The 51,848-nt window shown below is 65.1% G+C and carries 46 protein-coding genes and 1 other RNA gene; 26 read left to right on the forward strand and 21 right to left on the reverse strand.

Annotated features, from left to right (window positions below; all coding sequences use genetic code 11):
• Nucleotides 1-36 precede the first annotated feature (36 nt).
• Entirely contained in the window at nt 37-219 is a 183-nt protein-coding gene (locus AC07X4_RS12345; RefSeq protein ID WP_395455316.1) for a hypothetical protein, read from the reverse strand.
• Between AC07X4_RS12345 and AC07X4_RS12350 the strand changes: the two genes are divergently transcribed.
• From AC07X4_RS12350 to sixA, 5 genes are all read left to right on the forward strand, one after another.
• Nucleotides 218-1,057 (forward strand): GNAT family N-acetyltransferase, encoded by an 840-nt coding sequence (locus AC07X4_RS12350; RefSeq protein ID WP_056067235.1) that lies wholly within the window; start codon nt 218-220, stop codon nt 1,055-1,057. The two genes, AC07X4_RS12345 and AC07X4_RS12350, sit on opposite strands and share 2 nt — an antisense overlap.
• A 3-nt stretch (nt 1,058-1,060) precedes the next feature.
• Nucleotides 1,061-1,930 (forward strand): UDP-2,3-diacylglucosamine diphosphatase, encoded by an 870-nt coding sequence (locus tag AC07X4_RS12355; RefSeq protein ID WP_494740215.1) that lies wholly within the window; start codon nt 1,061-1,063, stop codon nt 1,928-1,930.
• Nucleotides 1,927-3,018, forward strand: a complete 1,092-nt coding sequence (locus AC07X4_RS12360; protein ID WP_494740216.1) for a glycosyltransferase family 4 protein — start codon at nt 1,927-1,929, stop codon at nt 3,016-3,018. Before AC07X4_RS12355 ends, AC07X4_RS12360 begins: the two co-directional genes overlap by 4 nt.
• Before the next feature lie 174 nt (nt 3,019-3,192).
• Nucleotides 3,193-5,253 carry a polyphosphate kinase 1 gene (ppk1, locus tag AC07X4_RS12365; protein WP_494740234.1) on the forward strand — a complete coding sequence of 687 codons (2,061 nt, stop codon included), beginning with the start codon at nt 3,193-3,195 and terminating at the stop codon, nt 5,251-5,253.
• Nucleotides 5,250-5,714 carry a phosphohistidine phosphatase SixA gene (sixA, locus tag AC07X4_RS12370; RefSeq protein ID WP_056743589.1) on the forward strand — a complete coding sequence of 155 codons (465 nt, stop codon included), beginning with the start codon at nt 5,250-5,252 and terminating at the stop codon, nt 5,712-5,714. Before ppk1 ends, sixA begins: the two co-directional genes overlap by 4 nt.
• Before the next feature lie 64 nt (nt 5,715-5,778).
• Here sixA and AC07X4_RS12375 read toward each other — a convergent pair whose 3' ends face one another.
• Both AC07X4_RS12375 and AC07X4_RS12380 read right to left on the reverse strand, forming a co-directional pair.
• Nucleotides 5,779-6,318, reverse strand: a complete 540-nt coding sequence (locus tag AC07X4_RS12375) for a hypothetical protein (protein ID WP_494740217.1) — start codon at nt 6,316-6,318, stop codon at nt 5,779-5,781.
• A gap of 52 nt (nt 6,319-6,370) precedes the next feature.
• On the reverse strand, nt 6,371-7,849 hold the full coding sequence (locus tag AC07X4_RS12380) for a Ppx/GppA phosphatase family protein (protein ID WP_260666985.1): 1,479 nt from the start codon (nt 7,847-7,849) through the stop codon (nt 6,371-6,373).
• Between the two features lie 264 nt (nt 7,850-8,113).
• Here AC07X4_RS12380 and pstS point away from each other — a divergent pair, with 264 nt between their 5' ends.
• The 7 genes from pstS (at nt 8,114) to phoR (ending at nt 14,926) form a co-directional block, all read left to right on the forward strand.
• Nucleotides 8,114-9,136 carry a phosphate ABC transporter substrate-binding protein PstS gene (gene pstS / locus AC07X4_RS12385; protein ID WP_494740218.1) on the forward strand — a complete coding sequence of 341 codons (1,023 nt, stop codon included), beginning with the start codon at nt 8,114-8,116 and terminating at the stop codon, nt 9,134-9,136.
• A gap of 109 nt (nt 9,137-9,245) precedes the next feature.
• On the forward strand, nt 9,246-10,235 hold the full coding sequence (gene pstC / locus AC07X4_RS12390) for a phosphate ABC transporter permease subunit PstC (protein WP_369804293.1): 990 nt from the start codon (nt 9,246-9,248) through the stop codon (nt 10,233-10,235).
• A gap of 41 nt (nt 10,236-10,276) precedes the next feature.
• On the forward strand, nt 10,277-11,131 hold the full coding sequence (pstA, locus tag AC07X4_RS12395; protein ID WP_056067253.1) for a phosphate ABC transporter permease PstA: 855 nt from the start codon (nt 10,277-10,279) through the stop codon (nt 11,129-11,131).
• Between the two features lie 61 nt (nt 11,132-11,192).
• Nucleotides 11,193-11,975, forward strand: a complete 783-nt coding sequence (gene pstB / locus AC07X4_RS12400) for a phosphate ABC transporter ATP-binding protein PstB (protein WP_056067255.1) — start codon at nt 11,193-11,195, stop codon at nt 11,973-11,975.
• Between the two features lie 11 nt (nt 11,976-11,986).
• Nucleotides 11,987-12,688: a phosphate signaling complex protein PhoU gene (gene phoU / locus AC07X4_RS12405; RefSeq protein WP_010457902.1), complete on the forward strand. Its 702-nt coding sequence runs from the start codon at nt 11,987-11,989 to the stop codon at nt 12,686-12,688.
• 21 nt (nt 12,689-12,709) lie between these two features.
• Nucleotides 12,710-13,417, forward strand: a complete 708-nt coding sequence (gene phoB / locus AC07X4_RS12410) for a phosphate regulon transcriptional regulator PhoB (RefSeq protein ID WP_015013590.1) — start codon at nt 12,710-12,712, stop codon at nt 13,415-13,417.
• Nucleotides 13,418-13,582: 165 nt separating this feature from the next.
• Nucleotides 13,583-14,926: a phosphate regulon sensor histidine kinase PhoR gene (phoR, locus tag AC07X4_RS12415; protein WP_494740219.1), complete on the forward strand. Its 1,344-nt coding sequence runs from the start codon at nt 13,583-13,585 to the stop codon at nt 14,924-14,926.
• Here phoR and AC07X4_RS12420 read toward each other — a convergent pair.
• The 5 genes from AC07X4_RS12420 to trxA form a co-directional block, all read right to left on the reverse strand.
• Complete coding sequence (locus AC07X4_RS12420) at nt 14,880-16,247, reverse strand: MATE family efflux transporter (RefSeq protein ID WP_494740220.1); 1,368 nt, start codon at nt 16,245-16,247, stop codon at nt 14,880-14,882. The two genes, phoR and AC07X4_RS12420, sit on opposite strands and share 47 nt — an antisense overlap.
• Nucleotides 16,247-17,947, reverse strand: a complete 1,701-nt coding sequence (locus tag AC07X4_RS12425) for a hypothetical protein (RefSeq protein WP_494740221.1) — start codon at nt 17,945-17,947, stop codon at nt 16,247-16,249. Before AC07X4_RS12425 ends, AC07X4_RS12420 begins: the two co-directional genes overlap by 1 nt.
• A gap of 109 nt (nt 17,948-18,056) precedes the next feature.
• Complete coding sequence (locus AC07X4_RS12430) at nt 18,057-18,311, reverse strand: type B 50S ribosomal protein L31 (protein WP_015013594.1); 255 nt, start codon at nt 18,309-18,311, stop codon at nt 18,057-18,059.
• 92 nt (nt 18,312-18,403) lie between these two features.
• Nucleotides 18,404-19,666 (reverse strand): transcription termination factor Rho, encoded by a 1,263-nt coding sequence (gene rho / locus AC07X4_RS12435; RefSeq protein WP_056067265.1) that lies wholly within the window; start codon nt 19,664-19,666, stop codon nt 18,404-18,406.
• A 277-nt stretch (nt 19,667-19,943) separates the two neighbouring features.
• The gene (gene trxA / locus AC07X4_RS12440) at nt 19,944-20,276 is read right to left on the reverse strand and encodes a thioredoxin TrxA (protein ID WP_008906761.1); all 333 of its coding nucleotides are present in this window, start codon (nt 20,274-20,276) and stop codon (nt 19,944-19,946) included.
• A gap of 110 nt (nt 20,277-20,386) precedes the next feature.
• Here trxA and AC07X4_RS12445 point away from each other — a divergent pair, with 110 nt between their 5' ends.
• From AC07X4_RS12445 to AC07X4_RS12455, 3 genes are all read left to right on the forward strand, one after another.
• Entirely contained in the window at nt 20,387-23,005 is a 2,619-nt protein-coding gene (locus AC07X4_RS12445; RefSeq protein ID WP_494740222.1) for a PD-(D/E)XK nuclease family protein, read from the forward strand.
• Nucleotides 23,002-26,511: a UvrD-helicase domain-containing protein gene (locus AC07X4_RS12450; RefSeq protein ID WP_494740223.1), complete on the forward strand. Its 3,510-nt coding sequence runs from the start codon at nt 23,002-23,004 to the stop codon at nt 26,509-26,511. Before AC07X4_RS12445 ends, AC07X4_RS12450 begins: the two co-directional genes overlap by 4 nt.
• Nucleotides 26,512-26,616: 105 nt before the next feature.
• The gene (locus tag AC07X4_RS12455; RefSeq protein WP_494740235.1) at nt 26,617-27,933 is read left to right on the forward strand and encodes a TIGR03862 family flavoprotein; all 1,317 of its coding nucleotides are present in this window, start codon (nt 26,617-26,619) and stop codon (nt 27,931-27,933) included.
• Nucleotides 27,934-28,015: 82 nt separating this feature from the next.
• Here AC07X4_RS12455 and ffs read toward each other — a convergent pair.
• Nucleotides 28,016-28,112, reverse strand: an RNA gene (gene ffs / locus AC07X4_RS12460) — signal recognition particle sRNA small type.
• A 102-nt stretch (nt 28,113-28,214) separates the two neighbouring features.
• Here ffs and dnaX point away from each other — a divergent pair.
• The 6 genes from dnaX (at nt 28,215) to AC07X4_RS12490 (ending at nt 33,774) form a co-directional block, all read left to right on the forward strand.
• On the forward strand, nt 28,215-30,263 hold the full coding sequence (dnaX, locus tag AC07X4_RS12465) for a DNA polymerase III subunit gamma/tau (RefSeq protein ID WP_494740224.1): 2,049 nt from the start codon (nt 28,215-28,217) through the stop codon (nt 30,261-30,263).
• 229 nt (nt 30,264-30,492) lie between these two features.
• On the forward strand, nt 30,493-30,825 hold the full coding sequence (locus tag AC07X4_RS12470) for a YbaB/EbfC family nucleoid-associated protein (protein ID WP_055398201.1): 333 nt from the start codon (nt 30,493-30,495) through the stop codon (nt 30,823-30,825).
• Between the two features lie 244 nt (nt 30,826-31,069).
• Complete coding sequence (gene recR, locus AC07X4_RS12475; RefSeq protein WP_121943243.1) at nt 31,070-31,660, forward strand: recombination mediator RecR; 591 nt, start codon at nt 31,070-31,072, stop codon at nt 31,658-31,660.
• A 114-nt stretch (nt 31,661-31,774) separates the two neighbouring features.
• Entirely contained in the window at nt 31,775-32,200 is a 426-nt protein-coding gene (locus AC07X4_RS12480) for an MAPEG family protein (protein ID WP_056743563.1), read from the forward strand.
• A gap of 154 nt (nt 32,201-32,354) precedes the next feature.
• Nucleotides 32,355-33,410 carry an ABC transporter substrate-binding protein gene (locus tag AC07X4_RS12485; protein ID WP_494740225.1) on the forward strand — a complete coding sequence of 352 codons (1,056 nt, stop codon included), beginning with the start codon at nt 32,355-32,357 and terminating at the stop codon, nt 33,408-33,410.
• A gap of 211 nt (nt 33,411-33,621) precedes the next feature.
• The gene (locus AC07X4_RS12490) at nt 33,622-33,774 is read left to right on the forward strand and encodes a DUF3096 domain-containing protein (protein ID WP_015013605.1); all 153 of its coding nucleotides are present in this window, start codon (nt 33,622-33,624) and stop codon (nt 33,772-33,774) included.
• 75 nt (nt 33,775-33,849) lie between these two features.
• On the opposite strand, the gene AC07X4_RS12495 is transcribed toward AC07X4_RS12490, so the two are convergent.
• Together AC07X4_RS12495 and gloB are read right to left on the reverse strand one after the other, a co-directional pair.
• Nucleotides 33,850-35,379, reverse strand: a complete 1,530-nt coding sequence (locus AC07X4_RS12495; protein ID WP_146872356.1) for a transglycosylase SLT domain-containing protein — start codon at nt 35,377-35,379, stop codon at nt 33,850-33,852.
• Entirely contained in the window at nt 35,376-36,152 is a 777-nt protein-coding gene (gene gloB, locus AC07X4_RS12500; protein WP_494740226.1) for a hydroxyacylglutathione hydrolase, read from the reverse strand. Before gloB ends, AC07X4_RS12495 begins: the two co-directional genes overlap by 4 nt.
• On the opposite strand from gloB, the gene AC07X4_RS12505 reads away from it, so the two are divergent.
• From AC07X4_RS12505 to AC07X4_RS12520, 4 genes are all read left to right on the forward strand, one after another.
• On the forward strand, nt 36,151-37,005 hold the full coding sequence (locus tag AC07X4_RS12505; RefSeq protein WP_233193722.1) for a class I SAM-dependent methyltransferase: 855 nt from the start codon (nt 36,151-36,153) through the stop codon (nt 37,003-37,005). The two genes, gloB and AC07X4_RS12505, sit on opposite strands and share 2 nt — an antisense overlap.
• A 76-nt stretch (nt 37,006-37,081) precedes the next feature.
• Nucleotides 37,082-37,531, forward strand: coding sequence for a ribonuclease HI (rnhA, locus tag AC07X4_RS12510; protein ID WP_015013609.1), 450 nt, complete (start codon nt 37,082-37,084; stop codon nt 37,529-37,531).
• Nucleotides 37,532-37,723: 192 nt separating this feature from the next.
• Nucleotides 37,724-39,142 carry an efflux RND transporter periplasmic adaptor subunit gene (locus AC07X4_RS12515; protein WP_494740227.1) on the forward strand — a complete coding sequence of 473 codons (1,419 nt, stop codon included), beginning with the start codon at nt 37,724-37,726 and terminating at the stop codon, nt 39,140-39,142.
• A 39-nt stretch (nt 39,143-39,181) separates the two neighbouring features.
• Complete coding sequence (locus AC07X4_RS12520; RefSeq protein WP_494740228.1) at nt 39,182-42,337, forward strand: efflux RND transporter permease subunit; 3,156 nt, start codon at nt 39,182-39,184, stop codon at nt 42,335-42,337.
• Nucleotides 42,338-42,481: 144 nt separating this feature from the next.
• Here AC07X4_RS12520 and AC07X4_RS12525 read toward each other — a convergent pair whose 3' ends face one another.
• The 6 genes from AC07X4_RS12525 to AC07X4_RS12550 all read right to left on the reverse strand — a co-directional run bounded on the left by AC07X4_RS12525 (nt 42,482) and on the right by AC07X4_RS12550 (nt 47,323).
• Entirely contained in the window at nt 42,482-42,808 is a 327-nt protein-coding gene (locus AC07X4_RS12525) for a thioredoxin family protein (RefSeq protein ID WP_056067288.1), read from the reverse strand.
• Nucleotides 42,809-42,901: 93 nt separating this feature from the next.
• Nucleotides 42,902-44,257: a molybdopterin molybdotransferase MoeA gene (gene moeA, locus AC07X4_RS12530; RefSeq protein ID WP_494740229.1), complete on the reverse strand. Its 1,356-nt coding sequence runs from the start codon at nt 44,255-44,257 to the stop codon at nt 42,902-42,904.
• Nucleotides 44,258-44,276: 19 nt separating this feature from the next.
• Nucleotides 44,277-44,822 carry a GNAT family N-acetyltransferase gene (locus AC07X4_RS12535; RefSeq protein WP_494740230.1) on the reverse strand — a complete coding sequence of 182 codons (546 nt, stop codon included), beginning with the start codon at nt 44,820-44,822 and terminating at the stop codon, nt 44,277-44,279.
• Nucleotides 44,823-44,839: 17 nt separating this feature from the next.
• Complete coding sequence (gene mobA / locus AC07X4_RS12540; protein WP_056067294.1) at nt 44,840-45,478, reverse strand: molybdenum cofactor guanylyltransferase MobA; 639 nt, start codon at nt 45,476-45,478, stop codon at nt 44,840-44,842.
• Between the two features lie 241 nt (nt 45,479-45,719).
• Nucleotides 45,720-46,856 carry a GTP 3',8-cyclase MoaA gene (gene moaA, locus AC07X4_RS12545; protein ID WP_494740231.1) on the reverse strand — a complete coding sequence of 379 codons (1,137 nt, stop codon included), beginning with the start codon at nt 46,854-46,856 and terminating at the stop codon, nt 45,720-45,722.
• Nucleotides 46,857-46,903: 47 nt separating this feature from the next.
• Complete coding sequence (locus AC07X4_RS12550) at nt 46,904-47,323, reverse strand: BLUF domain-containing protein (protein ID WP_056067298.1); 420 nt, start codon at nt 47,321-47,323, stop codon at nt 46,904-46,906.
• Nucleotides 47,324-47,511: 188 nt separating this feature from the next.
• On the opposite strand from AC07X4_RS12550, the gene AC07X4_RS12555 reads away from it, so the two are divergent.
• Nucleotides 47,512-48,366, forward strand: a complete 855-nt coding sequence (locus AC07X4_RS12555) for a type IV pili methyl-accepting chemotaxis transducer N-terminal domain-containing protein (RefSeq protein ID WP_233193723.1) — start codon at nt 47,512-47,514, stop codon at nt 48,364-48,366.
• 28 nt (nt 48,367-48,394) lie between these two features.
• Here AC07X4_RS12555 and AC07X4_RS12560 read toward each other — a convergent pair whose 3' ends face one another.
• From AC07X4_RS12560 to AC07X4_RS12575, 4 genes are all read right to left on the reverse strand, one after another.
• Nucleotides 48,395-49,072, reverse strand: coding sequence for a hypothetical protein (locus AC07X4_RS12560; protein ID WP_494740232.1), 678 nt, complete (start codon nt 49,070-49,072; stop codon nt 48,395-48,397).
• Entirely contained in the window at nt 49,072-50,046 is a 975-nt protein-coding gene (locus tag AC07X4_RS12565; protein ID WP_082564886.1) for a bactofilin family protein, read from the reverse strand. The genes AC07X4_RS12560 and AC07X4_RS12565 overlap by 1 nt, the downstream gene beginning before the upstream one ends.
• Nucleotides 50,047-50,423: 377 nt before the next feature.
• Nucleotides 50,424-51,185: an SDR family oxidoreductase gene (locus tag AC07X4_RS12570; RefSeq protein ID WP_056067300.1), complete on the reverse strand. Its 762-nt coding sequence runs from the start codon at nt 51,183-51,185 to the stop codon at nt 50,424-50,426.
• Nucleotides 51,186-51,240: 55 nt separating this feature from the next.
• Nucleotides 51,241-51,848: DUF2889 domain-containing protein (locus AC07X4_RS12575; RefSeq protein WP_494740233.1), on the reverse strand; the 608-nt coding region annotated here is incomplete at its 5' end.

The raw sequence follows: 51,848 nt of genomic DNA on the forward strand, positions 1-51,848 counted from the left end.
GGGCAGGGCGGGGGACGGCACGGCGGAGTTCCTCAGTCAATTATGCAGGCCCTTGGTGAGGGCCCGTGCCAATGGAAAGCGCGCATTGTCATGGCGTTGACACGCCGAAGACATGGGCATGTCATGCGCGGCTTTCACACTCCCGGCCAGGAAAGCGGATTCCCGCTCTGTTTGGAAATTCCAGCTGTGCCCGTTCTTACCGAAGGAGACGTTGTCCATGAACGACCTGCCCACTTTGATGCAGTTGTCCACATCGCCGGAGGCTACAGGTACCGGTATTGTTCAGCCTTCTGGTGTTGTGCCGGGCGCTGTGCATGCCATCCCGGCGCGTGGTGCTATCGAGGTGACTTGGGCCAGGCATCTGGATGAGGTCCGTGAGGCACAGCGCTTGCGGTTTGAAGTGTTCGCGGCAGAGATGGGCGCTCGATTGACGACCCCCATTCCTGGCCACGACGTGGACCTGTTTGACGACTATTGCGAGCACCTTCTGGTGCGCGACGCTCCGAGCCAGCAAGTCATTGGGACTTACCGGGTGCTGACGCCCGCGCAGGCCAAGCGGGTGGGCGGAACTTACAGCGATACCGAATTCGACTTGACGCGCTTGCGCACGCTGCGCCCGCGCATGGTGGAGCTGGGCCGCAGCTGTGTGCATCCCGACCACCGCCACGGCGGCGTGATCATGGCACTGTGGAGCGCGCTGGCGGACTTCATGGTGCGCAACGAACTCGACACGATGATCGGCTGTGCCAGCATTCCCATGCTTCACAATGGCGTGGTCAGTGGCGACGCGGCGGCCAGCATCTGGCAGCAAGTGCGAAAGACCCATCTGGCACCCATCGAATACCACGTGCTGCCGCGCCTGCCGTTGCCCGTGGAGCATCTGGACGGATCCATTGCCGTGGACCCACCGGCCTTGATCAAAGGCTATCTGCGACTGGGCGCCCGTGTACTGGGTGCACCGGCGTGGGATCCGGACTTCAATACCGCCGACCTGCCCATGCTGATGCGGCTGGCCGACCTGCATCCCCGCTACCGCAAGCATTTTCTGGGGGCCTGACCGGTGCGTGCCGCGTTCGACGCCCTGGGCCCTTGGTTGAACGAGTCCCAGGTGCCGCAGGATGCAGAGCCCGACGCCCTTGCGGCGTTTGCCGGTCAACGCCGGTTCCGTGCGGTGTTCATTTCGGATTTGCACCTCGGCACGCCTGGGTGTCAGGCTGAAGCGCTTCTGGATTTTCTGAAGCACCATCCCAGCGACCATCTTTACCTAGTGGGAGACATCGTGGATGGGTGGCAGTTGCGCCGTCGTTGGTTCTGGCCACAGGCGCACAATGATGTGGTGCAAAAGCTGTTACGCCGCGCGCGCAAGGGGTGTCGCGTGGTGTTTGTTCCTGGCAACCACGACGAATTTGCGCGAGCCTTTGTGGGGCACTCTTTTGGCGGTATCGAGGTGGTGTCCGATGCTGTGCACACCACTGCAGATGGGCGCAGCCTATGGGTCACGCATGGTGACCACTTTGATGGTGTGATCCAGTGTGCCAAATGGCTCGCCTACGTGGGTGACAACCTCTATGAATTCACGCTCAAGCTGAACCGGCATCTCAACATCCTTCGGGCGCGGATGGGGCTTCCGTATTGGTCTTTGTCAGCCTACCTGAAAGGTAAGGTAAAAAAGGCGCTCAACTACGTCACCGATTTTGAAGTGGCAGTGGCCGCAGAGGCCCGCCGTCGCGGGCACGATGGAGTTGTCTGCGGACATATCCACCGCGCGGAGATGCGCGAGATTGGTGGCACCTTGTATTGCAACGATGGCGACTGGGTGGAGAGCCACACAGCACTCGTCGAGCACCTTGATGGTCGGCTGGAGCTGTTGCAATGGCCCGCTGTGCCTGCCGCCAATCTGTCCAGACAGACCACACAGGTGTCCGCATGAAGATTGCGCTGCTGACTGATGCATGGCTGCCGCAGGTCAATGGCGTGGTGACCACTTTGGTCGAGTTGGTGCGAGAGCTGGAAGATGCCGGGCATGACGTGCAGGTGCTGCATCCTAGTCAGTTTTCTACCCGTCCTTGTCCCGGTTACGCTGGCATTGATCTGGCGGTGCGACCCTACAAGTTACTCACCCAGAAGTTGGACGCCCTGCAGCCCGATGCCATTCATCTGGCGACCGAGGGGCCTTTGGGCTGGGCGGGGCGTCGTTACTGTCTCAAGCGTGGCCTGGCATTCACCACAGCCTTTCATACAAGGTTTCCCGAGATTCTTCAGGCAGCCTTGCGCATACCACTGGGTTGGGGTTATGCGCTTTTCAGGCATTTTCATCGCCCTTCGTCGGGGGTAATGGTTCCTACGCAGGGTGTCTTGCAAATGCTGCAGCAGCGGGGCTTTCGCCAACTGCGTTTATGGACGCACGGTGTGGATACCCAGGCGTTTCGCTTTCATGGTGAGGTCTGTCAGAGTCCGCTCACTGGCGTTCTGGCGCATCCTGTGGCGCTGTATGTGGGGCGCATTTCATATGAAAAGAACATCGATGCCTTTTTGCAGATGGACATGCCGGGCACGAAGGTGGTGTGTGGTGTAGGCCCGCTCGAGGCACGGCTGAAAGCCAAGTACCCGCAGGTACGCTGGCTTGGCATTCTGGACCGGGAGGCGCTGGCACAGGTCTACGCCTCGGCCGATGTCTTTGTGTTTCCTAGCCGCTCCGAAACCTTTGGGCTGGTCATGCTGGAGGCAATGGCTTGCGGCACGCCGGTCGCTGCCTTTCCTGAAGACGGTCCGCGGGAGGTCCTGGGTGCTGGGGACGGCAGGGGGCCGATGGGCGGCGTGTTGCACGCGAGCCTTCTGGCGGCCACGCAGCAGGCCTTGTCCATACCGAGGTCCGAAGCACGAAGCAGGGCGTTGGAGTTCACCTGGGCACATGCGGCAAGGCTGTTTCAACAGTACCTGGTACCAGCCCGCTCCGGCTCGCAGGGAGTTTTCGTGTCTGTCACAAAGTCTGTCACGCAGTTGTCATCTGGGCGTTAAATACTGCAGCGATCCCGCAATTGCTGTACGCGCGTATCCATGCTGCCCCTGCCTCCTGTTGATTCCATCCCTTTGCAGCGCGAGCACCCCGATGCTGTCGGGGACTCCTCGCACGCCGTGTCACATGACAACGATTTTGCGGCTGTGGGGGCTGTCACGGGCGTTGCCCCCCACATGTTTCTGGACCGCGACCACAGCATCCTGGCATTTAACGAACGCGTGTTCGACTGGGCGGTTCGCACAGATGTCCCGCTGCTGGAGCGGCTGCGCTACCTGTGCATCGTGTCATCCAACCTCGACGAGTTTTTTGAAGTACGTGCTGCAGCGCACATCACGGCGGCCAAGAAGGGCGAGACCAAGGGGCTCTACACCGCAGCGTCGTTCGAGGCCCTGTCCGCCCAGGTCCACGACCTGGTAGAGCGGCAATACGCGCTGTACAACGAAGCACTGGTTCCCGCATTTGCAAAGCATGGGATACGTATCGTGGCGCATGGTGACCGCTCCGCAGAGCAAAGGCGGTGGGTGCACGAGTATTTTGCGCGCGAGGTCCGTCCCTTGTTGATTCCGGTGGGGCTCGACCCGGCCCACCCGTTTCCGCAGGTGGCTAATAAGTCGTTGAACTTCATAGTGCGTCTCAAGGGGCATGATGCCTTCGGCCGCGAGAACGAAATCGCCATCGTCAAGGTGCCGCGCGCACTGCCCCGCCTGATCCGCATGCCAAAGAAGGTCGCGTCCGACGGGGCGTTGTTCGTCAGCTTGTCCAGCATCGTGCGTGCCCATTTGGAAGACCTCTTTCCTGGCCGCGAAGTGACGGAGTTTTCCCAGTTTCGTGTCACACGCCATTCCGATCTGGCACTGGACGAAGAGGATGTGCGTAACCTGCGCACCGCCTTGCGGCAAGGCCTGCAGCACCGCCATTACGGACAGGCTGTGCGCCTGGAAGTCTCTGCGGGCTGCTCTCGCTTCCTGTCCGACTTCTTGTTGCAGCAATTTGATCTGCCCAACGCGGCCTTGTACCGTGTACATGGTCCTGTGAACTTGGTGCGCCTGAATCAGCTGGTGGACTTGGTGAACGATCCCGCGTTGCTGTTCCCGCCATGGAGTTCCGCTTGGCCCCGTCAGCTCCAGCCAGGGGTGTCCATCATGGGTCAACTGCGCGAGCGCGACGTTTTGATCCACCAGCCGTTCGAGAGCTTTGATGGTTTGCTTGCGTTCCTGCGGGAGGCTGTGAACGACCCGGACGTGCTGGTCATCAAACAGACCATCTACCGCACGGGCGCCGACTCCGAACTCATGGACCTGCTCAGCGAGGCGGTACGCCGAGGCAAGGAGGTGATGGCAGTGGTGGAGCTGAAAGCACGCTTTGACGAGGAGGCCAACATCAATTGGGCAGAGGCGCTGGAGTCGATTGGGGCGCAGGTGGTCTATGGCGTCGTGGGCCTCAAGACCCACGCGAAGATGCTGCTCGTCACACGCCGAGAAGGTAGGCAGTTACGCCGTTACGGCCATCTCTCCACTGGCAACTACAACGTGCGCACGGCCAAGCTGTACACCGACCTGAGTTACCTCACTGCAGATGAAGAAACCACTGCCGATATGGACGGTGTTTTCAATCACCTGGCCAGCCAGAACCGGCCTCCCAAGCTGCGCAAGCTCATGCTGGCACCGTTCCATTTGCTTCGCCGCATGATCGAAAAAATCGAGCGCGTGGGACTGGCTGCCAGCCGCGGGGAAGACGCACGGATCGTTGCCAAGATGAATGCCCTGACCGACGAGGGATTGATGCGGGCGTTGATCCTCGCTGGGCAGCGCGGCGCACGCATCGATCTGATTGTGCGCGGGGCCTGCATGCTGGCCCCGCAGGTGCCGGGAGTGACTGACAACATCCGGGTGCGCTCGGTGATTGGTCGGTTCCTGGAGCACACGCGTGTTTTCTATTTCCGCGCGGGGGGCGAAGAAGACCTCTATCTGTCGAGTGCCGATTGGATGAACCGCAACATGATGCGCCGCGTCGAGCTGGCGTGGCCAGTGACTGACCCCAAGCTGCGCCAGCAGATCATTGATGAATGTTTGGTGGCCTACCTGTGTGATGACCGCGATGCCTGGACGTTGAATGCCGCAGGCGTCTACGACCGCGCTGTGCACCCGGTGGACGGTAGTGGGGCCCAAAACGCGTTGATGGTGCGCTATGGGCCACGGCCTGCTCTGGGTCGCGAGGAGCCAGGGGTCGCATGATGGATTTGATCCTTTGGCGTCATGCCGAGGCGGAAGAGGCAGAAGACGGTAGCGATGATCTTGCACGCCCGCTCACGGCCCGGGGCGAGAAGCAGGCGGCGCGCATGGCGGCCTGGCTTGATCGTCAACTGCCGGAAGGCCTGAGGGTGGTGGCGAGTCCAGCGCGGCGGACTGAGCAAACTGCCCACGCTTTGGGCCGAAAATTCAAGATGCGCGCCGAGTTGTTGCCTGGCGGCACACCACAGGATTTGCTAGAGCTCGTGCAATGGCCGCGTGCCAAGGGCGCTGTTCTGGTGGTGGGGCACCAGCCCATGCTGGGCCAGACCGTTGCCCAGTTGTTGCAACTACAGGCCCCCGAGTGCCCTGTGCGCAAGGGCTCCGTGTGGTGGTTGCGCCAGCGCCAGCGCTGGGATCAAAGCCAGACCGTGCTCATGGCAGTGCAGTCACCGGAGTTTCTTTAGCTTGCCCGGCGATGTCCGAGGGCCCGAAGCCGTGCCCCTGGGCACGCCGTGTCTCGGGACAGGTTTACTTGCGTCCTGCTTTGCCGCTGGCCTTGGTCGTTGCCTTGGCTGGGACAGTTGGCACGGCTTCAGCTATGTCGGCCTTTGGGCGACCGGTCTTGATGGAAGGCACCGCTTGCAAAGCGCTGCGCAACGCGCTGTCTGACAGACCTGCCAGCACCTTGAGCCCTGCGCGCAACAGCTCGCTTTTCTTGACGGGGTGGGCCAGTGCTGTGGCACGGTCTTTCAGGGTGTCGAGCACCGCGTACTCGTCTTTGGGGATGGTGAAGCTGTCACGGACCAGCTTGGGCTTTTTGCCCTTGGTCTCTGTGGCCTTGCCGGTTTTCACTGCAGCTGCTGCCTCGGCAGGCTTGGTAGCAGCTGCTGGTTTGGAAGTCGGCGCCTTTTCTGCCACGGCCTTTTTGGTGGGCTTGACAGCCTTGGATGCCTTTGGAGCCTTGGGTGCTGTTGCCGGCCTGGTTGACTTGACGGCCTTGGCGGGCTGGGCTGCTGCGGGCGCGGCGGGTGTGACGGAGGGGTTGGGGGGCGTAATGGCAGTGGTCATGGCAGAGGATTGATAAACGGTATAAACAGTTTATATCGTTTATTGTTTTCCCTCAAGGCATGCCCACAGCCAGCTCCCAGGGGGTTTTTTGCCAGGCTTGAATTTCTTCGCGCAGAAGGTGGGCCGACTGTGGGTATGCCATGGCCCATCCCGGGCGAGCGCTGACCTCAAATCGCTGCCTGTCCAGCTGCAACGACAGTCCTTTGGTATCGGGCTCCCGGCGTGCATGGCAGAGCGCCACGGCCAAGCGCAAGCACAAGAGCTGCAGCACAAAAATCGGATCGTCGAGTTCCACCCCCAGCTTTCGTACCTTGCCCCGCTGCCCCTGCACCAGCACTCCCAGGCGGTGCAGTTCTGGCACCGCAAAACCAGCGGCGTCAGTGTTGTCGAGAATGTAAGCGCCGTGTCGGTGGTAGTCGCTGTGGGAAATGCGGCAGCCAATCTCATGCAGGCGGGCTGCCCAGTCCAGCTTGCGGCTGGCACGTTCGCTCCCGGGTGGAGCAGCCTGGTCAAACAGTGCGCAGGCGGTGCGCGCCACGCGGTCTGCATGCTCCATGTCCACGCCAAACCGCTGCATCAGCCCTTGGACGGTGGTGGTGCGAAGGTCGGTGCCGGGTTGCTCCCGATCCAGCAGGTCATACAAGGCGCCCTGGCGTAGTGCTCCTTGCGCTACTTGCATCTCATGGATGTCCAGCAGGTCAAACACGGCGCGCAGCACGCTGATGCCCCCCCCGATGACTGCACGGCGCTCTTCCTTGAGTCCGTCCATGCGCAGCCGGTCGGCACTTTGGGCGCGGAGCAAACGCTCCCGCAGCCAGTTCAGCCCATCGCGTGTGATCAGACCCGGCGAACCTCCTGCGGCGGACAGAATGTCCCCCACGGCGCCCGCCGTGCCAGACGACCCATAGGCAACATCCCATGCATCGGGGCGAAAAGTCTCCAGCGCCTCATCGAGTACGGCCTTGGCAGCAATCTCCGCCGCCAGGAAGGCCTGAGCAGAGAACTCTCCCTTGGCAAAGTAGCGTTGTGACCAAGCGACGCTGCCAACCCGGAAAGAGGCCACCGCGTGGGGCGTGAACTGCTCGCCGAGGATCAATTCGGTGGACCGACCTCCGATATCCACCACCAGGCGGCGCTCGTCCGACTGAGGCAGCAATCGGGCTACGCCCTGGTAAATCAACCGGGCTTCTTCGGGGCCAGACACCACATCGATAGGGTATCCCAGCACCTCACTGCCGCGTGACAGGAATTCTTCGCGATTGCGTGCTTCACGCAGTGTTTGAGTGGCCACTGCACGGACCTGCGCGCGGGGAAAGCCCGCCAGGCGCTCGCCAAAGCGCGCCAGACAAGCCCAGCCGCGCTCCATGGCGTCGCGAGTCAGGTTGCGGTCTTCATCCAGCCCGTTGCCTTGGCGCACGGTTTCCTTGAGGTATTCCACCCGCTGGACGTGTCCGAACTCATAGCGCCCGATTTCCAGGCGAAAACTGTTGGAGCCGAGATCGACTGCGGCGAGGCGTGTGCCGTTCTGCATGTGTGTTTGGTGGGAGCTGCGTGCGGCATCGTACCGCGATGCGCTTGGCCTGACCCGAAGCGCGGGCCGCCATCGGCTGGGCGGGCAAGTGACCGGGAGATGGCGGGAGTGTGACGAGGTTGTGTGACGCATTCATGACGCCAGCGATGCCGCGTCATGAGGGGTGTTGCAATGGTCTGAGGATGGTCTTTTGTGTCACTGAATTGTCACGATAGGCCTCTAGAGTTCGCTCTGTTCCTGTTAACCCCTGCCGAAAGGTACTTCATGAAACGCGTATTTCTCAAAACCGTCGCAGTAGCTCTGGCCGCCCTGGCAGTGGGCAACGCCTTTGCGGCAGACATCACCGGCGCCGGCGCTACGTTCCCCTTCCCGATGTATGCCAAGTGGGCTGAAGCCTACAAGAAGGAAACCGGCGTGGGTCTGAACTACCAGTCCATCGGTTCCTCGGGCGGTATTCGCCAGATCCGCGCCAAGACCGTGGCTTTTGGCGCTACCGATGCCCCTCTGTCGGGCGCTGAACTGGAAAAAGACGGCATGGTGCAGTTTCCTGCCATCATCGGCGGCACCGTGCCTGTGGTGAACCTGGACGGCTTCAAGCCAGGCGAACTGCGCGTGACCGGCACCGTCCTGGCCGAAATGTATCTGGGCAAGATCACCAAGTGGAACGATGCCAAGCTGGCTGCCCTGAACCCCGGCAAGACGCTGCCCGACCAGAACATCACCATCGTGCACCGCGCGGATGGCTCTGGCACCACATTCAACTGGACCGACTACCTGAGCTCTGTCAGCAAGGAATGGGCGGACACGGTGGGCAAGGGTGCTGCAGTGAAATGGCCTGCTCAGTCTTCGGTGGGAGGCAAGGGCAATGAAGGTGTTGCGGCCAACGTGACCCGTGTGAAGGGTGCCCTGGGCTACGTGGAGTACGCCTACGTCAAGAAGAACAACATGACGTTCCTGCAACTGCAGAACGCTGATGGCAAGTATGTGGCGCCTGACGATGCCACCTTTGCAGCGGCTGCTGCGAGCGCTGACTGGTTCAGCGTGCCTGGCATGGGTATTTCGATGGTGAACGCCAAGGGTGCCAACAGCTGGCCCGTGAGCACGGCATCCTTCATCCTCATGTACGCCGACCCCGCAGACAAAGCCCAGGCAGCCGAAGTCCTGAAATTCTTTGACTGGGCCTTCAAGAACGGCAAGACCATGGCTGCTGACCTGGACTACGTGCCGCTGCCTGACGCTCTGACGGCGCAGATCCGTTCCAAGGTCTGGTCGCAAATCAAGAAGTAAGCGGTTTGCCCCAGAATAGTGCCCATCGGCCGGCTGGTCTGACCGATGGGCGCTGGTTTGTGGGGTCTCCAGAAGCCAGATGGGAGTCAACATGAGCGTGGGAACCACCATGAGTTCGCAACCCGTGTCCGTCAAGATGACGGACGCCCCCACACCGTCCATGGTGTCGATTGCCAAGCGGCAGCGCCTGCAGGACATCGTTTTCCATCGGCTGACCCAGAGCCTGTCGCTGCTGGTGCTGGTGGCGCTGCTGGGCATCATCGTTTCGCTGTTCATCTACGCGTGGCCGGCTTTTCACAAGTTCGGCATCCAGTTTATCTGGCGCGCTGAGTGGGACATCATCAATGAAGAATTTGGTGCGGCGATTGCCATCGTCGGCACCCTGGCCAGCGCAGGCATTGCACTGCTGATCGCCGTTCCGTTGGCGTTCGGTATTGCACTGTTCCTGACCGAAACTTGCCCTGTTTGGCTGCGCCGCCCGCTCGGCACGGCGGTGGAATTGCTGGCGGCCGTTCCGTCCATCATCTACGGCATGTTCGGCCTGTTCGTGTTTGCGCCATTGTTTGCAGACCATTTCCAGGTACCCGTGCAAAAGCTGCTCGGCTCCATGCCGCTGGTCGGCTTCCTGTTTGGCGGCAGTACCAACGGCTTTGGTATCCTGGCCGCGGGCATCGTGCTGGCCTTCATGGTGTTGCCTTTTGTGGCTGCCGTGATGCGCGATGTGTTCGAGATTGTTCCCCCCATCCTGCGCGAGTCCGCCTATGGCCTGGGTTGCACGACCTGGGAGGTGGTGCGTCGCGTGGTGCTGCCCTACACGCAGAAGGGCGTGATTGGCGGAGTGATGCTGGGCCTGGGCCGGGCCTTGGGCGAGACCATGGCCGTCACTTTTGTGATCGGCAATGCCAACCGCATGCCCACCTCGCTGTTTTCGCCAGGCACTTCCATCGCATCCACGCTGGCCAATGAGTTTGGCGAGGCGGCGGACTTTCATTTGTCCACCCTGTTTGCCCTGGGCTTCCTGCTGTTTGTGATCACGTTTGTGGTGCTGTCGGCCGCCAAGATCATGCTGCTGCGCGCCGAGAAGGCCAAGGGCCTGTAAGCCCTGCAGCCCGCTCCCGACCCTCTTCAGAGACGAGCTCCATGGAATTCAATCAACAACTCTACAAAAAGCGCCAGCGCTCCAACGCCATTGGCCTGACCCTGTCACTGGGCGCCATGGCACTGGGCCTGTTCGTGCTGCTCTGGATCCTGAGCGTGCTCCTGTCCAACGGTTTTGCCGCTTTGGACTGGAACATGTTCACGCAGTCCACCCCGGCGCCCGGCTCCGACGGCGGTGGCCTGGCCAACGCCATCGTGGGCAGCCTGCTGATGGTGGGCTTCACCGTGTTAGTGTCCACGCCCATCGGCGTGCTGGCGGGGGTGTACCTGGCCGAGTACGGGGACCAGAGCAAGACCGCCGAACTGACCCGCTTTGTGACGGACATCATGCTGTCGGCCCCCTCCATCGTGCTGGGCCTGTTCGTATATGCCATTGCGGTCGCTACCGTGGGCAACTTCTCGGGCTGGGCGGGCAGCCTGGCGCTCTCGCTCATCGCCGTACCGGTGGTGGTGCGAACCACCGAGAACATGCTGCGCCTGGTGCCTGGCAGCCTGCGCGAAGCGGCCTTTGCCCTCGGTGCACCGCGCTGGAAGGTCTCGACCATGGTCACCCTGCGTGCTGCTCGCAGCGGCGTGATGACTGGCCTGCTGTTGGCTGTGGCCCGCATCAGTGGCGAGACCGCGCCCCTGCTGTTCACCGCGCTCAACAACCAGTTCTTCAGCACCAACATGAATGCGCCCATGGCCAACTTGCCGGTCGTGATCTTCCAGTTTGCGCTGAGCCCTTACGAAAACTGGGTTCGCTTGGCCTGGGGCGGTGCGCTGCTCATCACGCTGTCGGTGCTGATCCTCAACGTCGTGGCGCGGGTCTTCCTGCGCGAAAAGAACCGCGTCTGATACCGGTTGCTGATCCGGCCAACACCATCGACAAGACTGCCTCCATTTTCAGGAATTGACAATGAACGCCACTGCTACCGCCACCGCCAGCAAGAACGCGCTGGAGCTGCGTAACCTGAGCTTTTTCTACGGCAAGTTCCAGGGCCTGCGCAACGTGAGCCTGGACATCGCCGAGCACAAGGTCACTGCCTTCATCGGCCCCTCGGGCTGTGGCAAGTCCACGCTGCTGCGCACGCTCAACCGCATGTACAGCCTGTATCCCGGCCAGCGCGCCGAGGGTTCCATCAGCTTCTATGGTCAGGACATCCTGGACCCCAAGCAAGACATCAACCTGCTGCGCGCCCGCATCGGCATGGTGTTCCAGAAGCCCACGCCGTTCCCGATGTCCATCTACGACAACATCGCGTTTGGCGTGAAGCTTTACGAGACGCTGAGCAAGAGCGAGATGGACGACCGCGTGGAGTGGGCGCTGTCCAAAGCCGCTCTGTGGACCGAGGTGAAGGACAAGCTGCACCAGAGCGGCCTGTCGCTCTCCGGCGGCCAGCAGCAGCGCCTGTGCATTGCGCGCAGCGTGGCGGTGAAGCCTTCGGTGCTGTTGCTCGACGAGCCCACCTCGGCGCTGGACCCGTTGTCCACTGCCAAGATCGAAGAGCTGATCGACGAGCTCAAGCACGACTACACCATTGCGATCGTGACCCACAACATGCAGCAGGCCGCCCGCTGCAGCGACTTCACCGCCTACATGTACCTGGGCGAGATGATCGAGTTCGGTGCGACCGAGCAGATCTTCTTCAAGCCCGAGCGCAAAGAAACCGAAGACTACATCACCGGCCGTTTCGGCTAAGGAGACAGCAGATGCCCGATAAACATCTTTCGTCCCAGTTCGACAGCGAACTCAACAGCGTCTCTGCCCGCGTCATGGAAATGGGCGGCTTGGTGGAGTCGCAGATTCGCCAGGCGGTGTACGCGCTGTCGCAATTCAGCCTGGAGGCCGTGGAGACGGTGGCTTCGATGGAGACCCGCATCAATGCGATGGAGGTCGAGATCGACCAGGAGCTGTCCTCCATCATCGCCCGCCGCCAGCCCACCGCGCGTGACCTGCGCCTGCTGCTGGCCTTCTCCAAGGCCACGGCCAATCTGGAGCGCATGGGCGACGAAGCCAACAAGATGGCGCGCATGGTGCGCTCCATCATCGAAGGCGGCGCCCCGCGCTCGCTGCCATCGAGCGACCTGCGGGTGGCTGCCGAGCTGGCCTCGGGCCAGCTGCGCAAGACGCTGGATGCGTTTGCACGGCTGGACGTGAAGGCGGCGGTTGCCATCCTCAAGGAGGACGACCTCATCGACAAGGAGTTCGACGGCTTCGTGCGCAAGCTCATCACCTACATGATGGAAGACCCCCGCACCATCTCGCCCAGCCTGGACTTGCTGTTCCTCGCCAAGGCCATCGAGCGCATTGGCGACCATTCCAAGAACGTGGCCGAGCTCATCATCTATCTGGTCAAGGGCAAGGACGTGCGCCACACAGCCCTCGACGAGATCGAGTCGGCAGTGCTGTAAGTACGGGGCGCCGAAATCACCATGAGAAAGCTTCCCCGTGTCCTCATCGTGGAGGACGAACCCGCGATTGCCGAACTGATTGCAGTCAACCTGCGCCACAACGGTTTCCAGCCCTTCTGGGCGGAAGATGGCGACAGCGCGCAGCGCGAGCTGGATGCCGTACTGCCCGATGTGATCCTGCTCGACTGGATGCTGCCGGGGCAGAGCGGTCTGTCGCTGGCGCGCAAGTGGCGTGCAGACAGCCGCACCAAGCCCATCCCCATCCTCATGCTCACCGCGCGTGGGGACGAGCCGGACAAGGTGGCCGGGCTGGACGCCGGTGCCGACGACTACATCACCAAGCCCTTTTCCACGCAGGAGCTGCTGGCCCGCATCCGTGCGGTGCTGCGCCGCCGCGCACCCGAGCAGGTGAGCGACAGCGTGAGCATTGGCGAGCTGGTGCTGGATGCTGCGACCTACCGGGTCACCTTCCAGGGCCAGCCCCTGAAGGTGGGCCCCACTGAGTTCAAGCTGCTGCATTTCTTGATGAAGCATGCCGAGCGTGTGCACAGCCGCTCACAGCTGCTCGACAAGGTGTGGGGCGACCATGTCTTCATCGAGGAGCGCACGGTGGACGTGCATGTCAAGCGCCTGCGCGAGGCCCTGGGTGCAGCGTCCGTGATGGTGGAAACGGTGCGCGGCGCGGGCTACCGGCTCACTGCACAACCCCAGGTGCCGCTGTCGGCCTGATGGGCAGGCGGGCTGCCGCCTGTGAGTGATGCGACACGCTCGATGGCTGCTGTGCAGCGGGCCACTGCGGTCGGCGTGCATCGGTGGTGGCGATGGATGGATGTGATGGATCAATGGGCGCGCGTGTCGCGCCCCTGGCGTTTCTGAGAAGGCTTTGCAATCCGCATGCTGTGGCGTATTTCGTTTTTCCTGCTGTGGCAGTTGGCGGGTGGTGGCCTGGGGTGGTGGCAAGGCGGGCCCTGGGGTGCCGCACTGGGGGCCGCCATTGCTGCCTGGGCGTGGTTCGTGTGGGACTTGCTGCGGGGCGTGCGGGTGCTGCGCTGGTTGCGCACGGGCGACCTGGCATCGGTGCCGTCTATGCGTGGCATCTGGGGCGAGGCGGCGGACCGTGCGCGGCGTCTGCTGCGCAAGCAGGAGGCGCAGATACGCGACAGCCAGGACCGTTTGCAGGAGATCCTGGCCGCCCTGCAGGCCTCCCCCAACGGCGTGGTGCTGCTGGATGCGCAGGGCCGCATCGAATGGTGCAACCAGATGGCAGCCAACCAGTTTGGCTTTGACGCGCAGCGCGACGTCATGCAGTCCATTGGCAATCTGCTGCGCAACCCTGAATTCACGGCTTACTTTGCTGCCAAGGACTTCACCAGCGATGTGGTCCTGGAGGGGCGCCTGAGCACGCCGTCGCGGCCCGTACGCATCTCGGTGCACCTGCACCCCTATGGTGATGGCCGCACGCTGCTGCTGTCACGCGACGTGACGGCGCTGGAGCAGGCCGACGCGATGCGGAGAGACTTTGTGGCCAATGTGTCGCACGAGATCCGCACACCCCTCACGGTGCTCACCGGTTTTGTCGAAACCTTGCAGACCTTGCCGCTGAGCGCCGACGAGCGCTCGCGCTACCTGGGCATGATGGCGCAGCAGGCGCAGCGCATGCAAAGTGTGGTGCAGGACCTGCTCACGCTGTCGCGGCTGGAGGGCAGCCCGCTGCCCGGCATGGCCGAATGGACGCCTGTTGAGTCACTGATGCAGCGCTGCGAGGAAGAGGGCCGCGCCCTGTCGGCGCTGCTCACACAGAACCAGCAGCGTCCCCATACGATGCGCTTTCCGGCGGCCGATCTGCTGCGGGCCGAAGGCGAGATTGCGGGTGTGCCTGCCGAACTCCAAAGCGCCTTGTCCAACCTCGTCAACAACGCGGTGCGCTACACACCCGGCGGTGGTTCCATCGAGGTGCAGTGGCTGCGCAAGGAGGATGGCAGTGCCGTGTTCTCCGTGCATGACACCGGCCCCGGCATTGCGCCCGAGCACATCCCGCGCCTGACAGAGCGCTTTTACCGGGTGGACCGCAGCCGTTCGCGCGAGACCGGGGGCACCGGCCTGGGCCTGGCCATCGTCAAGCATGTGCTGCAGCGCCATGGCGCCACGCTGGACATCGCGAGCACGCTGGGCAAGGGCTCGGTGTTTTCGGTCACTTTCCCGGCCAACCGTTTGCGGGGTTTTTCCTTGCCGGGTTGATGGCTCGCCAGAGCATGGCGACGAACAGCAGTGCGGTGACTGCGAGCGCCGCCGCGCTGGCCGCCCAGAAGGGAGTGGGCGAAGCCATATCCGACCAAGGCCCGCTGCCCCCATACGCCAGCCAGTAGCCGCCCGCCAGGCCAGCCCCCCACAGCAGCGCGCAGTACACCACCAGTGGCGCCAGCGTGATGCGGTAGCAGCGCAGCACAAACACGCACAGCGTCTGCACCGCATCGGCAGCGTGGTACGCCGCCACCCAGACCAGCACCGTGCCGGCCACGGCTGCCACGCTGGCGTTGTCGGTGTAGATCTGGCTGACCGAGTGTTTTGCTATCAATAATATAGCTGCCAAGGCAATACCCACTAGCGCAGCGAGCGAAAAACCCATCAAAACTACCTGACGGGCTCGCTGGGGCTGCTGTGCGCCCAGCCAGTAGCTCACCCGCGCGCTGGTGGCGATGGACAGCGACAGCGGCACCATGTAAAGCACGGCAGCCATGTTGGCGGCGATCTGGTGGGCGGCCGCCGAGGTGGTGCCCTGGCGCGCGATGAACAAGGCCATCAGGGTGAAGGAGGTCACCTCCACCATCACAGCCAGCCCTGCCGGAATGCCGAGCCTGGCAAAGCCTGCAATGGTGGGCCAGTGCGGGGGCTCCATGCGGCGCCACAGCCCCAGGGGGGTGTAGATGTCCTGCGTGCGTAGCAGCCACACAGCCAGCGCCAGCATGCTGCAGTTGACGACCAGCGTTGCCCAGGCGCAGCCCACCACCCCCTGTGCAGGCAGGCCCCCGCCGCCAAAGGTGAACCACACCGACAGCGGCAGCTTGATCAACAGCGAGCCCACCTGTAGCCAGGTGACCAGACGCGGATGGCCCAGGGCCTGGTTGAGGGTGCTGTAGATGCGAAACAGCAGGGCGGGCGGGAGTGCCAGTGCCAGCACAGCCAGGTAGTTTTCTACCTGCGGGCGAAGCGCAGGGGGGACCTCCGTCCAGCGCAGCAGCGCGCCTGGCGATAGCAGCACCGCCATGCCCACCACTGAAGCAGCAGCGCACAGGTACAAGGCCTGTCGCAGTGATCGGCCTACGGCCTCAGGCTGTTGCGCGCCGCGCTGTTCGGCCCACACGGGGAGGAGTGCCTGCAGCACGCCGATCAGTGCGACGTACACACTGATGAAGATGGCCGACCCCACGGACAGCGCGGCCAGCGACGATTCGCTGTAGCGCCCCGCCACGATGGTGTCCGTCACCCCGAAGGCCATGACCGCCAATTGCCCCGCCAGCACGGTCACGGCGTGCCGGGTGATGGTGGACAGCTCCGACATCAGCGGGCCGGGGCCGCACGACGGAACAGCAGCAGGTTCTCGTTCTTGTCGGTGGGGCGGGGCAGAGTGGCCCGGGCTTCCCACAGCTCAGCGCGGACCATGCGCTCGGACGCGGGCCAGGAGGCGCTGTCCACCAGCAGCCACTGGCATTCATCCTGCAGACCCGCGCGCTGCAGCGACAGCTGTCCATGGAACTGCAAAGCCGCCACCTGAGCACGGTTCAGCCCCACGGTCTGAATGCACCCGGGCTCCGGCCCCACGGCTGCCACCACACTGCGCACCTGCGGACCATAGCTGCGTGCGTAGTCCAGCAGGGGCAGCCACAGGGTCATCAGCAAAAGCCAGCCCAGGGCAGCACCACCTGCGGGCAGCACCAGGCTCTTCCAGATGGGTGCCCGGTTGCGGGACGCACGCCACCACGCCAGACCACACCAACCCACAGTGGCCGCCACGGCCACCAGCAAAGCCAGTGCAGAAAACTGCGGCACGAAACCGGGCGCCAGCTTGGCCACGTTGGCGGCAGGTTTGGCAGGCACCCCGGTCTGCATGGCAATCCAGATCACCCAGATTGCGAGGGCCGATGCGGTGAAGAACAGCAGAGTGAACCAGTCGATCAAGGCCCCCACGCTGCGGCGCAGCGTAGGCAGGGCAAAGGCTGCCAGCGCAGCCAGAGCGGGCAGGCCCAGCAGCAATGCCCGGTCGGCTGGCTGGGTGGTGATGGTGGCGCCAATCGACACCAGAGTGAACCACAGGGGCAGGAGCAGGTGCCGTTGGCCAGGGCGGCTGAAGATCTGCTGGCGCCAGCGCCACAAGGTCCACAGTGCCAGTGGCCAGGCCGGCCAGCCAAACCACAGCAGCAGGCGCGCCAGGCTCAGCCAGTCCTTGCCACCACCATCGAACCCCACAACACGCCAGCGCCACAGGTCCAGACCCTGGGCCAGGGCAGCAGCCGCCAGTGTGGCTGCGGCCAGCACGGCGGCCCAGCGCCAGCGGCGGTCGGTGTTGCCAGCGGGCGCAAACAGCGCCAGCAACGCGCCACCCATGCCCAATAAGGCCGTAAGGGCGGGGGCTCCGGACAGCGTGAGCCCGGCCATGCCCAGCACCAGGGCCACGGCGGGCGCCACGGTACGGTGGGGCATGGCGGCCACCGCAAAAAACAGCAAAGCGGTGCAGCCAAGCTGTGCCAGATAGCTCGTGACCTCATGCGAGAGCTGCGCCAGGCCCAGGCAGGCGATCAGCGCCAGCAAGGCGCCGTCGGCAATCGCGCGCGCATAGTCGAGGGGAGAGGCCTCACCCCCAAAAGCAAACGCGACCGGTTGGGCGCCCGGGCTGCGGGCCAGGTAGTACACGCCATACCAGGTGGCCATCAGGGTGATGACCAGGAGCGCAATGAACGGTATGCGGGCCGCCATTTCCGGCGACAGCCAGGCCGGTGCCATCTGCACGGCCCAGGCCCCCAGCCAGTAGGGCAGCAGCCCTTCGGTTTCGGGGGGCATGCCTCCGAGCAGCGGACTCAGCCAGGGAGTGCGCCCCTGGGCGAGCTCCAGCATGTAGCCAAAGGCGGTGACGTCTGCGTTCTTCCACGGATCCCGGCCCACAAAGCCGGGCACTACGTAGGCAATGCACAGCAGCAGCAGAGCCCAGCGGGGCAGTGGGCTGACGGCGTTCTGGGTAACGATGGCGGGGGTGGGTGGAGTCACGCGGCAGTGGGTGGCTGGGCAAAGGAGCCACCGAGAATAAAGGCAAAACCCATGAAAAAAGGCAGCCCGGTTGCCCAGGCTGCCTTTTTGGCGGGATCGCAGGGGCGAATTACTTCGCTGCGGTCTTGCCGAAACGGTTGCGGAAGCGCTCCACGCGGCCACCCATGTTGTCCACCGACTTTTGCGTGCCGGTGTAGAAGGGATGCGACTCGGAAGAGGTATCCAGCTTGAACAGCGGGTATTCCTTGCCTTCGTGGGTTTCGGTTTCCTTGGTGTTCACGCACGAGCGGGTCACGAACTTGAAACCGTTGGACAGGTCCACGAACAGAACTTCGCGGTAGTTGGGGTGAATGCCTTCTTTCATGATCTTCCTTTGAGTCAACTGCGGGAGCCGCACCGGCCAGTCCGATGTACTTTCCGCAAGAAAAAGCCCTCTATTATTGCACAGGCTGAAAATTAGCCCCCGCGACGCATCATGTCGAAGAAGTCCACATTGGTCTTGGTGGCCTTCATGTTCTTGATCATGAGCTCCATGGACTCGATCTCGTCCATGTTGTACATGAACTGGCGAAGGATGCGGGTCTTTTGCAGGATCTCGGGGGCCAGCAGCAGTTCTTCGCGGCGTGTGCCGCTCTTGTTGAGCTCGATGGCAGGGAACACGCGCTTTTCGTAGAGGCGGCGGTTCAGGTGGATTTCGCAGTTGCCCGTGCCCTTGAATTCTTCAAAGATCACTTCATCCATGCGGCTGCCGGTATCGACCAGCGCCGTGGCGATGATGGTGAGCGAACCACCTTCCTCAACCTTGCGCGCAGCGCCAAAGAAGCGCTTGGGGCGCTGGAGTGCAGCGGCATCCACACCACCGGACAGCACCTTGCCGCTCGACGGCACGACGTTGTTGTAGGCGCGGGCCAGGCGGGTGATGGAGTCCAGCAGGATCACCACGTCCTTCTTGAGCTCGACCAGGCGCTTGGCGCGCTCGATCACCATTTCGGCCACGTGCACGTGGCGTGCGGCGGGCTCGTCGAAGGTGGAGGCGATGATTTCGCCTTTGACCGTGCGCTGCATTTCGGTCACTTCTTCAGGGCGCTCGTCCACCAGCAGCACCATCAGGTGCACGTCGGGGTTGTTGGCCGTGATGGCGTGGGCGATGTGCTGCATCATCACCGTCTTGCCGCTCTTGGGCGGCGCGACGATCAGCGCACGCTGGCCGCGGCCAATGGGCGCGATGATGTCGATGATGCGGCCGGTGATGTTCTCTTCGCTTTTGACGTCGCGCTCCAGTCGCATCTGCTCCTTGGGGAACAGGGGCGTCAGGTTCTCGAACATCACCTTGTGCTTGTTCTGCTCTGGTGGGCCGTCGTTGACCTTGTCGAGCTTGGTCAGTGCAAAGTAGCGCTCGCCGTCCTTGGGCGTGCGCACTTCGCCTTCGATCATGTCGCCGGTGTGCAGGTTGAAGCGACGCACCTGGCTGGGGCTGATGTAAATATCGTCCGTACTGGCGGTGAAGCTGGTGTCCGGGCTGCGCAGAAAGCCGAAGCCATCAGGCAGGATTTCCAGCACGCCGTCTGCAAACACCTGCTCACCCGCCTTGGCGCGCTTCTTGATGATGGCAAACATCAACTCCTGCTTGCGCATGCGGCCCGTGTTTTCGATTTCGAGTTCTTCGGCCTGCTTCAGGACTTCAGACACGTGCAGTGCCTTGAGTTCGTTTAAGTGCATGGATTGACTCCTTGGCGGAGCTGGTATGAATCTTGGGGGAGGTGGGCTGATGCCGAATGGGCTGCTGTTTGCAGGTCCGGCTCGCCAGGGATCTTGGTCCGGCTGCCAATGCGTGCAGCCCGGTGATCTGTGGGAATTATGACAGGAAAAAATGCGGGCGCCTCAGGGGCGCAAGGTGTGAGGTTGCGCAACTGCCAGCCTGTTGTTCCCCCGCAGGTCTATCGCTTAACAAAAAAGCCCCATCGGCAGTCGCACCGAGGGGGCTTGGGGCAGTGGATCAGGCCAGTTGTTGGTCGATGAAGGCGGTCAACTGGGCCTTGCTCATCGCGCCGACCTTGGTGGCTGCCAGCTGGCCATCCTTGAACAGCATCAGGGTGGGGATGCCGCGGATGCCGAACTTGGCGGGGATTTCGCGGTTCTCGTCCACGTTCATCTTGGCGATCTGCAGCTTGCCTTGGTAGGTGCCTGCGACTTCGTCCAGGATGGGAGCAATCATCTTGCAGGGACCGCACCACTCAGCCCAGTAGTCCACCAGCACGGCGGAGCCCGGTTGGAGCACGTCGGCTTCAAAGCTGGCGTCGGAGACATGTTTGATGAGTTCGCTGGCCATGGCGGAATTCCTTGATTTTGGGCGGGTTGCGACCGGTGTACGTTTAAAGTCTGGGCATTGTGACAGAAACCAATCCCACGTTCACCGGTGTGGCCGGGTCTTGCGACGCTATGACAGTCATAGCGAAAAGCGATCAAACCAGTGGATTTGCGGCCGCAAGCACCGCCCTCTGGCAACGCGCACTGGCCGGGGTGGCCGCGCATGCCCGAGCCTATGGTGCCCATTTGGCGCGCACGGTGGTGCTGGTGCCCTACGCCCAGCTCATGCCCTGGGCGCAGCGCCATTGGGTTCAGCAGTTCCCGCAGAGCTTTGCACCACGTTTTGAAACCACCCGCAACTGGGCCCGCCAGCTGCAAGCGTTTGAGCCCACGGGCGACGACCTGGCGGGCGACGTTGCGCGCGACACGCTCACGGCCCGCACTTTGCTTGACCGCGTGGGGCAGGGCGGGCAGCGCGAAGTGCTGGCCACGCCACTGCAGGAGGCTGCAGCCCAATTGGCCCCGGTGATTGCTGCCGTGCCCCCAGCCCTACGCGCTGCCTGGGGTGACGAGGCTCGGAAGCTGCTGGCCACGCCGGAAGAAGGTACCGCCCTGCATTACGAGGCCCTGGTGGCTCGCCTGGCGCTGGAATGGGCACTGGCATCGCGCTACGCGACCGATGTGCTGTTTGAGCCCGGCGTTCGCGAGGCGGTGGATACGCTGGTGGTGTTGGAGGGATTTCAGTCTGACACGCTGACCCGGGCCCTGCAGGCGCATTGGGGCGAGCAAGGTGTGTGCATTGCGCTCCCCGCGTTGGTCGGTGATGCGGGTTCACCACCGCAGTGGGCCCTGCACGCCGCAACGGACGCCGAAGACGAGGCGCACCGTGCTGCGGCCTGTGTGCTGCGTCATGTCGAGCAGGGGCGGGTGCCCGTGGCCCTCGCGGCCACTGACCGCGCACTGATCCGCCGTGTCCTGGCCCACCTGGACAGCAGTGGCGTGTTGGTGCGCGACGAAAGCGGCTGGATTCTGTCCACCACGCGCGCCGCTTCACGGGTCATGGCCATGCTGCAGGCCGCTGCGTGGAATGCCTCTTCCAACGAGGTGCTGGACTGGGTCAAACACACCTCAGCGCTGATGCCTGGCGAGGTCAATCGCCTGGAGCAATGGCTGCGCAAAGGTGTGGTGCAGCACTGGAGCGCCGCCGCCCAGTGGGGTTTGCAGGGCGACGTGGGTGCGCAGCCCCACCTGGCCCGCACCGTGGCCACCGTAGAAGCATGGCGCAACACCCTGCGCGCTGCACGGCCGCTGGCGCAGTGGCTACCCGCTTTGCGCACGGTGCTGGAGCAGGCCGGCCAATGGCAGGGTCTGCAGGCCGACCCTGCTGGCATGCGGGTGCTGGCCGCTCTGCGCCTGCAGGACGGTCAGCAGTCAGAGCTGGACGGCTGGGGCGACAGTGCGGGCCGTCGCATGACACTGGCCGAATTCACCCGTTGGGCCAAAGACGTGCTGGAGGCCGGGCGCTATGTGGCCGCGCAGGCGGCTGGTGCCCCCGTGGTGGTGGTGCCCATGCCGCAACTGCTGGGCCGCCCCTTCGCCGCCGCCGTGTTGCCGGGTTGCGACGAAAAGCGCCTGCAACCTGCTCCCGAACCCGCTGGCGACTGGACACAGGCCCAGCGCGAGGCCTGGGGCCTGCCTACGCGCCAGTCGCTGGAGGCTGCCCAGCGTGCCGCCTGGGCCCATGCCCTGCGCACGCCGGTGGTGGATGTGCTGTGGCGCACCGGTGACGAAGGCGGTGAGCCCCTGCTGGCCAGCGCGCTGGTGCTCGCCCTGCAGCTGGATGGTGCCGCCCTGCCGGGAGCCGATGAGCGCGGTGCGCGCGAGGTGGTCGCCACTCCCACGCTACGCCCCTTGCCCGTTGGCCAGGCGCTGCCGGTGACCCACCTGTCATCCACGGCGTATTCCGATTTGCGCCACTGTCCTTACCGCTTCTTTGCCCAGCGCCAACTGGGCCTGCGCGAGGCCGACGAGCTGGATGCCGAAGTGGACAAGCGGGACTTTGGCACCTGGCTGCACGCGGTACTGCAGCACTTTCACGAGGCCTTGCTGGCGGAGCCGACCGATGGTCTGGATGAGCGACGTGTGCGCATGGACGCCGCCGCCGAGGCCGTCACCCGCGAGCAGCGTTTGCAGGACGGCGACTTTCTGCCCTTTGCCGCAGGCTGGACGCAACTGCGCGACGGCTACCTGCAATGGCTGGCAGGGCATGAGCAACAGGGCGCCACCTTCCGCCAGGCCGAGGTCAAGGCCCGCCAGCCGCTGGGCGATCTGGAACTCATCGGCACCATCGACCGCATCGATGGGGTCTCGTCCACCGGCGAGCCTGCGGTACTGGTGATTGACTACAAGACCGAAAGCGACAGCGTGACCCGCCAGCGCGTCAAGTCCGGGGCGGAGGACACCCAACTTGCTTTTTACGCGGCCTTGTTGAGCCACGACACCCTGCGTGCGGCTTATGTCAACGTAGGCGAGCGCGGCGAGACACAGCTGCACGAACAAGACGAGGTGGTGCACCTGCGCGATGTGCTTATCGAAGGCATCCAGCACGACATGGCCCGCATCGCCGCCGGCGCGCCGCTGCCCGCGCTGGGCGAGGGATTGGTGTGCGAGTTCTGCGCCGTGCGCGGCCTGTGCCGCAAAGACTACTGGGCGGACGCTGAACAGGCGTTACCCGCGCAAGAGACGCCATGACCGAGAGCCTTTCCCCACCCGCCCAGGCCGCCTACGAACACAACGGCCGTCCGGTCTCGCGCGAGGCCTTCTACGCCATCGCCTGTGACCCCGCGCGCAGCGTGGCGGTGGAGGCCTGCGCCGGTGCGGGCAAGACCTGGATGCTGGTCTCGCGCATGCTGCGGGCGCTGCTCGACGGCTGCGCGCCGCACGAGATCCTGGCCATCACCTTCACCAAAAAGGCGGCGGGCGAAATGCGCCAGCGCCTGCAAGAATGGTTGGAGCAGTTCAGCCACAAGCCGTTGGAAGAACTGACGGCCGAGCTGATTGCACGCGGAATCAGTCCCCAGGGCGCTATGGACAAGCGCGAGGCGCTACAAAATCTATACCGCCAGCTGCTCACTGCAGGCCGCCCGGTGCAGATCCGCACCTTCCACAGCTGGTTTGCCGCGCTGCTGGGCACGGCGCCGCTGGCGCTGTTGCAGCAGCAGGGCCTGCCAGCGCACTTTGAGCTGCTCGAAGACGATGCCGAGGCGGTGCGCGAGGTGTGGCCCCCGTTCTTGCAGACTGTGGCCGACAGCGCCAGCCTGCGCGCCGACTACGAAGCCGTGGTGGCCCGCCACGGCCGCTCGCAAACGCACAAGGCCCTGGCAGCGGCGCTGGCCAAGCGGGTGGAGTTCGATCTGGCCGACGACGCGGGCGTGGTCGATGCCTCGGTGCCGCCGTTCCAGCAGGCCTACCCCGAACTGGCCGCGTTGGCAGAGCCCGCCGATGCTTTGCAGACCGACGCTGCTCTTCAGCGCTGGCGCAGCCGTGCCAGCGCGCTGGGCGCAGAGGCCAACAAGACCCCGCAAAAGGCTGCGGACGCCATCATCGACGCCCTGGCCTGCACCGACCTGAACCAGCGCCTGGACATGCTGCGCAAAGCGATGTTCGTCGCCAAGGAAGACCGCCTGTCGAAGAACCTGGAGAAGTTCCCCGCCGCGCAAGAGGCCGAGCCCGAACTGCAGCGCCTGCTCACCGCCCGCCGCCAGCACGAGGCCTGGCAGCACCAGCAGCGCATGGCCCGGCTGGCGCGTTGTCTCATCGCGCAGTTTGTGGCCGTCAAGCAGCAGCACGGCTGGGTGGACATGAACGATGTGGAGCGCACCGCCCTGGTCATGCTGGCGGACCCGGTGCTGTCGGGCTGGGTGCAGGAGCGGCTCGATGCCCGCATTCGCCATCTGCTGGTCGATGAGTTCCAGGACACCAACCCGCTGCAGTGGCAGGCGCTGCACGCCTGGCTGTCGGGCTATGCGGGCTCGGGCGGCGGGTCTACCGCGCCCAGCGTGTTCATCGTGGGTGACCCCAAGCAGAGCATCTACCGCTTTCGCCGCGCCGAGCCGCAGGTGTTCATCGCCGCGCAGGCCTTTGTGCGCGATGGGTTGGGCGGCGACCTGCTGAGCTGCGACCACACACGCCGCAATGCGCAGGGTGTGATCGGCGCCGTCAACGCCGTCATGGGCCAGGCCCAGGCGCAGCAAGAGACCAGCGGATTCCGCGACCACACCACTGAATCGAAACATACAGGCCAGCTGCTGCGCCTGCCCGCCATCACCGACGCGGACGACGATGGCCAGGGCGCAGCGCGCGACCCGCTGGCCTGGCGCGACAGCCTGACCGAACCGCGCCACGAGGCCGAAGAAACCCAGCGCATGCGCGAATGCACCCAGGCCGCCGCCTGGGTGGCCGCGCAGATTGCCAGCGGCACGCCGCCCAAAGAGGTTCTGGTGCTGGCCCGCAAGCGCGACCGCCTGGCCAGCATGCAAGATGCCCTGCGCGCCCTGCACCTGCCCTGTGTGCAGCCCGAAAAAGCCGACCTGTTTGACGCGCCCGAGGTGCAGGACATGGTGGCGCTGCTCGACGTACTGGTGTCGCCCACACACGACCTGTCTTTGGCCCGCGCGCTCAAGTCACCCCTGTTTGGCCTGGGCGACGACGCGCTGGTCGCGCTGGCATTGTTGCGCCGCCAGCCGGAACACGCGGGCTGTAGCTGGTTTGAGTTGCTATCGAAAAGTGAGCTGCTGGCGCATGAATATCAAGCGCTTGGAGCCGTTTTGGCCCAATATCAGACGTGGGTGGGTACTTTGCCGCCCCACGACGCGCTGCACACCATTTACGAACACGGTGACGTGCTGGCCCGCTTTGCTGCCGCAGCACCTGTCACCCAGCGCCAGTCCGTGCAGGCCAATCTGCGCGCACTGCTGGCGGCATCGCTGCAGCACGACGGGGGGCGTTACCTCACGCCCTACGCCTTTGTGCGGGCCATGAAAAAGGGCGGTGTGCGTGCCCCAGGCCGGGCGGATGCGCAGGCCATCCGCTTGCTGACGGTGCACGGTGCCAAGGGGCTGGAGGCCGATTGCGTGCTGCTGCTCGATACCGACACCCGTCCACAAAAGGCCGAGACCATGGGCGTGCTGGTGGACTGGCCTGGCGAGCAGGCCGTGCCGTCTGCCTTCGTCTTTTTGGCCAGCGAATCGAACCCGCCACCCAGCGCAGTGGATGCGCTCGCCGCCGAGCAGCAGGCCCGCAGCCGCGAGGAACTGAACATGCTCTACGTGGCCATGACGCGTGCCAAGCATTGCCTGGCCCTGTCGTCTGTGCAGCCCGGTAACTCGGCCCCCGGCAGTTGGTGGAATCGGCTCGCTCCCTTGGTCACTGAAGTGGACACGCAGGCGTTGGCCCCCGCAGAACAGGCCGTGGCGGCCGTAGCGCCCGCCCAGACCTTCACCATCCCCTGCCTGCCCGCGCTGCCCGAGGCGCTGCAAAGCGCGCGCGTGCAAACCGATGCGGGATTGCCGGGCGACAGCCCTGTGGCCATGCCGGGCGACGGAGAGTCCACCCCCTTGTCGCGCCAGGGCGATGCCATGCACCAGCTGCTGGAGCAAGCCGGCGTGGCTGGTGCCCCACTGGCCGACTTGCGCGCCCAGGGTTGGGCTGCCGCGCGCATTGCCCGCCTGGCTCTGGACCACGACATTGCCCCCGCTGCCGCCGAGTTGGCCGCCCGCATGGCGCAGGCCATTCTGGCGGGCGAGGGGGCCTGGGCGTGGGACGCTGCCCTGGTGCAGACCGCCATCAACGAAGCCCCGCTGCACTACCAGGGGCAGAGCCTGCGCATCGACCGCTTGGTGCAGCGCCGCGCGGCACACGCCGGCGATGCAGAGGCCGGCTGGTGGGTGCTGGATTACAAAAGCGCCACCCAACCCCAGCGCCAGCAGGCACTGGTGGCCCAGTTGCAGCGTTACCGCGAAGCCGTACAGGCCCTGATGCCGGGCGAGGTGGTGCGTGCCGCCTTTCTCACGGGCGATGGGCGGTTGGTAATGGTGGGCGATGCGCCGGGCTCAGCAGGGGCATCGGCGGCCCAGGCCCCCGCGGTGGGGCATACTCGCCCGCCCGTTGCCCCCATTGCGCCGGTTGCCCCAGCACAACCAGAGCGCGCGCCCACCGCGCCAGGCCCTGCGGATTCTCCGCAAGGCTCCCTGTTCTGACGTGCCGCCCCCGCAACGCGCTCCTTTATTCAGCAAGGCCCTTACGTGTCCCACCCCCTTCCTCCTTCCGATACATCCCCTGCACTTGCCCAGTCTGCGGAGGCTTTGCAGTGCGACGTGGCCGTCGTCGGCGGTGGCCCTGCGGGGCTCATGGCCGCAGAGGTGTTGGCCCAGGCGGGGGGGGCCGTGCACGTGTTTGACGCCATGCCTTCGGTGGGCCGCAAGTTTTTGCTCGCGGGCAAGGGCGGCCTCAACCTCACGCATTCCGAGCCCCACGCGCCTTTTGTGAGTCGCTATGCCGGGCGCGAACCACAGATTGAGCCCCTGATTCAGGCTTTTGGCGGCCCCGAGATGCGCGCTTGGGCGCATGGGCTGGGGGTGGAGACCTTTGTGGGCACTTCGGGCCGCGTGTTCCCCACCGACATGAAGGCCGCGCCGTTGCTGCGCGCTTGGCTGCAGCGCCTGCGCGGGCAAGGGGTTCTGTTCCACATGCGCCACCGCTGGCTGGGCTGGGCCGAGGAGGGGGTGCTGCGCTTTGCCGCACCGGCAGGCGAGGTGCGGGCGGCCGCCAAGGCGGTGGTGCTGGCGCTGGGCGGCGGCAGCTGGGCACGCCTGGGGTCTGATGGTGCCTGGGTGCCGCTGCTGGCGCAGCGCGGCGTGGTTGTGGCTCCGCTGCGCCCGTCCAACTGCGGCTTTGATGTGCTGCGTGCAGACGCACCTGCGGGCGAGACGCGCCGCGCCTTTCTGCAGGAGCTGCTGGGCCGCACGCCTGCGCCCACCGTGGGCTGGACGCCGCATTTTGCCGAGAAGTTTGTGGGCCAGCCCTTCAAGACCGTGGCGCTCAGCTTTACCGACAGCCGGGGCCACAGTTTCAGTCGTCGGGGCGAGTTTGTGGTCACGGCCACAGGGGTGGAGGGCAGCCTGGTCTATGCCGCCTCGCACCTGCTGCGCGACGAGGTGGAGGCCCATGGCCACGCCACGTTCCACCTCGACCTGCTGCCCGACCATGCGCCTGAGCGCGTGCTGGTGGAAGTGCGCCACCCGCGCGGTTCCCGGTCGCTCTCCAGCCACCTCAAGAGCCGCCTGGGCCTGGATGGCATCAAGGCGGGCGTCCTGTATGAACACCTGGGCAAGGACGGCATGAACGACCCCGTGGCCCTGGCCCACGCGATCAAGGCGCTGCCCATCACCGTGGTGGCTGCGCGCCCGCTGGACGAGGCCATCAGCACGGCGGGCGGTGTGGCTTTTGAAGCGATGGACGCACACCTCATGGCGACGGCGTTACCAGGTGTGTTCTGCGCGGGAGAAATGCTGGACTGGGAGGCGCCCACCGGGGGCTATCTGCTGACCGCCAGCATGGCCAGCGGCCGTGTAGCGGGCGAGGGGGCGCTGCGCTGGCTGGGGCAGTCCGCAGGGGCTTGAGCGGCCGCTGAAGCGCACGGCGCGCTGTGGAAATACTGGAGAGAGGGAAGTTTTTGCGCGACCGCGCAAAAAGAAAGAAGAAGTTGACGAGCCTTACCCCCGGCACTGACTCCACAGTTAGGGCTGCTTGGTTCCCCACCTGACCCGGTTGGCCGCTTCACCATGCGAGGAGGCCCGTCACCGCTGATTGTACGTCGGATGGAGGCCCTGATTTTTCAGTGGCTGTTTTGTTTGCCCTGGTGGCGCCAGGGGCGCATGGCCCAGCCCGTAGAATCGACCGCATGTCCTACCTCGTGCTCGCCCGCAAGTACCGTCCCCGCAATTTCACCGAGATGGTGGGGCAGGAACATGTGGTCCAGGCCTTGTCGAATGCGCTGACCCAGCAGCGCCTGCACCACGCCTACCTGTTTACCGGTACGCGCGGCGTGGGCAAGACCACGGTGTCGCGCATTCTGGCCAAGTCGCTCAACTGCCAGGGTGCGGACGGCACTGGCGGCATCACCGCTACGCCCTGCGGCGTGTGCCAGGCCTGCACCGACATCGACAGCGGCCGCTTTGTGGACTACACCGAGCTGGACGCGGCCTCCAACCGGGGCGTGGACGAAGTGCAAAGCCTGCTGGAGCAGGCGGTCTACAAGCCGGTGCAGGGGCGCTTCAAGGTCTTCATGATCGACGAAGTGCACATGCTGACCAACACGGCGTTCAACGCCATGCTCAAGACGCTGGAAGAGCCGCCTGAGTACCTCAAGTTTGTGCTGGCCACGACCGACCCGCAGAAGGTGCCTGTCACGGTGCTGAGCCGCTGCCTGCAGTTCAACCTGCGCCCCATGGCGCCTGAAACCGTCCTCTCGCACCTCACGCAGGTGCTGGCGACCGAGAACGTGCCTGCCGAGCCCCAGGCGCTCCGCTTGCTCTCACGCGCTGCGCGGGGCTCCATGCGCGATGCACTGTCGCTGACCGACCAGGCCATTGCCTTCGGTAGCGGTCAGCTGCAGGAAGCCGGTGTGCGCCAGATGCTGGGTGCGGTGGACCGCTCCTATGTGTTCCGGCTCATCGAAGCGCTCGCCCAGGGTGACGGGAAAACCGTGGTGGAGACCTCGGACACGCTGCGCATGAACGGGCTGTCTGCCGCCTCCACGCTCGAAGAGATGAGTGCCGTGCTGCAGCGCATGGCCGTGTTCCAGGCCGTGCCCCAGATGGCCGGTGCCGTGGACGCAGACGACCCCGAGGCTGCTGAAACAGCCCGCCTGTCTGCACTGATGCCCGCCGATGAAACGCAGTTGCTCTACAGCCTGTGCCTGCACGGGCGCGGCGAGTTGGGCCTGGCGCCCGACGAGTACGCGGCACTCACCATGGTGCTGCTGCGTCTGCTGGCCTTCAAGCCTGCCAGCGGCGTCGGCGAATCGGCTGAAAAAAAAACTCTGACGCGGGCTGAAACGCCCCCCTCAGGCGCTGTTGCATCAACTGCAGCAGCCCCTGCTGCAGTGGTGGCCACGCCGGAGCCTGTGGGAGGGGCAGCGGTGAAGCCCCCCCAGGCCCTGCCTGTACCGTCGGCGCCTGCAGCTCCGGTGCGTGCTGCCCAGCAAGTCCCGTCTGCGGCCCCCGCGCCTGCAGTCCCGGCCCCCGTTCCGGCAGTGGCTGCAGGCACCGCACCTTCTGGCGCCGGACACCATCCATCAGAGTCGTTCAGCGATTCTGAGCCACCCCCATGGCCAGGTTCTGACGAGCCAGGTACTGTGACCACTGCGGCTGCGCCCGCTGCCACGGCGTTGCCGGTACGCACCACCGAGAGGTTTGAGCAAAATCCCGGTGTAGCGCAATCATTCAAAGCACAGAATGCTCCTGAATATGTAGCAATCCCGGTGCGTGAGTCCCCCGAGCCCGGCGAGCGGTTGCAGCCGCTTCCACTGTCTGCACCGACCCCGGTATCTGCCCGCTACACCCCCACCGAAGAGGGGGACGTCTGGCATGCCACGGTGCAGCACCTGGTGGCGGCGGAGGCCATCGCGGCGCTGGTGCGCGAACTGGCCCTGCAGTCGCAGCTGGTGGCGCGCGACGGTGGTCACTGGCTGTTGCGTGTCGAGCGCGAATCGCTCAATCAGCCCACGGCGCGCGAGCGCCTGCGTGCTGCCCTTGAAGCTGCGGGCCATGCGACCCAGATCAGCGTGGAAGTGGGCGTGGTCATCGACAGCCCCGCCCGTCGCAACGCCGCCGCCGCTGCCGAGCGCCAACGCCGCGCGGAAGAAATCGTGCACAACGATCCCTTCGTGCAATCGCTGATGCGTGACTACGGCGCGAGAATCGTGCCGGGCAGTATCAAGCCCGCGTGAGATGAAACACCCCCTGAGTCGCCTTCGGCGCCTTCCCCCTCTCTCGCTTCGCGGGAGGGGAACGCTCCCAGCGCGGCGGGGCGGCCCTTGCGCGGGAGCACTGGTCTGGGCAGCGGCAGTTTCGATGGCCGCTAACGGTGCAAAGCACAATACCGTGAATTTCGGATACTGAATTTCAGTCCCCACGTGGGAATCGATCAACCAGAAAGAAAGCAAAGGAAACCACACCATGTTCAACAAAGGACAACTCGCCGGCCTCATGAAGCAAGCCCAGGCGATGCAGGACAACCTCAAGAAGGCCCAGGACGAACTGGCTTTTATCGAGGTGGAGGGTGAATCGGGCGCGGGTCTGGTGAAGGTGGTCATGACCTGCAAGCACGACGTCAAGCGCATCACCATTGACCCGAGCCTGCTGGCCGAGGACAAGGACATGCTGGAAGACCTGGTGGCGGCTGCGTTCAATGCGGCGGTGCGCAAGGCGGAGGAGACATCTTCGGAGAAGATGGGCAAGCTGACGCAAGGTATGCCTGGCCTTCCCGGCGGCATGAAATTCCCTTTCTGAGGGTTGGCTACCGAGCGGGCCATCTGCGTCGTTGGGCGGTGCTCGCCATCCTCACGTACTTCAAGTACGTTCCGGTGGCTGTGCTTCGTCCGCCTAGCAGCTGATCCCGCTCGCTACGCCCTTGAGGGTGGGTGTAAAGGCAGGGGTAAATTCCCGTTGTTTTCCCACATCCGTTTGGGCTTGGCCTGTTGAGCCTCGCTCCACTGCTTCGTACGACCTTACGCGCCTTATCTCCAGCCTTTCCATGTCCACCACCAACTCCCTCGACGTTCTGATCCAGGCGCTGCGCCGGTTGCCGGGAGTGGGGGTGAAGTCTGCGCAGCGCATGGCGTTCCATCTGCTGCAGCATGATCGCGAAGGGGCGCAGGCCCTGTCGCGGGCGCTCTCGGAAGCGGTGGGCACGGTGCACCACTGCGCGCGTTGTCATACGTTCACCGAGGCGGAGGTGTGCAGCACCTGTCTGGACCCTGACCGCGATGCCACGCGGCTGTGCGTGGTCGAAACGCCCGCTGACCAGTCTGCACTGGAGCGCACGGGGGCCTTCAAGGGGTTGTACTTCGTGTTGATGGGGCGGCTCAGCCCGCTCGATGGTGTCGGTCCCAAGGAGATCGGCCTGCACAAGCTCATGGAGCGCGCAACGGATGGCACCGTTCAGGAGGTGATCCTGGCCACCAACTTCAATGCCGAGGGGGAGGCGACTGCGCATGTGATCAGCGAGGCGCTGAAGAGCCGTGGGTTGCATGTCACGCGGCTCGCGCGCGGCGTGCCTGTCGGCAGTGAGCTGGAGTACGTTGACCTGGGAACGATCGCGCATGCGCTGGTGGATCGCCGGTGATGCCAAGGCGCCTGCCAGCCCGTCGTTCCGACAATGTCTGCGGCTAAAATACTCTCAATTTAATAGCTACCAGCGCTTGTATTTGCTGCGCTGTTGCCCTCAAAAGCCTCGAAAATGAATACCACCTTGCACGTCGCGCGGTTCACCGTGGCCTATTGGTGCGTGCTGTTCGCAGCACTGCTGCCCATCGCTTGTGCCTGGTTGGCCAAAAGTGGCAACTTTGGCAAGTCCCGCAAAGAAGGCGGTTTTGACAACCACGATCCGCGCGGCTGGCTCTCGCGGCAGACTGACTGGCGCGGACGTGCCAACGCAGCGCAGGCCAACAGCTTTGAAGCGTTGCCGTTTTTCATCGGCGCGGTCATTATTGCGCACCTGCTGGGGGCGGGGCAGACGTTGCTGGACCTGCTGGCGTTGTTGTATGTCTTCCTGCGCATCTTCTACGTGATGATGTACGTGGCCGACATGCCGATGGCCCGCAGCGCAGTCTGGGCCGGCGGTTTTCTGGTCAATATTGCCATCCTGTTCATCGGTTACCGTTGAGCGCCCCGGGTGCGCGCCACCCGTCTTGCGGTGTGCTGCGGTTGAAGGCTGTCTATCGCGGTACGTAGTAACCCGCAGGGATTCACCCTGATGCGGGTTCGCCTGTGCTGCGGCACGATTGTTGCAATGCAGCATTGTCTTTTTGCCTGATTCCATGTCTCTGCCTCCACTCACCCGCCGCGCCTTTGGCGCCGTATCTGCCTTGTCGGCGGCTGCGGTGTGGGCGCCTGCCATCCGGGTGCGTGCGCAGACCGATGGCGCTGCTCTCGGGCGGGTGACCGTGGCGGTGGGAGGGCAGGGCGTTCTGTACCACCTGCCGCTGGCGCTGGCCGATGCGCTGGGGTACTTCCGCCTCGAAGGCCTGGACGTGGTGGTGCGGGACTATTCGGCGGGGGCGCTTGCTTGGCAGGCGGTACAGGACGGTGCGGCAGATGTCTGTTCCGGTGCCTTCGAGCACGTGTTGCGTGCGCAGGCGCGAGGTCATGCGTACCGCGCGCTGGTGCTGCAGGGGCGGGCCCCGCAACTGGCGCTGGGTGTGTCACTGCGGTCGGTGCCTGCGTACAAGGACCTGGGCGACCTGGCGGGGCGCAAGGTGGGGGTGTCGTCGGTGGGCTCATCCACCCACCTGGCAGCCAGCCTGATGCTGATGCGTGCGGGCGTGCCGTTGCGCGATGTGGGTTTTGTGGGGGTGGGCTCGGGCACCAATGCCATGAACGCGCTGCGTTCCGGCCAGGTGCATGCACTGTGCCATGCCGATCCCATCATGACCTTGCTGGAGCAAAAGGCTGACACCCGCATCGTGGGCGATCTGCGCTCTCTCAAGGCAGGGCAGGACATGTTCGGTGGCACCATGCCCGCCAGCTGCCTGTATGCCCCGCAGGCCTTCATCCAGAAGCAGCCTGCCCAGGCCCAGGCATTGGTCAATGGCGTTGTGCATGCGCTCAAGTGGCTGCAGACGGCAGCACCGGCAGACCTGGTGAAGGCGGTGCCTCCCGCCTACCTGATGGGTGACCGGGGGCTCTATCTGGCGGCGTTCAGCCGGGTGCGCGAGACCTACTCCACCAACGGACTGATGCCGGACGAAGGTCCGGCTACCGCACTGCGGGTATTGTCGCGCGTGCTGCCCGAACTGGCCGAGGCCAAGGTCGAACTGGCGCGTACGTCCAGCAACGATCTGGTGCGCAAAGCCCGCCAAAAGTACAGCGTCTGACAAGCCGTTGCGGCGGGAGACCCCAAGGGCCTGCTTACCTCTCCTGCGAGACCGTCAACAGGCTCTGAGGGCCCTGGCATCGACTACAGTGTCAGCCGCCTGCCCACCTGCCGCTGCACCGCAATCACACCGTGCGATACGCATCGCGCAGGCTACGTACGCAGCAGTTGTGCTGCGCCATTCCCGTGCCATTTTTCAAGGACTATCCACCATGTCGCTGAGCCTCAGCATCGGCCCGCTCGTCTCCCTGATCGCAGGCATCCTCATTCTGGTCATGCCGCGTTTGCTCAGCACCATCGTGGCGCTTTATCTCATCATCATGGGAATCCTGGGGCTGCTGGGCATGCACACGCTCCGGTTCTGATGCATGGGCCCAGCGACCGGCCAAGCAATGCCGGGTTTCGACGGGCCCAGGTGGCTTTGCTGAGGCGCCTGCGTCTCAGCGGCGCTTGACCTTGGAGGGGGATCCGCCACGCCGCGCAGGCGCTGGAGCCTGGCGTTTGCCCGCGGTGGCGGCCGATGCGCGAGCGCTGCCGCCGCTGCTGCGCGCCTGACTCTGGCGCACCGGCAGGTACACCACAATCTGCTGGCCCACCTTGAATGCGGCATTCGCCCGCACATCGTTCCAGTCCGCCACGTTGGCGGCTGCCAACTTGTAGCGCCGCGCAATGCTGGCCACCGTGTCGCCCTTGCCGGCCCGCACCGTGGTGCGGCGGGTGACGATCTCGGGGGTAAGGCTGAGTTGGCCGTTGTCGGCCAAGTGGGACGACACGTCTTGCCGGGTGGTCGTGGAGCGGGGCACCATCAGCGCCGAGCCTGCTTTGATGAGCATGCGCGGCGGGATGTTGTTCATGCTGCGCAGATCCGCCTCGCTCATGCCGGCACGTTGTGCCGCCTCGGCCACCGTCATGGTGGTGGGTACAGACCACACGGTCCAGCTCGCGTACTGGCCTTCACGCTTGGCCTCCAGGTTGCGCTGGAAGACCTTGGCGTTGTCCCAGGGCAGCAGGATTTGCGGCGTCCCGGCGGCGAGGATCACGGGTCGCTTGTACGACGGGTTGAGGGCACGGAAGTCTTCCTCGCGAATACCCGCCAGTGTGGCCACCAGCGACACATCGATGTCGTGCGTGATGTCCACGGTCTGGAAGTAGGGGTGGTTCTCGATCAGGGGCAGCTCGGTGCGGAAGGCATCGGGGTTGGCCACGATATTCTTGACCGCCTGCAGCTTGGGCACATACATGCGGGTCTCCGCAGGCATGTTCAGGTCGGTGTAAGTGGTGCCCAGTCCCAGCTTCTGGTTGCGGGCAATGGCCCGGCTTACGCTGCCTTCACCCCAGTTATAGGCGGCCAGGGCAAGGTGCCAGTCGCCAAACATGCCGTAGAGTTTTTGCAGGTAGTCGAGTGCCGCCCGGGTGGATGCCAGCACGTCGCGACGGTCGTCGCGGAAGGCGTTCTGCTTGAGGTCGAAATAATTGCCCGTAGCGGGCATGAACTGCCACATGCCTGCGGCCTTGGCGCTCGATACCGCTTGGGGGTTGAACGCGCTTTCAATGTAGGGCAGCAGCGCCAGTTCGGTCGGCATCCCCCGGCGTTCCAGCTCTTCAACAATATGAAACAGGTACTTGCTGGAACGCTCCGTCATCCGCTGCATGTAGTCGGGGCGCGTGGCGTACCACTGCTCGCGGTCCTGTACCAGCTCATGCTGCAGGTCGGGCATGGCAAAGCCGCGCCGGATGCGGTCCCACAAGTCGGCGGGGGCCGAGAGCGATGCCACCTCGCCACTCGTGGCTTGCGCGGCAGTGATGGGTTTGAGCGGGCCGTTGGGGATGACAGGGGTGTGGGGCGACGCAGGGCCCTTGGTGCTGGTGGTGTTTCCGCTGGCGGACGCCTGGTCGGGCGTCGAGCCCGTAGTGGCGCAGCCTGTCAGCCACAAAAGGCCGGCCAGGCAGGCAATGTGCAAAATTTTCATCGGAACTCGTTTTTCCATTGACGCAGCGCGGCCAGCACCGCTACGGCGTCGTCAAGGGGCACCTGCGCGTCGTAGCCCTGGGCGGCTTGCGCCACCGGGCCCTGCCGCACGCGCAGAAAGGGGTTGATGTCTCGCTCCAGCGCCATGTGCGAAGGCAGTGTGGGCTGGTTCTGCGCCCGCAGGGCTTCGCATTGGCTGCTGTAGTGGAGCAGGGCGGCGTTGCCAGGTTCCACGGCCCGCGCAAACTTCAGGTTAGACAGTGTGTACTCGTGGGTGCAACACACCCGGGTGTTGCCAGGCAGTGCCGCCAACCGGTCCAGCGAGTCGAGCATTTGCGCAGGTGTGCCTTCAAACAGCCGGCCACAACCGCCTGAGAACAGCGTATCGCCACAAAAAAGCAGGGGCGCTCCGTCCATCTCGCGACAGTAGTAGGCAATGTGGCCCGCCGTGTGCCCTGGCACGTCGATGACCTGGAACTGCAGCCTCAGCGCGTTGACGGTATCGCCTTGAGCCAGCCGCTCCAGCGGCTCGGGCATGCGCTCCCGCGCTGGGCCATACACCCGTGCACCGGTGGCTTGGCGCAGGGCATCGACTCCGCCGACATGATCGGCATGGTGGTGCGTGACTAGAATGGCTTGCAATGACAGGCCCCAGCGGTGCAAGGCCTGCTCCACCGGCGCGGCTTCTCCCGGGTCCACCACGATGGCCTGGCGGCCGTCGTGCAGCATCCAGATGTAGTTGTCGGTAAAGGCGGGCAGCGGTAGCAAGTTCATGAGCGATCAAATTATAGGTTTGCACCACTGGTTCGACTCCCCCCCTGGCCGCTACCTGCTCGCATGGGAGCAGGCACGCTTTGACGAGGCGGTGGCCGATATTTTTGGATATCACAGTCTCCAGCTCGGCATGCCGCTGCTGGACGGCCTGCGCGCCAACCGCATGCCCCACCAGTGGCTGGCGATGGGGCAGGAGGCCGTGGAGGGCTCCATCGCCTTTGTGGAGACCGGTGATGACGATGGGCCGCTGCAGCGCCGCGCGGTGGACCTGCTCACCGAGCCTGTGGCCTTGCCCTTCCCCGCAGCGAGCCTGGACCTGCTGGTGTTGCCCCACACGCTGGAGTTGAGCATCGACCCCCATGCCGCGCTGCGCGAGGTGGAGCGGGTGCTGGTCCCTGAAGGGCGTGTGGTCATCAGCGGCCTGAACCCCACCAGCCTGTGGGGCCTGCGGCAGCGGCGCGCGCGGCTGTACCAGCGCCTGGGGCGGGGCACGCTGTATCTGCCCGACGTGGGCGAGTTCATCGGCTATCGCCGCCTGCGCGATTGGCTGCGGCTTTTGAACTTCGAGGTCGAATCTGCCCGATTTGGCTGTTATCGTCCAGCGGTGCGCAGCGCGCAGTGGCTGGAGCGTTTTGGCTGGATGGACCCTTTGGGTGAGAAATGGTGGCCCATTCTGGGTGCCGCGTATTTTCTCGTGGCTGTCAAACGGGTGCATGGCATGCGTTTGCTGGAGCCCGCCTGGCGCACCCACCGCCAGCGTGCTGCGGGCACCGTGCCCATCGCCAACCGGGTGTCTCAAAGCGGGGTGAATCCTTCGCGCACTGCGCCCACTGCAGCCCGGCACAAGCCTTGAGCACAGCCTTTCGCGGTTGCCTTGGGCTTCCATGCCCCGTCATGGCAACCATCCACCTCATTGTCAGGAACAGAGTTTGAACCAGGTAGAGATTTACACCGATGGCGCCTGCAAGGGCAATCCGGGCCCCGGCGGGTGGGGCGTGTTGCTGCGCTCTGGCGCGACCGAAAAAGAGCTGTTTGGCGGCGAACTGGGTACCACCAACAACCGCATGGAGCTGATGGCGGTGATCGAGGCGCTGTCGGCCCTCAAGCGCCCCTGTGCCGTGACGCTGTACCTGGACAGCGAGTACGTGCGCAAGGGCATTACCGAGTGGATCCATGGCTGGAAGGCCAAGGGCTGGCGCACGGCCTCCAAGCAGCCGGTCAAGAACGTGGAGCTGTGGCAGCGGCTGGATGCGCTGGTCAGCACCGGCGGGCACCGCATCGAATGGCGATGGGTGAAAGGGCATTCGGGCGACCCGGGCAATGAGCGGGCCGACGCGCTGGCCAACCGGGGCGTGGACCAGGCCCTGGGCCGCAGGTAGATCCATTGCCAGCTGCTCACCGCATGCAAGCCTCTTCGGAGGCTTTTTTTGTGCCCTCGTCCGAGGCGGCCAGTACGGCCATCACGCCCCAGCGGCGAATGCTCCGGGATATTGCTGCGGGTGACTGCGGCTGCACACACCCACTGTTACATTGTGTGACTGCGCATCCCACCTCACTGGATTGATTGACCCATGGCGTCCAAGAGCAAGTACAAGTACCTCGTTTTCGCTGTCATCGGCATCGCTGCCGCATCAGGCGCTGCCTGGTGGCTGCAGAAGCCCGTGCAGCCGCAGCAGCGTGCCGAGGCCGGGGCGGGCGGTGCAGGCGCTGGCGCATCGGCTGGTGGCGCTACGCCCGCCGGTGCTGGCCGCCCCGTGGCCGTAGAAACGGTGACCGTGCGGCAGATGGCGCTGCGCGACGATGCCGAAGCCGTGGGAAGCCTGCGGTCGCGCCAGAGCGTGATGCTGCGGCCCGAGGTGGGCGGGCGCGTCACCCAGCTCAACTTCCGTGACGGCCAGCGTGTGCGGCGCGGGCAAGTGCTGGTGCAGCTGGATGACCAGCTGCCGCGTGCGCAGATCCAGCAAAGCCAGGCCGAGTTGTCGATTGCGCGGGCCAACCACAAGCGCAATCAGGAGCTGGTGGCCCAGGGCTTCATCAGCCAGCGTTCGGTGGACGAGAGTGCGGCCAACCTCGAAGTGGCCCAGGCCAAGCTGGCTTTGGCCCAGGCCACGGCCCAGCGCCTGAAGATCCTGGCCCCGTTCGATGGCATTGCAGGCATTCGGGGCGTGAACGTGGGCGACTACCTCAAGGACGGGGCCGATATCGTCAACATCGAAGACCTTGATGCGGTGTATGTCGATTTCCGCCTGCCCGAGCGGTTGCAGGGCAAGGTGCGCCCGGGGCAGACCGCGCAGGTCACGTTTGATGCACTGCCGGGCGGGCGTTACGCCGCCGTGGTGCAGGCCATCAGCCCACAGATCGATGCGGATGGGCGGGCCATCGCGGTGCGCGGCTGCATCGACAACCGCCGCCTGCAGCTGCGCCCCGGCATGTTCGCGCGGGTGACGACCCTGTTTTCCGAACGCAGCGACGCGCTTGTGGTGCCCGAGGAAGCCGTCGTGCCCGACGGCACCAGCCCCTATGTGCTCAAGGTGGTGGAAGGCAAGGAGCCCAGCAGCAAGGTGACGCGCCGCACGCCGGTCAAACTGGGCGTCCGTTCACCTGGGTGGGTGGAGGTGGTGGACGGCTTGAGCGCCGGAGACCTGGTGGTCACGGCGGGCCAGCAGCGCATCCGCAAGGACGGCACCGAGGTGCGCGTGGTGGAGCTGGGCAAGCAGGGCAACGGTGGTGCGGCGGCCGCAGCAACGCGGCCGGCTTCGGGCGGTTCAGCTGCTGCGACTGGGGCGGGCCAAAAGGCAGCACCGGTGGCTGATGCGCCTGCGCAGAGCACCTCTGCGGCATCGGCATCTCCGTCTCCTGCTGCCGCCCCCTCGGGGGCCAGCGTGATGGCGGCTCGCAGCGAAACCGATCCGCTGCCCGGCCCCAACCCTTGCCAGCTGGCCGGAACCTCCAGCCGGTCCACGCCCACTGGCAGCCGCCCTCCCTTTTGACGGACTGCCTGTCGTCACCCTCTGTGCCTCTGGACTGCCATGCAACTCGCTGAAATCTCCATCCGCCGGCCGGTGTTTGCCACCGTGCTGTCACTGCTGGTGCTGTTGATTGGCGCGGTGAGCTTCACACGCCTGTCGGTGCGCGAATACCCCAAGATCGACGAACCCGTGGTCACCGTCAGCGTGCGGTATGCGGGCGCGTCGGCCGAGGTCATCGAATCGCAGGTGACCAAGCCTCTCGAAGACTCCATCGCCGGTATCGACGCCGTGGATGTGATCACCTCCATCAGCCGGGCCGAGCAAAGCCAGATCAGCGTGCGCTTTCGCCTGGAGAAGGACGCTGACAACGCCGCCGCTGAAGTGCGCGACCGCACCGCCCGTGTGCGCAACCGCCTGCCGCTCGCGGTGGATGAGCCCGTGATTGCCAAGGTGGAGGCCGATGCGTCGCCCGTGCTGTGGCTCGCCTTCAGCAGCGATACACGCAGCCCGCTGGAGATCAATGACCTGATCAACCGCATCGTCAAGCCCCGGTTGCAGACGGTGACCGGTGTGGCGGATGTGCCGATTTATGGCGAGCGCAAATACGCCATGCGCGTGTGGCTGGACCCCGAGCGCATGGCCGGCTATCGCTTGACCACGCAGGACGTGGAAGACGCCATCCGCCGCAACAATCTGGAGCTGCCAGCAGGCCGCATTGAATCGCAGCAGCGCGAGTTCAGCGTGACGTCCCAGACCGACCTGAAAACCCCGGCGCAGTTTTCCGACATCGTGATCCGCACGGTCAATGGGTTTTCGGTGCGCGTGCGTGATGTGGCCCGGGTTGAAGAAGGCCCTGCCAGCGACCGCAGCCGCGTGCGGCTCAATGGCCGCGATGCGATCTCGGTGGGTGTGATCCGCCAGGCCACGGCCAACCCGCTGGAGCTGTCCAAAGGCGTGCGCGCCATGATCCCCTTGCTCAAGGCCGACCTGCCGCCAGACATCGGCATCGACATTGCCAACGACAACTCGCTGTTCATCGACCGCTCCATCAAGAGCGTGTACTCCACCATCATCGAGGCCGTGGTGCTGGTCGCCCTAGTGATCTTTGTGTTCTTGCGCACGTTCCGTGCGTCCATCATTCCCATCATCACCATCCCGGTCAGCCTGGTGGGCAGTTTTGCGCTGATGTCGCTGGCCGGCTTTTCGATCAACACGCTCACGCTGCTGGCGCTGGTGCTGGCCATTGGCCTGGTGGTGGACGACGCCATCGTGATGCTGGAGAACATCTACCGCCACATCGAAGAGGGGCTCGACCCGTTTTCTGCCGCCATCAAGGGCGCACGCGAAATCGGATTTGCCATCGTGGCCATGACGCTCACGCTGGTGGCGGTGTATGCGCCACTCGCATTCACACCCGGCCGCACGGGGCGCTTGTTCGTGGAGTTTGCGCTGGCGCTGGCCGGAGCCGTGGTGGTGTCGGGCTTTGTGGCGTTGACGCTCTCGCCCATGATGTGTTCGCTGCTGCTCAAGCACAACCCGAATCCCAATTGGTTTGACCGCTCCATGGAGCGTTGGCTCACCGCACTCTCGGATGCCTATGGCCGCCTGCTGCGCTGGATCGTCACGGCCCGCTGGAGTGGTGCGGGCGCGGGGCGCAGTGGCGTGCGGGGTGCGCTGTTCCAGGCCCGCTGGATCGTGCTGGGCGTCATGGCCCTCAGCGGCGCGGCGCTGGTGCTGGTGTTCCCCAGCATGCGGCAGGAGCTGTCGCCGCTGGAAGACCGGGGCACCATTTTGGCCAGTGTGACCGCGCCCGACGGCGCCACGCTGGACTACACCAACCGCTATGCGCTGGAGCTGGAAAAGATCGGCAACACCTACCCCGAATTCGACCGCGTGTTTGCCAACATCGGTAACCCCACGGTGGCGCAAGGCAGCGTGATCTACCGCACCGTCGACTGGGAAAAGCGCGACCGTACCACGTTGGCCCTGGCCAAGGAGCTCCAGCCCAAGGTGGCGGGCCTGCCCGGCGTGAATGCCTTCCTGATCACGCCGCCATCGCTGGGCCAGGGCTTTCGCTCGCGGCCACTCACCTACGTGATCCAGACCTCGGACAGCTACGAAAACCTGAGCAAGGTGGTGGCTGCCTTCATGGCCGAGATTGCGCAGAACCCCGGCATCGTGTCCCCTGACGTGGACCTGCGCCTGAACAAGCCAGAGCTGCGCATCGAGGTCAACCGTGAACGCGCCGCCGACCTAGGCGTGAGCGTGGAAGGGGTGGCCAAGGCCATCGAGACCATGCTGGGCGGCCGCACCGTCACACGTTACAAACGCGATGCCGAGCAGTACGACGTGATCGTGCAGACCGAGGCGCGGGGCCGCACCACGCCCGAGAACATCGACACCATCTATGTGCGCGGCCGCAACGACGCGATGATCCCGCTGACCAGCCTGGTCAACGTGCGCGAAAGCGTGAGCCCGCGCGAGCTGAACCACTTTGGTCAGCGCCGCTCGGCCACCATCACGGCCAACCTGTCGTCCGACTACTCGCTGGGCCAGGCCATCACCTTCATGAACGAGACGGCGGCCAACGTGCTCAAGCCCGGCTACACCACCGACCTGAACGACACCTCGCGGGAGTTCAAGAACTCGCAAGGCGCGCTGGGCGTGGTGTTTGTGCTGGCGCTGGTGTTCATCTTCCTGGTGCTTGCCGCGCAGTTCGAAAGCTTCATCGACCCGCTGGTCATCATGGTGTCGGTGCCGCTGTCGATGATCGGTGCGCTGCTGGCGCTCAAGTGGAGCGGCGGCTCGCTCAACGTGTATTCGCAGATCGGGCTGATCACGCTCGTGGGGCTGATCACCAAACACGGCATCCTGATCGTGGAGTTCACCAACCAGCTGCGCGAAGAGGGCATGGAGATGGTGGACGCGCTGGTCAAGGCCTCGGCTCAGCGACTGCGCCCCATCCTGATGACTACGGGGGCCATGGTGCTGGGCGCCATTCCCCTGGCTTTGGCGACGGGCGCTGGCGCCGAAACGCGCACCCAGATCGGCTGGGTGATTGTGGGTGGCATGTCGCTGGGCACGCTGCTCACCATTTTTGTGGTGCCCACCATGTACACGCTGTTTGCCCGCAAGGCGGTGCCGGGGGCCAACACAGCCGTGGCTGTGGATCAGTCGACCCACCCGCTGCACCCGCACGACTATGTGGCCAAGTAGCCTTCAGTGGGAGTGCAAAGCGAGCTGCCAAAACAGCAAAAGCAAAGCAAGACAAGAAAGGGCCCGGCAGGGCTCTTTCTGCTTTCTGTTGTGCAGTGCCAGCGTGAGGACGGTCTGGGTCCAGCGGGTTGCAGCGCGGGTGGCTTAGGCCAGCACCGCCTGCACCGCGTCCTGCAATTCCTGGCCGCTCTGCGGGCGCACCAGGCGCGCCACTTCCTTGCCGTCTTTCATAAAGACCAGTGTCGGCCACAGCTTCACGCCGAACGTGCGGCCCAGGCGCTGGCCAGGGCCGTCTTCCACCTTGACGTGGGCAATGTCCGCGCGGTCCCTCAGGGCGGTTTCGATCAATGGCTGGGCGCGCTGGCAGTGGCCGCACCAGGGGGTACCGAACTCGACCACTGTGGCGCCGGGCAGGCGGTCCACATCGTCTCGGGATGGGGGTTGTGCAAGGTGTTGGGCGGCGTAGGGCATGGCGCGATTCGTTGTCTGGGATTGTTGTGAAAGGCGGTTTTCAGGTTAATCCGGCGGCAGATGACATGCACCGGCCTGCTGCGCATTACCGTGTCAGATCACGCCCTCAAACACCATCACATCCACGGCGTCGCCTACCGCCACATTGCCCTGCCTGTGGTGCAACACGATGAGCCCGTTGGCCTGCACCATGGAGCTGAGCACGCCCGAGCCCTGGTTGCCGGTGGTGCACACCTGCAGCGCGCCGTCGGCGGCGGTAGTGACCAGGCCACGCTGGTATTCGGTGCGGCCGGGCTTCTTGCGCATGGGCTCGGTGCTGATGGCGCGCAGCAGCGGGGGCGCCGCGCGGGTGCTGCCCATCATGCGCAGCAGGGCGGGGCGCACAAAGGCGAGGAAGGTCACCATCACCGCCACGGGGTTGCCGGGCAGCCCGAACAGCACAGCGCCACCGGTGGGTGTGTTGATATCATTTTGATAGCTGCCAGCGCTTGATTTACTAGCGCTTGAGGCCGAAATGGCTTGATTTTCTGCGTTGCCGATGCGCCCCACGGCCATGGGGCGGCCGGGACGCATGGCGATGCGCCAGAAGGCCACGTCGCCCAGCTTTTTCATCATGGTGCGGGTGTGGTCGGCCTCGCCCACACTCACGCCTCCGCTGGTGATGATGGCGTCGGCCTGCTGGGCCGCCTGGCGAAAGGCAGCTTCGAGCAGTGCAGGCTCGTCACGCACCACGCCCAGGTCAATCACCTCCACCCCCATGCGCGTGAGCAGGCCGAACACGGTGTAGCGGTTGCTGTCATACACGGCGCCTTCGCGGGGAGCCTCGCCCAGGCTCAGGATCTCATCGCCGGTCGAGAAGTACGCCACCCGCAGTCGGCGGTACACCGAGACGGTGGGCAGGCCCAGGCTGGCCACCAGGCCCAGGGCGGCGGGCGTCAGCAGTTCGCCACGGGCCAGGGCCACGCGGCCTTCCATGATGTCTTCGCCCTTGAAGCGGCGGTTGTCTCCGGCGCGCAGCACATCGGCTGCGATGGTGATCTGGCCGTCGGCAGCGGCGGTGGTGAACTCCTGCGGCACCACGGTGTCCAGCCCGGCGGGCATGATGGCGCCGGTCATGATCTTCACGCATTCGCCTGCAGCCACCGTGCCTGCCCAGGCCTTGCCCGCCAGGGCGGTGCCCACCACGCGCAGGGTGAGCGGCTGCCCAGCCACCAGTTGCGCGCCCGCAAAAGCGTAGCCGTCCATGGCCGAGTTGTCGTGGGGCGGCACGCTGACGGGCGAGATCACATCCTGCGCCAACACGCGGCCCAGCGCGCTGAACAGCGGCAGCACTTCGGTGGCGGTGACGGGCTCAACCAGCCGGTCCAGAAACTGGTTCACGTCGGCGGCGCTCAGGGCCTGCGGGTCGTAGCCTTGCAGCTCGGCGGCTATCTGGGCAATGGTTTTCATGGGTGGGATTCGCTTGAAGTCAGTGGGAGAGCAGCCGCACCATGTGCAGCTTGTCGTAGCCCACGCCATCCACCACGATGGCGTTGGGCAGCAGGCCCCAGGGGCGGAACCCGGCCTGCTCATACAGGCGCACCACATGCTGGTTGGACGCGGTGACGGTGAGCACCAGTTGGGTCAGCCCCGGCACCTGGCTGGCGGCCTGCACGCAGGCATCCACGAGCTGCCGGCCAACGCCCCGGCGCTGCGCAGCAGGCGACACCATCATGCCGACCACCACCGCGCAGTGGCGCTGTTTGGTGCGTTGCTCGCGCTCGCAGCCCAGGCAGCCGAGCAGCTGGCCCGCCGTGTCGAAGGCGCCCAGGAAAAACTGGCCGGACTCCAGCGCGCCAAACCGCGCCACGTACTCGCTGGCATCGCGGCCCACGGAAGATTCGTAGTCCGAGGTGAAGGCATCCGGCGCTGTGCGCAGTGCCTCGTCCCGCAAAGCCTTGTAGGCCAATGCGTCTGTGGCGACCAGGGGGCGGATCTGCACCGCGCCAGCGTCCACCGGGGGGCGACTGTTCATTGGGGTTGGCGCGGGGGTCAGGCCTGGGGCGCGCTGCTGTTTTCCAGCGCGTGCAGCTCGGCCAGCGTGTTGGCGTTGAAAAAGGCCTGGGGGTCGTCGCCCGGCTGGTCGAACGGCACGATGGCGCAGCGGTGCTGGCCGGTCCACGCGTCGATCTTGCGGCCACCGGCCTGGGTGAAGGCGACCAGGCTTTCCAGCAGGTCCACGCGCAGTAGGCAGAACACCGGCTGAGGGCGCACGGTGATCTGGCCCTTGCCGTCGTCTTCCGGGGCTGCGGCCATGGCAATGTCGGCGCCCTCGGCGTCTGCCGCTGCCGCCAGGCGCTGGGCGAGGTCCAGCGGAAACAGCGGCGTGTCGCAGGGCACCGTGAGCAGCCAGGGGGTTTCGCAGCGCTCCAGCCCGGTCAGAAAGCCTGCCAGGGGCCCGGCGTAGTCGCTCAGCACGTCCGGCCACACCGGCGTGCCAAAGGCCTCGTAGGCCGCCAGATTGCGGTTGGCATTGACCATGGTGGCGCCGGTCTGCATCTGTAGCCGCATCAGCGTGTGCAAGGCCAGCGGCAGGCCGCGAAAGTTCTGCAGGCCTTTGTCCACCCCGCCCATGCGGGAGCCGCGGCCCCCTGCGAGGACCAGGCCGGTGATGTCTTGCTGATTGATCAATTGAAATCCTGTGGGCAATGAGTCGTGTGCTGGATAGCCGGCGCTGTGCATGAGCGCAACGCTTTTTCTACAGAGCTGCTAGTGTGCTGTCCCGCAAATAGCTGCACGAAATGAAATCGATGGCATCGCGCCCAGGGCAAGGCGCAAACCGCAGTGATAGCCGTAGCTATCGCGAGGATTTGCAACGCAGCCTTGGGGGTGAGGACGCGATTTCATGTGCAGTTATTTGCGGGACAGCACACTAGCCCCCGATGTAGCTCATCTCAACGCGGCGAGCACCCTGGCCGGTGTCGGCAGGCAGGCTGCTGCGCAGCTCGGAGTAGCGGTCGTTGCGCTGCTGCCAGATGGGGGCGATGGCCGAGGCAATCTCTGCATCGTTCGCGCCCCCGCGCAGCAGGCTTCGCAGGTCGTAGCCCTGGCTGGCAAACAGGCACAGGTAGAGCTTGCCTTCGGTGGACAGGCGTGCGCGGTTGCAGTCGTGGCAGAAGGCCTGGGTCACGCTGCTGATCACGCCGACCTCGCCCAGTGCGGGGTCGTGCCGGCCCTGGGCATCGGCATAGCCCCAGCGCTCGGCGGTTTCGCCGGGGCTGCTCGGGTCCAGCTGCACCAGCGGCAGTTCGGCACGCAGGCGTTCGATGAGTTCGGCAGAGGGCAGCACCTCGTCCATGCGCCAGCCGTTGGTGGCGCCCACGTCCATGTATTCGATGAAGCGCAGCGTGGTGCCGGTGCCCCGAAAGTGACGCGCCATGGGCAATATCTCATGGTCGTTGGTGCCGCGCTTGACCACCATGTTGACCTTGATGTGCGACAGGCCCGCCGCATGCGCGGCGTCGATTCCGGCCAGCACATCGGCCACCGGAAAGTCCACATCGTTCATACGGCGAAAGATCGTGTCGTCCAGGCCGTCCAGGCTCACCGTCACGCGGTTCAGGCCCGCGTCCTTCAGGGCCTGGGCCTTTCGCGCGAGCAATGAACCGTTGGTAGTGAGCGTGAGGTCGGGCGCCACGCCGTCCACGGTGCGCAGCTGGGCCAGTTGCGCCACCAGGTCCTCGAGGTTCTTGCGCAGCAGGGGCTCGCCGCCGGTCAGGCGGATCTTGCGCACGCCGTGCGCCAGAAACAGCCGCGCCAGCCGCGTGATTTCCTCAAAGCTCAGGAGCGCCCCGTGCGGCAGATAGGGGTAGTCCTTGTCGAACACTTCCTTGGGCATGCAGTAGTTGCAGCGGAAGTTGCAGCGGTCCGTCACGCTGATGCGCAGGTCGCGCAGCGGGCGCCCCCGCGTGTCGGTGAGTTGGCCCGTGGGGCTCGCCAGCCGCGCTGGTACCGTGGCTGCCAGCGCGGCCAGGCGCTCATCGACCAGCGGAATCACGCGTTCAGACATGGGTGGGCTCGTTCAGCAGGACGGGAGGGCACATGCCCCGCATTTTCTCACTCCAGCCAGCGCACGTTCTGCAGGATCTCGTCAAAGAAGCTGCGCAGCGTCAAGGTGTTCATGCTGAACGGGTCGAAATCGGGGGTGCTGGAGTATTTGAGGAACAGCTGCCGGTTGGCGTCCAACGAGCCCAGAAGCCCCATGGACCAGCTGGTAAACCGGCGGTGCGGGATCTCGCCAAAGTCCAGCACGGCCGTGTCCTTGTGGCGCGTGTCCTTGAGCAGTCGGTGGTACAGCGCGTTGACCGCAGCACGGTCGCCTTCGAGCTGCTGCAGGAAGATGCCGTTGTTCAGGCACAGCGCACCAGTGATGCCCGCGCGGGCATTGTTGCGCTGCGACGCGCCCAAGATGTCCTTGATGTCCGCAGGGCCGAGCACACGGGAGGTGCGGCTGGCATAGGTCAGTTGTATCAACATGTGTGTCTCCTGAACGGCGCAGTGTGTCAGGTTTGGTGCACATCAGTGGGCCCGCCCGCCAATGACCCTGAAGATGGGTGCTGTGTCTTCGCAGGTGTGGGACCCGCGGATGGGGGATGTTTGATCTGGCGCAGGGCGTCGAAATGCTGCGTTGCAACAATACGGGCATACGATTTCAGGGGGTTCCCATGCCAGTTCGCGAGCTATTGAACAGGTTCTCCGCCGACGCCATGCCATGCCAGCGCCGTGTGGCGGTGCAATGGGTGGCGGCGGGCATCCTGCTGCCCACCTGGGCCAATGGGGCCCAGGCACAGATGGGATTGTCGGGGGCCATCAACTATGCGGGCTGGTTCCGTGCACTGTCGCAACGCATGGCCAAGGCCTATTGCCAGCAGTACCTGCAGGTGCTGCCGGGCGCTGCGGTGGACGTGATGGGGCTGGCACGCAAGATGGTGCAGTCCGGCAGCAACGAGCTGGCCCGGGGCATGCAGTCAGGGCAATGGCCTGCCGATGTGGGGCGCCAACTGGCCGATGTGCAAAAGCAGTTTGCCCTGCTCAACCAGTTGACGGCAGCGCCGGCCACCCAGACCGCACTGGTCGTTGCGGCGTCCGAGCAGGCAGATCGCACGCTGCTGGTCGCGCAGACCGTGACCGAGTCCATCGAGAAGATGGCACAGGCCCCCAGCGCCCGCCTGGTCAACCTGGCGGGCCGCCAGCGCATGCTGTCGCAGCGCCTGGCCAAGAACTATTTTCTGAATGCGGCCAAGGTGGAGTCGAAGGTCGTGCAGGCGCAGCTGGTGGCCGATGCGGCCGACTTCCGGCAGGCGTTGCAGACGTTGAAAACAGCGCCGGTGTCCACGCCCGCCATCCGCAGCGAGCTGGAGCTGGCCGACTCGCAGTGGCTGTTCTTCGACTCGGCCCTGCGCCGCCCGGCCGATGACGCAGGGCTCAGTGCCGTGGCGACCACCAGCGAACGCCTGCTGGGCGTGATGGACAAGCTCACCAGCCTCTACGAGGCCGCCCTGCGCGAGGTGCTGGGCTGAGCCTCACCGCACGGCTGGACGTATCCGGTCAGTGGCCGCCACAGGCGGCAGGCAGCGTGAATTCCGCCAAACGGCAATCGCGCCCCACCAGCACCAGCCGCGTGTCCAGCGCGTCGAAAAATCCTGGCGGCGGTGGTAGCGGCAAGTTCTGCACGCGCTTGTGCGCGTCGATGCGGACCGCTGCCAGCTCATAGTCGCGCGCCAGGGCCATCCACAGGCCGTGCGCGCCGGCAGACTGGCGTGCGCCAGTCATGAGGCTGCGGCCAGAGTCCAGCCACCAGCGGTAGATGGCGGTGGCAATGCCCATGCGCCGGTAGCCGTGCGCTACCTTGGTGTGGGGTGCGCGCAGGTGGCGGTCGGTGCGCCGGTCCACCTCCACCAGCCGGTTGAACACGGTGTAGGCCACGATGCGGTTGCGCAGCGGGTCGATGGCGTACACAAAATATTCGCCATCGGCCTCGCGCAGGCGGAACACCAGCCCGCGCAGATGCAGGGGCAGCGGCTGCATCGCATCGCGCGTGCGGTGGTTGGTGCGAATGCGGTCGTACAGCGCATCGAATTCGCGCTGGATGTCGCGGCCCGACAGGTCCACGTCGATGCGCAGTTCGGTCAGCCACTGGGCCCAGCGGCCGGGGCTGGTCGATGCCTTGGTGGTTCCGGTGGTGGTGGCATGGCCAGGCAGGTGCAGGCAAAGGGCGCTGGCCATCATGGCGTGCTCCCCGTGCCCCCGGTCCAGCAGCCGCTCAGCAGGCGTGCCGGCTGTTCGCGGGCGCACACCTGGGCGCTGTGGGGCCAGTCGGGCAAGGGCACGTCCAGGCCCGCATACACGCCATAGGCGTCGCCCGCGGCAATCGTTTCACCCGCCCAGAGGCTCTCGCCCGCACGGATGGCCCCGCCGGTGTGAATGTGACCACCGGCCCGCACACCCCAGCCCACCTGCAGGTGGCCCTTGCAGTCCACATCGCCCATGGCCCACACGCCCCGGGCGGCCTGCACGGCGGCATCGGCTTGCAGATGCCCTCCCACCTTGATGCCGCCGTCGCAGCCCAGGTCGCCCACCACCCGCAGATCCTGGGCCACCCGGCAGTGGCCACTGACGTGGGCGGCGGCGCCGCAGTCCAGCTCGCCGCCCACACGCAGGCTGCCTGTGCACTGCAGCCGCTGCGCCACGGTCAGCGACCAGCCCACGCGCACATCACCGTGCAACCGTGCGCTGCCCTCGCAGCGCACCGCGCCCGCCACGCGCAGGTCTTCGCCCACGCGCAGCGCACCGCCCACCCGCAGGCCGCCCAGCACGCTCAGGCTGCGGCCGGTGCGCAGCACACCCTCCACATCGGCATGGCCCCGGCAGCGCACGCTGCCCGCAAACACCAGCGCGTCTGCCTCCAGGTGGTCCACCTCCAGCACATCGTTGGTGGGGCCGAACTGGTCCAGCATCCAGCACGCGTCTTCCACGCGGCCCTCGCGTACCAAGTCGTCCAGCAGCGCCTGGTAGTTGCTGGCGCCCTCCTGGCGGCGCAGGTACCAGCGGTAACCGTCGGCACAAGGCCGCTTGGCGCGGATGAAGTGGCGGGTGATGTCGGTGGCGGCAGACGCGTTGGCGATGGCCTCATCGGCGGGCAGGCTGTGCGCAAGGGCGCATGGGGCGAGCGAAATCTCGCCCGAAGGGAACGGGGGCATTGACACTCCTGACGTCCGCGCCCCGGCGGTTGCCAAGGCGCAAGCTGGCGCTGGGCGTGGGGCCCGGCGACAAGAGGTGCGCGAAAAGAATGCGGAGGGGAGGGGGTGTCGCCGGGCTCAGGAATCTGCAGCGAGGGTGCAGAGAGCGCGGTCACCGGCCTGGAGCGTGGCCTGCGAGCGCGCGCCACGGCGCAGCGGCGCGGTGGCGCTGGCGGCTGTGGCGGGAGAGTGGCTCGCAAACATCGGCGGCACTATAGGCAGCAGGGCCTGCACCGTCAAATCAATCCGCACTGCCCTAGTGCGGATTGGGCCGCTCAAAAAGGGGCGTGGTGGCTGCTTCAGAGCATGCCTCGACGCCTGTTTGTTTGCTTGCTGACTTAAACGCAGCGCCCGCCATCCACCTCAATGCACACACCGCTGATGAACGAAGCCTCTTCGCTCGCCAGGTACAGCGCGGCGTTGGCCACGTCCAGCGCGGTGGAGAAGCGGCCCAGCGGAATGGTGGCCAGGAACTTGGCGCGGCGCGCATCGTCCACCGGGCCGCCCGCAAACTCGGCGGCCAGGCCGGTGTCGGGGTTGAACACGGGGTTGATGCAGTTCACGCGGATGTTGTCGGGGCCCAGCTCAGCGGCCATGGACTTGCTGGTGATGATGACGGCGCCCTTGGAGCCGTTGTACCAGGTCAGGCCTGGGCGGGGGCGCAGCCCGGCGGTGGAGGCGATGTTGATGATGCTGCCGCCACCCGCCTGGCGCAGTGCGGGCACGGCGTGGATGGCGCTCAGGTAGATGCTCTTCATGTTGATGGCATAGACCTTGTCGAACTCGTCTTCGCTCACCTCGAGCATGGGGCGGTTGCGGTGCGTCCAGCCTGCGTTGTTCACCACCACATCCAGGCGGCCGTACAGGCGCACGGCTTCGTCGACCATCGCCTTGACTTCGGCGGACTTTGTCACGTCGGCTTTGAAGAACGCGGCGGTGCCGCCGGCGGCCGTGATCTCGGCCACCACACGCTGGCCGCCCACCTCGTTGATGTCGTTGACGATGACCTTGCCGCCTTCAGCGGCCAGGCGTTTGGCGATGCCTTCGCCAATGCCGTTGCCAGCGCCGGTGACGATGATGGATTTGTTCTGCACACGCATGGGTGTCTCCGATGGGTTGTGGTGATAATCAAAATTGATAGCTAGCAGCGCATATTCAACTAGCGCTAGCGCCCGATGGGGCTGAAATTTCAGTGGCCGAAGCTGTATCGGCCGCAGGGGCTGCCGGGGCGGGTGCCTTGGGCTCCCGGCCATAGAACTGCGGAAAGAACTCTTTGACGCCATTGCCGTTGAAGTCCCACCCCGTGCACTGGCCCAGGTGGCGCGGCGGCTCGGTGGGCTGGCTGGCGGCAAACACCGCAGGCACCGACTGGAATGCTGCCGTGGCCAGATTGAACAGCAGCTCGCGCAGGTGCGTGCAGCTTTCCACGCCGCCCAGGTGCTTCTGGATGGCCTGGCGCCAGCCGCGTGCCATGCTGCAGCCCACCATGCGCTGCAGCGCTGCCTGGGCCTCGGTGCAGCCCTTGAGCGGGTGTGAATCCATGGACACATCCACCGCCTGCACCACCAGCTGGCGGTTCACGGTCACGCGCAGCCACATGTGGTGGATGGCTTCGCCCGCCAGGCGCGTGCGCGTCGGGTCGCGGTGCGAGGGGGCGTCGTAGGCCTTGCTGTCGTGTAGCTCGCCTTCGATGTCCCACAGGCCATCGTCGCGTTCAAAGCCCTGGTAGTTCACCCGGCGGACATGCTTCAGGGTGCGGGGGG

Source organism: Acidovorax sp. GW460-11-11-14-LB4, from assembly GCF_059423685.1.

What these genes read in the sequence shown, in the direction of transcription:
- trxA (WP_008906761.1), bottom strand. Translation starts at nt 20,276, where the DNA reads ATGGCCAGCGAACTCATCAAACATGTCTCCGACGCCAGCTTTGAAGCC.
- AC07X4_RS12555 (WP_233193723.1), top strand. Translation starts at nt 47,512, where the DNA reads ATGCCAGTTCGCGAGCTATTGAACAGGTTCTCCGCCGACGCCATGCCA.
- AC07X4_RS12550 (WP_056067298.1), bottom strand. Translation starts at nt 47,323, where the DNA reads ATGTTGATACAACTGACCTATGCCAGCCGCACCTCCCGTGTGCTCGGC.
- AC07X4_RS12570 (WP_056067300.1), bottom strand. Translation starts at nt 51,185, where the DNA reads ATGCGTGTGCAGAACAAATCCATCATCGTCACCGGCGCTGGCAACGGC.
- pstC (WP_369804293.1), top strand. Translation starts at nt 9,246, where the DNA reads ATGAGTTCGCAACCCGTGTCCGTCAAGATGACGGACGCCCCCACACCG.
- rho (WP_056067265.1), bottom strand. Translation starts at nt 19,666, where the DNA reads ATGCACTTAAACGAACTCAAGGCACTGCACGTGTCTGAAGTCCTGAAG.
- AC07X4_RS12375 (WP_494740217.1), bottom strand. Translation starts at nt 6,318, where the DNA reads ATGACCACTGCCATTACGCCCCCCAACCCCTCCGTCACACCCGCCGCG.
- AC07X4_RS12520 (WP_494740228.1), top strand. Translation starts at nt 39,182, where the DNA reads ATGCAACTCGCTGAAATCTCCATCCGCCGGCCGGTGTTTGCCACCGTG.
- AC07X4_RS12450 (WP_494740223.1), top strand. Translation starts at nt 23,002, where the DNA reads ATGACCGAGAGCCTTTCCCCACCCGCCCAGGCCGCCTACGAACACAAC.
- phoB (WP_015013590.1), top strand. Translation starts at nt 12,710, where the DNA reads ATGAGAAAGCTTCCCCGTGTCCTCATCGTGGAGGACGAACCCGCGATT.
- sixA (WP_056743589.1), top strand. Translation starts at nt 5,250, where the DNA reads ATGATGGATTTGATCCTTTGGCGTCATGCCGAGGCGGAAGAGGCAGAA.
- pstS (WP_494740218.1), top strand. Translation starts at nt 8,114, where the DNA reads ATGAAACGCGTATTTCTCAAAACCGTCGCAGTAGCTCTGGCCGCCCTG.
- phoR (WP_494740219.1), top strand. Translation starts at nt 13,583, where the DNA reads ATGCTGTGGCGTATTTCGTTTTTCCTGCTGTGGCAGTTGGCGGGTGGT.
- phoU (WP_010457902.1), top strand. Translation starts at nt 11,987, where the DNA reads ATGCCCGATAAACATCTTTCGTCCCAGTTCGACAGCGAACTCAACAGC.
- AC07X4_RS12345 (WP_395455316.1), bottom strand. Translation starts at nt 219, where the DNA reads ATGGACAACGTCTCCTTCGGTAAGAACGGGCACAGCTGGAATTTCCAA.
- AC07X4_RS12495 (WP_146872356.1), bottom strand. Translation starts at nt 35,379, where the DNA reads ATGAAAATTTTGCACATTGCCTGCCTGGCCGGCCTTTTGTGGCTGACA.
- moaA (WP_494740231.1), bottom strand. Translation starts at nt 46,856, where the DNA reads ATGTCTGAACGCGTGATTCCGCTGGTCGATGAGCGCCTGGCCGCGCTG.
- AC07X4_RS12430 (WP_015013594.1), bottom strand. Translation starts at nt 18,311, where the DNA reads ATGAAAGAAGGCATTCACCCCAACTACCGCGAAGTTCTGTTCGTGGAC.
- AC07X4_RS12515 (WP_494740227.1), top strand. Translation starts at nt 37,724, where the DNA reads ATGGCGTCCAAGAGCAAGTACAAGTACCTCGTTTTCGCTGTCATCGGC.
- AC07X4_RS12565 (WP_082564886.1), bottom strand. Translation starts at nt 50,046, where the DNA reads ATGCCCCCGTTCCCTTCGGGCGAGATTTCGCTCGCCCCATGCGCCCTT.
- AC07X4_RS12380 (WP_260666985.1), bottom strand. Translation starts at nt 7,849, where the DNA reads ATGCAGAACGGCACACGCCTCGCCGCAGTCGATCTCGGCTCCAACAGT.
- ppk1 (WP_494740234.1), top strand. Translation starts at nt 3,193, where the DNA reads ATGTTTCTGGACCGCGACCACAGCATCCTGGCATTTAACGAACGCGTG.
- AC07X4_RS12490 (WP_015013605.1), top strand. Translation starts at nt 33,622, where the DNA reads ATGTCGCTGAGCCTCAGCATCGGCCCGCTCGTCTCCCTGATCGCAGGC.
- AC07X4_RS12560 (WP_494740232.1), bottom strand. Translation starts at nt 49,072, where the DNA reads ATGGCCAGCGCCCTTTGCCTGCACCTGCCTGGCCATGCCACCACCACC.
- dnaX (WP_494740224.1), top strand. Translation starts at nt 28,215, where the DNA reads ATGTCCTACCTCGTGCTCGCCCGCAAGTACCGTCCCCGCAATTTCACC.
- AC07X4_RS12480 (WP_056743563.1), top strand. Translation starts at nt 31,775, where the DNA reads ATGAATACCACCTTGCACGTCGCGCGGTTCACCGTGGCCTATTGGTGC.
- AC07X4_RS12350 (WP_056067235.1), top strand. Translation starts at nt 218, where the DNA reads ATGAACGACCTGCCCACTTTGATGCAGTTGTCCACATCGCCGGAGGCT.
- AC07X4_RS12445 (WP_494740222.1), top strand. Translation starts at nt 20,387, where the DNA reads ATGACAGTCATAGCGAAAAGCGATCAAACCAGTGGATTTGCGGCCGCA.
- AC07X4_RS12470 (WP_055398201.1), top strand. Translation starts at nt 30,493, where the DNA reads ATGTTCAACAAAGGACAACTCGCCGGCCTCATGAAGCAAGCCCAGGCG.
- recR (WP_121943243.1), top strand. Translation starts at nt 31,070, where the DNA reads ATGTCCACCACCAACTCCCTCGACGTTCTGATCCAGGCGCTGCGCCGG.
- AC07X4_RS12485 (WP_494740225.1), top strand. Translation starts at nt 32,355, where the DNA reads ATGTCTCTGCCTCCACTCACCCGCCGCGCCTTTGGCGCCGTATCTGCC.
- AC07X4_RS12525 (WP_056067288.1), bottom strand. Translation starts at nt 42,808, where the DNA reads ATGCCCTACGCCGCCCAACACCTTGCACAACCCCCATCCCGAGACGAT.
- moeA (WP_494740229.1), bottom strand. Translation starts at nt 44,257, where the DNA reads ATGAAAACCATTGCCCAGATAGCCGCCGAGCTGCAAGGCTACGACCCG.
- AC07X4_RS12360 (WP_494740216.1), top strand. Translation starts at nt 1,927, where the DNA reads ATGAAGATTGCGCTGCTGACTGATGCATGGCTGCCGCAGGTCAATGGC.
- AC07X4_RS12535 (WP_494740230.1), bottom strand. Translation starts at nt 44,822, where the DNA reads ATGAACAGTCGCCCCCCGGTGGACGCTGGCGCGGTGCAGATCCGCCCC.
- gloB (WP_494740226.1), bottom strand. Translation starts at nt 36,152, where the DNA reads ATGAACTTGCTACCGCTGCCCGCCTTTACCGACAACTACATCTGGATG.
- pstA (WP_056067253.1), top strand. Translation starts at nt 10,277, where the DNA reads ATGGAATTCAATCAACAACTCTACAAAAAGCGCCAGCGCTCCAACGCC.
- AC07X4_RS12505 (WP_233193722.1), top strand. Translation starts at nt 36,151, where the DNA reads ATGAGCGATCAAATTATAGGTTTGCACCACTGGTTCGACTCCCCCCCT.
- AC07X4_RS12420 (WP_494740220.1), bottom strand. Translation starts at nt 16,247, where the DNA reads ATGTCGGAGCTGTCCACCATCACCCGGCACGCCGTGACCGTGCTGGCG.
- pstB (WP_056067255.1), top strand. Translation starts at nt 11,193, where the DNA reads ATGAACGCCACTGCTACCGCCACCGCCAGCAAGAACGCGCTGGAGCTG.